Raw genomic sequence first — 57,671 nt, forward strand, 5'->3', positions numbered from 1 at the left:
GACGGGAAGAGCACCAGGATCACCACGCGCACCACGTCGGAGATCAGGAAGGGCACCACGCCGCGGAAGGCGTCGCGCAGGCTCACGTCGCGGGCCATGCTGCTGATCACGTAGACGTTCATGCCCACCGGCGGAGTGATCATGCCGATCTCCACCACCATCAAGGCGAGGATGCCAAACCAGATGGCCTTCTCGGTCTGATCCAGGCCGTAGAAATCCAGGCCCATGATCAGCGGGAAGAAGATCGGGATGGTCAGCAGGATCATCGACATGGTGTCCATCACGCAGCCGAGGATCAGGTACAGGATCAGGATCCCGGCAAGCACCACGAAGGGCCCGACGCCGCTGTTGGTAATGGCCTCGGCCAGCGCCACCGGCAACTGCGAGAGGGCGAGGAARGCGTTCATGATGTCGGCGCCGAGCAGGATCATGAAGATCATCGCGGTGGTCACCGCCGTACCGTAGAGCACCTCCTTGAACTGGCCCCAGCGCATGCCGCCGAGCACCACGGCAAAGAARCCGGTGCCCACRGTGCCGATCGCCGCCGCCTCGGTGGGGGTGAACCAGCCGCTGTAGATRCCACCGAGCACCAGCACGAAGATCAGGAACACCGGCCACACGCCGCGCTGCGCRGCCAGGCGCTGGCGCCAGGTCATCCGGGGTTGAGCGGGGCCGGCGTCGGGGTTCATCCGCACGTAGACGGCRATGGCGATCATGTAGCCGATGGCGGCGAGAACCCCCGGAATGAACGCGGCCATGAACAGCGCCGAGATGTTCTCCTGCGCGAGGATGGCGTAGATCACCAATACCACCGACGGCGGGATGAGGATGCCCAGRGTGCCGCCGGCGGCCAGGCAGCCGACGGCCAGCGAGCCGGAGTAGTTGTACTTCTTCAGCTCCGGMAGGGCGACTTGGCCCATGGTCGCCGCGGTGGCGATCGACGAGCCGCAGACCGCGCCGAACGCCGCGCAGGAGCCGACCGCCGACATGGCGAGGCCGCCGCGCCAGTGACCTATCATCGCCGCCGCCGCGCGGAACAGGCCGCTGGCAAGGCCGCCGCGCGAGGCGAACTGGCCCATCAGCAGAAACAGCGGAATCACCGACAGGTCGTARACCGTGAAGCGCGCGTAGGCAACCGTTTTCAGGTAGCTCAACAGCGGCGCCCAGCCGCTGATCGCGACGTAGCCACCGACACCCGTCAGCAGCATGGCGATGGCGATCGGGATGCGCACCACCAGGAGAACCAGAAGGATGGCGAGAAACAGCCCGCCGATTTCAACACTGCTCATGCGGGCTTGCCCTCACCACGAAAATCCTGCCAGGCGGTGTACAACGCCACCACCGCCAACAACGCAAAGCCCGGCGCAAAGGCGGTCATCGACCACCAGATCGGCAAGCCCATGATGATCGACTCCTCGCCGGTGCCGTAGGCATCGAGCGTGCCGATCACCGAGCGCCAAGCCAAGAGCGCGGCGGCCAGTGCCATCAGCACCCCGCCGAGCGCATCCAGACCCCGGCGCACGCCCTCGGGCGCATGCAGGGTGAAGACATCGACAATGACGTTGCCGCGGCGCAACTGGCACAGCGGCAGGAAGAAGACGATGGCGATGCCGCAGCCCATCTGCACCAGCTCGACATCGCCAAGCAGCGGCTCATCGAACAAGGCGCGCATGGCGATGCTGTAGGTGGCCATTAGCGTCATGGCAACCAGCAACAGGCCACCGACGAAGGCCAACAGGCGCGACAACAGGTCGAGCAGGCGGCCGAACGCACCTTCAGGCAAGGCAGGCGCCTGGAGTACGGGTTCACTCATGGGGATCTCCGCAGGGCTGCGCGCCGGAGAACCCGGCGCGGCCTCGATAGATTACTGGCTGTACTTCTTGACCAAGTCGCGGGCGTCCTGGAGCAGGGCGGCACCGTTGTCGTAGCCCTTGCCCTCGACTTCCTCGATCCAGTCCTTGTCCAGTCGCTCGGCAACCTTCATCCACTTTTGCTGCTCGTCAGCGGGCAGCACGTAGATTTCGTTGCCTTGCTTCTTGGCCAGGGCATGGCCGGTCTCGACCACCTGGGTGTCGAACAGGCGACCCGCCTGGCGGGACAAGGCCAGCCCGCTGTTGTCGTCGATGATCTTTTTCAGGTCGTCAGGAAGCTTGTCGTACACCGCTGGGTTCATCGCAATAATGATGGTGGTGTACATCAGCGCCGGCTGATCAGCGGCCATCTCGGTGTGGTAGTTCACCAGCTCGTGTAACTTGAGTGCGGGGACTACGTCCCACGGCACGATGGCGCCATCGACCACGCCCTTTGACAGGGCTTCAGGAATCTGTGGCACCGGCATGGCCACCGGGGTGCCGCCGAGCAACGCGATCAGCTTGGTCGAGGTGCGGTTGGCGGCGCGGATCTTCTTGCCGCGGAAGTCCGCCATCTTCTTGATCGGCTTGCTGGTGGTGTGGATCAGCGCGCCATCGGTCACGTGCGTGGCCAGCAGGTGCATGCCCTCGAATTCCTTCTGCCCGTGCTTCTGCACGAACTCCCACATCGCCTGGCTGCTGGCTTCGGCGGAGCGGCTCATGAACGGCTGTTCGAAGGCGGAAATCAGCGGGAAGCGGCCACTGTTGTAGCCAGGCAGCGCCCAGATGATGTCGGCGACGCCGTCACGCACCTGGTCGACCAGTTGCGGTGGGGTCCCGCCGAGCTGCATCGACGGATAGAACTGGAACTGGATTCGACCGTCCGACTCCTCGGTGATCTTCTTTGCCCACGGTTCCAGCAGGTTCGCCTGGGTGACGGAGTGGGCGGGCAGTTGGTGATGGATCTTCAGCGTCACTTCCGGGTCGGCCGCCTGGGCGGCTTGGCCGATGGTGGTGGCAACGACGAGCGCAAGCAATCTCTTGGACCAGTTGGACATTGCGATTTCCTTTTGTTGTTGTTTTTGAATCTTCCCGATGCGGGCCTCGCCCGTCGTTCAGACCCGGCCCTGCGGGACGGCGCGATGCGCAGCCCTGCAGTACCGCTAAGTGTTCGGTTCCGATGGTGTCACGCAGCCTTTATCGTCGAACAATTCATAACAGCGGAGCGGCCATGCTTTCTGTTTATGCACGTCGGCAGGCTGCTTTAGCCGTCATGCAGCCTGGCGTCGAGCTCGGTCCAGTCGAACGGTTCGAGGTCTGCGTAGCGCAACCCTAGCGCGGCGATCGCCTCGACCAGTCCGCGCTGGGTCTGCACGATGGCCTCGCTCATGTGAGGTTCGAGCCCGGCGGCACGCACGGTCTCGGCAACTTCCTCCATTTCCTCGGCGCGCCGGCGGCCGTGTTCGGCAACCCGGCTAATGAGATAGTGCGGCAGGTCGCCGTCCCAGCCCATCGAGGGAAAGCTCTTGTGCAGCGAGGCCAGGACTTCGGACTCCGCGCCGTAGTGGCGAGCGGTGCGCAGGCTTTCGGTGGTCAGGGCCTCGAGACCCTTGATCATCACACTGCGGCACATCTTGATCGCCGAGGCGACGCCGACCTGCTCAGACACCACGCGGGTAGCGAAACCGAGCGCGTTGAGTTCAGCCGAGAGTTCGACCGCCGCGGCGCCACCAAGCAGGATGGGTGTTTTCAACCGTTGCGGCGGCACGGGCGCCATGACCGCGGCGTCAATGTACCCGGCGCCGCCGGCCTCAATGCCTTCAGCGGCAGCCTGCTTGGTGGCCGGCGCGACCGAATTGATGTCCATGAAAAGCTGGCCTGGCTGCAGTGCCGCTGCAGCGGTTGTCGCCACGGCCAGCGCATTGCCGGCGGTGACTGCGCTGATCACCAGCGGCACGCCGCTCACTGCCTCGGCGGCGCTATCACACAATCTGACGCCGAGCCGTTCGGCCTTGGCGACCAGTTCGTCTCGGGCGGACGGATCGTCCAGAAGACGGTCGTAGACCTGAACTGCAAGGCCTAGCTTGGCTAGATCCTGCGCGAGAATGCCGCCGGCTTCGCCGAAACCGATCAGCCCGATGGCGTTGAGCTTCATGCGATGACCTCCTCAGTTCGTTTGGTCGCGGTCCGACGGTTCACTGCTTGACCGAACGTGGCCCGACCACACCCTGCCAGGGACGCAGACTACGCCGTCGAATAACAGTCGCGCCGTGCGCACCAAGCCGCAGCCAGCCAATTGACCATTCAGCAGACGCAGCTCGACAGTGAATTCCCCGGTGGGGTGTTCGACAGACAGCCGCCTGCGGCTGCCTGAGCCGGCCTGGGCAATCGCGGCGGCTACTGACCCTTCGACCAGGCAAGCGCTGGCCGCACTCACCGCGCCGAACACGCCGATCGACGCGTGGCAGCGGTGCGGGATGAAGGTGCGGGTACTGATGGCGCCGCCCTCACGCGGCGGCGCGACCAGGCACATCTTCGGTACAGTGCGCGTGCTGACGTCGCCCAGGTTCATCCGTGGGCCGGCCTGCAGGCGGATCGATTCCACGCGTGCCTTGAGCTCGGCGTTCGCGTTCAGCGCGTCGGGCGCCTCATAGCCGCTGATGCCGAGATCCTCAGCGCGCAGCAGTACTACCGGCATGCCGTTATCGATGCAGGTCACCTCGACGCCATCGAAGGTGTCGGACGGATTGCCAGTCGGCAGCAGGGCGCCGCAGCTGGAGCCGGCGACGTCCTCGAACTCGATCACCAGCGGTGCGGCGCCGCCCGGTACGCCGTCGATGAGGGTGTCGCCGTCATAGCGGACGGCACCATTCGGTGTCGGCACGTGCGCCACGGCGATCTGGCCGGTGTTTTCCATGAAAATGCGCACGGGCGTCTCGTCGCCGCGCACCGCCACCAAGCCGCGCTCGATGGCAAAGGGGCCGACACCGGCGAGGATATTGCCGCAGTTCTGGCCGTAGTCCACGCGCGGCTCGGCGACTACCACCTGGGCGAACAGGTAGTCGACGTCGGCATCGTCACGCCTGGACGGGCGGATGATGGCGACCTTGCTGGTCAGCGAGTCGGCACCGCCAATGCCGTCAATCTGCCGCGCATCGGGCGAGCCCATGACGGCGAGCAGCACGGCATCACGCTGGACCGGGTCGTCCGGCAGATCCGATGCGAGGAAATAGGCACCCTTGGAGGTGCCTCCCCGCATCTGCAAACAGGGGATGCGGGTCTGGCGCATATCAGCTTTCCAGCTCGTCGAGGTGGTCGACGTAGCGCAGGCCCTTTTCCGCCAAGCGCGGGCGCATGTTGTAGATGTCCAGGCCCAGTTCACCCTTGGACAGGCGAATGCGCTTGGCTTCCTCGGCGTCGGCGCGCTTGCGCGTGGCGTCAACCACCTGGGCGACTTCGCCACGGCGTACCACGACCACGCCATCATCGTCGGCAACGACCACATCGCCCGGGTTAATCAATTGCCCACCGCAGATCAGCGGCAGGTTCACCGAGCCGAGGGTTTCCTTCACGGTGCCTTGGGCATTGACCGCCGCGGACCACACCGGGAAGCCCATCTCACGCAGCGTGTGGGTGTCGCGCACGCCCGCATCGATCACCAGCGCGCGAACGGCACGGGCCTTGAGCGAGGTGGCGAGCAAGTCGCCGAAATAGCCGTCAGTGCAAGGCGAGCTCGGCGCAACGACCAGCAGATCGCCGGGGCGGCACTGTTCGACCGCGACGTGGAACATCCAGTTGTCGCCGGGCGCAACCAGCACGGTGATGGCCGAGCCGGCCAGCGAGACGCTCTGCTGGATCGGGCGGATGTTCGACGCGAGCAGACCCTTGCGGCCTTGAGCCTCGTGTACGGTGGCGACGCCGTAGCGCCCCAGCTCGTCGATCAGATTACGCTCGGCGCGCTCGATGTTGCGTACCACCACGCCGGTTTTGCCGATCAGCCCGCTCATGCCAGGTTCTCCGTGACGCGTGGGAAGACGCTCTGGAAGCCTTCCGCATAGATGATGTTCTTGCTGGCGGTGATGCCGATGTTGCGCTTGGCCTGCACGCCGCGCTGCAGGGCGACGCGGGTGTAGTACTCCCAGAGGTGCTCCTGGCCGGCCATGCACTGGATGGCGGCGTACTTCTTGTCCCAGACGTCGGTGATGTCGAGGAAGGTGTCCGGGCGCCACTCGCACTGCTCGGGCTGATGCGGCTCGAATGCATAGACCGGCGGCGCGGCGACGATCTTCTCGCCCGGCTTGTAGCCTTCGGCTTGGGCGATGATGCGGGCCTCCTGCGTCAGGTTCATGGCCAGCGGATGGTCGTAGTTGTAGGGGTCCTTCATCGAGTGGCTGAGGACGAATTCCGGCTGTACGCGGCGGAACACATCGGCCAGGCGGAACAGCACGTCGGTGTCGGCGCGCATCGGGTAGTCGCCGATGTCGAAGAACTCAACGCTGGCACCCAGAATGTCAGCAGCGGCTTGGGCTTCCTGGCGACGGGCCGTCTTGACCTTCTCTTCGGTCATCTCGCCCTTGCGCCACAGCTTGGCGGATTCGCCCCGCTCGCCGAAGGACAGGCAAACGATGTGCATGGCATAGCCTTGCTGGACGTGCTTGGCGATGGCGCCGCCGGCACGCCAGACGAAATCGGCCGAATGTGCGCTGACGACGAGGGCGGTTTTTTGTTGTTGCGACATGGTGAGTGGCTCCTCTTAGAGTGCGAAAAGCATGTCACCAGGCGCCGCGGCGTTGTAATGCAATAGACGGCTCGCCCCATACCTTTTATTTATTGCCCGGCCTGTGCGTATGGCGGCATAGTGGCGCCGTCCGCCGCCTTGAGGGATCTCGAGCCCTATGATTCATGAACTTCCGAACCTGATGCAGGTGCGCGCATTCGTCCGAGTAGCCGAACATGGCAGCGTGTCGAAGGCCTCTGGAGCGCTCTATCGCGCGCAATCGGTGGTGACCCGCGCCATCGCCGATCTTGAAGCACGGCTGGGCGTCACCTTGTTCGAGCGGCACGCCAACGGTATGCGCCTGACCGACCCAGGCAGTCGTGTGCTGCCACGCGCCCATCGGGTACTGACCGAGCTCGAAAGCGTGCCGCTGCACCTCGGCATCGAGACCGCACGGCTCACCGAGCCGCTGTACCTCTACCAGGCGCGACGCCTGCAGCTGTTCGTCAAGCTCTGCGAAACTCACCACATGCAAACGGTGGCGAGCCTGTTCGGGCTTAGCCAGCCGGCGGTCAGCGCGGCGCTCAAGGTGCTCGAGGATGGCTGTGGTGCGCGTCTGTTCGAACGAACGCCACGGGGTCTGCAGCCAACGCGCGCGAGCCTCGACATCCTCTTCCCGATCCGTCGCGCGCTGAACGAGCTGCGGCACATCGATGGCGACCTTGCGGCGCTACAGGGCGCCCTGCGCGGGCTGGTCAACATCGGTTCGCTACCGCTGGGGCGCACGCGCATCCTGCCCGAAGCGATCGTACGGCTCACCTCGGCCCACCCCGGTGTGCAGGTCGCGACCAACGAGAGTCCGTTCGACCTATTGGCGACTGAGCTGCGCGCGGGCGACCTGGACTTCATCTTTGGCGCGCTCCGCCCGGCCGCCTATGCAAGCGATCTGCATGGTGAGGCGCTGTTGACCGAGGAAATGGTGATTCTGGCGCGTGCTGGCCATCCGCTTCTAGGGGCCGTGGTGCAGCCGAGCGACCTGCTACATGCGCGTTGGGTGCTGCCGCGGGCCAACACGCCGGCGCGGCAACTGCTCGAGACATGCTTTGCGGGTGCCGGCATGGCTGCGCCCTGGCCGGTGGTGGAGAGCGGTGACCTGGCGATCATCCGCGGTCTGCTGCTGCGCTCGGACATGCTGGCGGCGGTGTCGGCGCACCAGCTCGACGAGGAAATCCGGGCGGGAGACCTGCGCATCCTCGCGTGGCCGCTGAAGCAGACGACCCGCGCGATAGGCCTGACCTACCGTACCGCCAGCCTGCATACGCCCGCAGCGCGGGCGTTGATGGACGCGATCCGTGAGGTCACCGAGTCCCTGCCTTCGCCTGCATGAGGTGAGAGCCTCGACGCGGGCATGGCAGGGTTCCGGTGCCGGAGAACGCTGGATCGCTCTGCCGCGCTCAGCTCTTGCGCGCCACGCCGTAGCGCACCTGCTGGTTGCGCGTCTTGAGAAAGGTCTCGACGTCTTCGCCGCGCATGCCGGCATAAATGTCGAGGTTGGAAATACCGAGCACCGCGCCAAGTTTCTCCAGGCCAAAGAAGATAGCGCCGTACTGCATTAGGCCGCGCCAGTCGCGCCGGCGCAGCAGGTCGCGTTCCTCTTCGCTGAGGGCCGCTTCCTCGAACAGCGCCTCGGGCTCGGCCAGAAAGCGCTCACGCCAGGCCGGCTCGATCATGCGGCGCAGGAATTTGTTGAGGCGGTAGCCCTTGGCGCTGCGCTCCAGCGTGAAGGGATAGCTGCCTTCGAGCTTCTCGGCACCAGCCAGCTGATGCGCCATGTGCTCGCGGTGGCGAGCGTTGACGTCCACTGGCAATGGCTTGTCCAGGTTCTCCAATAACAGCGTGGAGATGCCCGTCATGGACGGCAGGTAATAGGCTGAGTGCAGCTTCTTCACGTTGTTCGACAGCGCGCCGCGCATGATGAGATGGCCGACCACTTCTGCACCCTCGACGCCGCCAAGCGCCGCGTACTCGGCGATGGTCATCTCGGTCAAACGCTCGGGGTCGTTGACCAGCAGCTCGATGAACTCCTCGTCCCACTGGGTGTTGTTGAATCCGCAGCGCTCGCCGTGCACCTGATGCGACAGGCCGCCGGTGGCGACCAGTGCGACCTTGATGTCCTGCGGGAAGCTTTCGATGGCTTTGCGCAGGGCGCGGCCGAGTTTGTAGAAGCGCGCCGCCGAGGGGATCGGAAATTGCAGCACGCCGATTTGCAGCGGGACGATTTTCAGCGGCCAGCCGTCCTGGTAGGGCAGCAGTGCCGACATTGGGGAGAAGAAGCCGTGATCCAGCGGCTTGTCGCGAAAGAAGCTCATGTCGAACTCGTCGGCAACAAGGCTCGTGGCGATGTGACGCGACAGCTCGGCATGCCCGCCAATGGCCGGCAGGTCGCGCGGTTGACCGCCCTCGTCGGCGACCTCGTAGCGATCGTCAACGCCCAGCGCGAAGGCGCTGTAGTGGTCGAAGAAGAACGAGGTGACGTGGTCGTTGAAGATGTACAGCAGTACGTCCGGCTGTTGCTCGCCCAGCCAGGCCTTGACCGGTTCGAAGCTTTCGAAGATCGGCGCCCAGGCCGCTTCTTCTTGCTTGTCGTGGTCGACGGCGAAGCCGATGGTCGGGGTGTGGGAAACAGCGAGGCCACCAATGATGCGTGCCATGAGGTCAGTCCTTTATGTCAGTGCGCCGCGACGGCGCGGTTGGCTTGGCGAGCGGCATAGCCGTTGGCGAGGATCGCCAGGGCCGCGATGAACGCCGGCAGGCCCAGCAGGGCGAACAGGGTTGGCAGGCCCAAGCCGAGGCTTAGCACCACGCCGCCGATCAGTGATCCGAAAATCGCGCCGAAGCGGCCTATCCCGAGCATCCAGCTCACGCCTGTCGCGCGGAATTCGGTCGGATAATAAGCCGGTGCGAACGCGTTGAGGCCAGTCTGCGCGCCGCTCATGCAGAATCCGGCAGCGATCACGCCGAGCGTCAGCAGGCTGGATTCGAGGCTGAAGGCACCCAGCAGCAGAATCGCGGCACCGCCGAGCGCGTAAGACCCGGCAATGACCCGGTTGGGGTTGCGGCGGTCCATCAGCCAGCCGACCACCAGCGCACCAACCGTACCGCCGACCTGGAAGAGCCCGGTAATCGTCGCGGCGCGCTCGATGGAAACGCCACCGTCACGTAGCAGGGTCGGCAGCCAGCCCATCATGAGATAGATGACCAGCAGCCCCATGAAGTAAGTGAGCCAAAGGGCCAGGGTGCCGAAACGGTACTTGTCGCTGAACAGCATGCGCACCGGCGTCTTGGTTGGCTCGCTGGAGTCGGCCGTGATGAAACGGGTGTTGCCGTCGAAGCGACCACCGATCCTGTTCAGCACGACGGCGATCTTGTGCGCGGGTGCCTTGCGCGCGGCGAGGAAGCTCGCCGATTCTGGCAGGTACACCCACAGGAACGGCAACAGCAGCAGCGGCAGGATGCCGCCAGCGGCCAGTACCGATTCCCAACCATAGTGGGGAATTAGGTAGGCGGCGAGAAAGCCACCGCAGCCCGAGCCCAGATTGAAGCCGGTGAACATCAGGGTGATCAGCAGCGCGCGTTTACCCTGGGGCAGATACTCCGAGACCAGCGTCGTGGTATTGGGCAGAGCGGCGCCAAGTGCGATACCGATGACCAGGCGCAGGCCCGCCAGCTCGTACGGATTACGTGCGAAGGCGCAGGCGACGCTGAGGATGCTGAAAATGGTGACAGCAGTTAAGAGAACGGTCTTGCGGCCGAATCTGTCGGCGTAGGGGCCGGCCGCCAGGGCGCCGATGGCCAGGCCGACCATACCTGCGCTCATCACCGGGCCAAAGGCGGACCGGGACAAGCCCCATTCCTGCATTAGAGAAGGGGCGATAAAGCCCATGACAGCGACATCGAAGCCGTCGAATACCACTACCAGAAAGCACAGGCCGAGAATCAGCCATTGATAGCGGGAAATGGGACGATCATCGATCCACGTCTTCACATCGACTGTGGCGTTACCCATAGCATTCACCTTTTGTTTTTGTAAAAAGGGCGATGCCGACATGACCGGCATCGCCCACTTTTCGGGTGGCCTGACTCTAAGCGCACCCAACCGAATAAGCGTCTGGTAAATCGTTAACCAGATATCGGTTTTGTTTATCCAAAAGGCCGGAGGTGTGTTTCACAGCTCCCGAGGCGTGTACGGGCTGTAGAAGTCCGAGCCCCTCCAAGCAGGCGTTGGTGCATGGGTCAAAGGCGCGCCGCGCGTGTAGTGACCGTCCTTGCCGGACTGGCCGCGACCCACATAACGCGCTACGTACGGATAGGGGTAGACCGGGCGTCCCTCGCTTGCCGCGACCGGCTTGCTGTGGTGCTGCGTGCCTGCGGCAATGCGGGTAGAGGTGTCGTCGCCTGGCGCGCGTACGAGGATCGCCTCGGGTGCCTGCCCCGATTCGACCCAGCGCATGACGGGCGTCAAGAGGTCGAGCAGATGCGGGCCTTCTCCGTCGCTGCAGTGATACATGCCGGGGACGAGGAAGAGCCGTTCGAAACGCTCGGCCTGGCGACGGCCCATGTAGTTCTGCAGCGCTTCGTGGTAGGCGATGGTGTTGATTGGCGAGATGTGTTGATCGGACCAGCCGTGCCAGAGAATCAGCTTTCCGCCCTTGCCGGCAAAGGCCGAGAGGTCCGGGTTGGTCGAGTCGAACAGCGGGTGGCGGGCGCGCAGGCGGTCGAACGTCTGCGCGTTGAACTGGAGCTGATCGAGAGTGAATCCGGGTTGCGCCGCCCCCTCGAAGACCAGGTAGCGCAGCGCGTCCAGCGCAATGGTCTCGCTGAATATGGGTGCGTCGGCTGATTGTGGTACGAATACACCTGCCCAGGCCAGTTCCGAGCCCGGCTGAGGGCCGGCGATGGCCAGGCGCTCGCCGGTCTCGACATCGCGAGGGCCGTCGTAGAGCTTGCGTACGGTATCGACCTCGGCGGCGGTCAGGCATTGGCTGCCGTCCTGTCCATCGCTGCACTGGATGGTCGCGGGATCGAACTGGCATGCCCTGGGGTCCGTCAGCAGGCCGTCGAGCTGGCCGTCGAGTCCGTCGCATTGAGCGATCACTGCCTGGTGCAACAGCGGCAGTCGCGAGGCGACCAATACGGCACGGCCATCCGCGCCGGTATTCACCCGGGCCTGCCAGCCGTGCAGAAGGGAGTTCTGCACCTGGAAGTTCATCGCCGGCGCGCCGGCAACGATGCCGTCGAAGTCATCCGGATACCGCTGTGCCTCGACCAGTGCCTCGCGCCCACCATCCGAGCAGCCGGTGAAGTAGGAATAGGCTGGTTGCTGCCCGTAGAAGGCTTCGATCAATGCTTTCGAGGCTAAGGCCGTGAGGTGTACGCCGCGATGGGCGAAGTCGGCGCGCTTCTGCGGGTCGGCACCGAAGGCGCCGCCATTGCCCTGATGACCCATGTCCGTACTGGCGACGACGAAGCGCCCACGGTCGTAAGGCACGCAGCCATCGGCGGCCGCCGGCTCGAGCGAGATGCGCCCGCAAAGCCCGCCACAACCGATCTGCAGGTAGCGCTGGGTCCAGGTCTGGGTCGGCAGCTCTACGCGAAAGCCGATGCTCGGTGCGAGCACGCCCTCCACGGCGCAGACCGTCACGTCGTTGTCGTTGACCACCTGCTCGGCTGTGACCACGCGGCTGCCCGAGCCGCCGATGGGCGTGAGATCGAACGTCGATAGCGCCGCGCAGCTACCGGCAGGCCGGACCACCGGCAGTTGTGCCAGGTCCTGATGCGGCTGCTTGCCACCGGCCAGCGCCGAGCCGGCCAGGGCGTTCATCAGCGCACCGATTAACAGGGACAGTTTGAGCATCGTCTACACCTCTTATTCTTGTGTGGTTGACCAAGTGTGGGCGAGGCGAAGCGAGGCGCGCAGCGAAATTGCTTAAGCAGGTATCTATTTTTCTTATGATTGGTTCCGAGGGATGGATCAGGGTCAAGGACGCAGCGGTTGTCAGCTGCTGGCGCCGGCCGCGCGGCTGATCGCCGCGATGATCGGGGTGCCATGCAGCGGGTCGCGCAACAGGGTGCAGTGAATGCCATAGAGCGTTTGCACCAGTTCGGGGGTGACGACCTGCTCCGGCGCGCCCTCGGCGACAACACGACCGCCGTGCATGGCGACCAGATGATCGGCGTAACGGCAGGCACTGCTGAGATCATGCACCACCATAACGATGGTCTTGCCGGCGGCGGCGAGCTGGCGAATCAAGTCGAAGACTTCGATCTGGTGGCCGAGATCCAGCGCTGAGGTGGGTTCGTCCAGCAGCAGCAGCGGCGTGTCTTGCGCAATGGCCATGGCAATCCAGGCCCGCTGGCGCTGGCCCCCCGACATCGATTGCAGTGGCCGGTCGGCCAGCGCGACGAGGTCGGCGGCCTGCAGGGCAGCATCGACGATGGCCTGGTCGTGCTCGCTCCATTGCTGCAGCAGCCGCTGGTGCGGTTGTCTGCCGAAGCGGATCAGCTCGGTGACGGTGAGGCCATCCGGCGCGCTGGCTTCTTGCGGCAGCAGGGCAAGTTTTTGCGCGACAGCCCGCGTCGGCAGCTGACTGATGGCCTTGCCGTCGAGCAACACCGCTCCGGCGCTAGGCTTGTGCAGGCGCGACAGGCCGGCCAGCAGGGTGGACTTGCCACAGCCATTGGGGCCGACGATGGCGGTCACTTTGCCGCGGGGGAAATCGAGGTCCAGCCCCTCGATCACGCTTGAATCCCCATAGCCCATGCACAGCTCGCGCGCTTCGAGGCGGACATCGGCCGCGTGACGTTCGATGAGAATCTCGGGAAGTGTGCTCATGCTAGGGTCCGGGAGGGTTGGCGTAACAGAATCCATATCAGGTAAGGCCCGCCGACAATCGCCATGATGATGCCGACCGGTATCTCGACCGGGGCCAGCAGGGTGCGGCCCACCCAGTCGGCGAGGATCATCAGCAGCGCACCGCTCAAGGCTGAGCTGAGCACCGGCACGCCGTGCTGGCGGCAGAGGAAACGGGCCATCTCCGGCGCGACCAGCGCAATCAGCCCCACCGGACCGACAACCGCGACTGCCAGGGCGGTCAACCAGACGGTCAGTAACAAGGTCAGTACACGCATCAGCCCGAGACGCGTGCCCAGGCCGATCGCGACGTTGTCAGAAAAGCGCATCAGCGCCAATGGGCGTACCAGCATCTTAGCCACGGGCAGGCCGAGCGCCAGGCCGATGCCCAGCAGCAGCACCGATTGCGTCGGGCGTGCGTTGAGGCTGCCCACCGTCCACGGATAGGCGGCGTTGGCAGCATCAATGTTAGTGCGGGCCAGCATCAGATTGGTCAGCGCACCGAAGATCACTCCGATCGCGATGCCTACGACGATGAAACGGTAGCCCCGCGCGCCGGCCCCAGCGGCCAGGGCAAAGGTGAGTACCGCTGCGGTGGTCGCGCCGGACAGCGCCAGCAGCGACGGCGCAATGCTGGTCGGGATCGCCACGATGGAGGCGACGGCGAATGCGGTCGCGCCATTGTCGATGCCGATCACGCCCGGAGTAGCGAGGCGGTTGCGCGCCAGCGTTTGCAGCAGACAGCCCGCAGCACCTAGTGCTGCGCCGCTCAGCAAGCCAGCCATGATCCGTGGCATTCGCAGCTCACGGACCAACAGCAGATGCATCGGCTCGCCGTCGCCGAAGGCGGCGAGAAGGGCTTGCCACTGGCTCAGCCCCGGCGTGCCTACAGCGAGCAACCAGCTAGCCGCGAGTAGCAGAATCAGGCACAGCGCGATGCCGACCAGCAGGCTGCGGCGGTGCAACAGCAGCGACAGCGCGCCGATACGCAACAGCCAGTAACCGTGCGGCGTATGGACATGCGGAGTGTGGACCAGGGCATTCATAAGGTTGGCAACCGGTGGCTGCGTACCACGGCGATCAGAATGGGCGCGCCGACCAGGGCCGTGATTACCCCGACTGGCAACTCATAAGGGCGTACCGCCAGCCGGGACAGGATGTCGGCAAACAGGACAATGCAGGGGCCGAGCAGGATCGCCAGGCCGAAGGTGCGGCGTATATCGGTACCGACCAGGCGGCGCGCGATGTAGGGCACCACCAGCCCGACGAAACCGATCGGGCCGGCGGCGGCCGTCGCAGTGCCAACCAGCAGGGCTACGGCCAATAACGTGACCAGCCGCGTGACCTGCGGGTGATGGCCAAGACCGCTGGCGACTCGCTCACCCAGCGACAGCGCTGCCAGCGCAGGGATGAGGGGCAGCGTCAATACCAGTCCGGCTATCAGGCCCGGCAGGCTCCAGACAAGCGTATCGAGGGGGCGGCCCGCAAGAGCGCCAATCACCCAGAAGCGCATCTCGTCAGCGGTGCGCTGGTCTTGTAGCAGCAGCATGCTGCTCATGGCCGTCAGCAACCCGGAAAACGCGGCGCCAGCAAGCACGAGCCTCACCGGATCGTTGCCCACGCCGCGCATCTGGGTGACCAGAAGCACCAGAAGGCAACCGGCCAGCGCGCCGCCGACCGCTACCATCAGATTGAGCGATGCGGCACTCGCGCCCAGCGCTATGGCGAGCACCACCGCAAACGACGCCCCGGCACTTACGCCCATCAGTCCTGGCTCGGCCAGCGGATTGCGGGTGACCGATTGCAACAGCAGGCCGGCGGCACCGAGCGCAACACCCACTAGCACGCCGAGTTCGGTGCGTGGCCAGCGCAGGTCATAGACGACGAAGCGCGCCTGTTCGTCCGCCGCGCCGAAAAGCGCAAGCAGGCTGCGTGCGATGCCGACATCGCCCGCGCCTAACATCAGGCTCGTCAGGCATAGCAACAAGAGGCACGCGCCCACGCAGGTCAGCGCAGGCGCCAGGGAAAGGCGAGACGCGAGCATCAGTCGAGCAGAACCTTCTCCACATCATCCAGTACACGTTGCGCGGCGAGGTAGCCGGAGCTGCTGCTCCAGACCTGGCCATCGACCGTGACCACATGATTGTTCTTTACCGCATCCAGCCGCGTGAAGGCGGGCTGCTGGCGCGCTTCCTCGAGCGCCTTGCGACCATCGGTGTTGAGCGTGGCGAGGAAGATCCAGTCGGCATCGGCCTTGTCGAGATTCTCCAAGCTGAGGATGTCGGTGTGCGGCTTCTTCGTTTGCGTAGCCAGTTCGTTCGGCTTGAAGCCGATCGAGTCCAGCAACTGGCCGACGAACAACTGGCTGGACATGATGAAGGGCCCCTGGGGATTCCAGCGGACCACGCTGACCTGTGGGCTGCCGGACAGGCGTTCGCGCATCGAAGCAAGGCGCTTGTCGATTTCATCAAGGCGGCGCTTGCCCTCGTCCTGCTTACCAAGCGCCTCGGTATACACAGCGTAGACCTGCCGCCAGTCCTCGAAGGAGCCGCCCTTGGGCACCACGGTTGGGGCGATCAGGCTGAGCCGGTCGTACTGCGCCTTCGGCAGCTCACCCGACGCCAGGATAAGGTCGGGCTGCTGCGCCAGTACTGCCTCGAGGTTGGGCTCGCGAACCGTGCCGACCAGGGCGATCTTGCCCGCCTGCTCCTTGAGATAATCCGGTACATCGGTGCCGCCACGGCTGGCCAGGGTGCCAACCGGTTGGACGCCAACTGACAGCGCCGCATCCAGCGCGTTGTCGCTTAGCGCGACTACGCGTTGCGGAACACCATCGAGCTTGATCGGGCCGTAGAGGCTGTCAACGATTCGATCGGCGGCGTGTAGTTGGCTACAGGCCAGCAGGGTGGTGATGAGCAGACAGGTCAATGAGCGTAGCGGATGTCGGGACATTGGGGGCTCCTGATACAAAGCGTGCGCCTGGTTGGCGCGGCGAAAAAGAGAGTCGCGACCTTACTCTCTCGCTTAATGGCAATCACTCTCGTTTACGTCGTCTTTACATTCTCGCATGAATGTTTGGCTGAGGTCTTCTGCCTGAGCGTTAACTTTCACGAAGCGAGGGGGACGCATCACGCCGTCGAACAGGCCGGACGCGTTGTGCTTCGCTCCACCTGACACCAGCGCTATATCGCTGCCAAAACCTACCTTGCACAAGGGGCGTGCAAGTGCGGTCGCTCCGCTCGCTTCAATCAAACGAATGCCTGCAGACGAATCGAATGGCTCGTGCGTCTGGAAATGTATATTTTGTAAATAATATTTACTCACAAATACGAATAAATACCATTCGTGGCGCTTCCGTGCAGGGCATACCGAACGTTGCCGCTCCGTCCGCAGCGTCTGGACGCCGCCATGCCGGCCCCAAACAAGGAGACCCAAATGCGACCGGACTTCAGAATCAGCGCCCTTACCTTTGCCATCATCATTGCCGTTTCGCCGTTTTCATCGGCGCAGGAGGCGACTGCGGACCCCGTGGTCGAACTTCAGGATATCTGGGTAATGGGCACGGCCGAGCAAGAGCTCAAGCAGGCCCCCGGGGTCTCGATAATCACCGAGGAGGACTTGAAGAAGCGTCCGCCGGTGAATGACATCTCCGATCTGGTACGCAAGATGCCCGGTGTCAACCTGACCGGCAACGGTACCACTGGCTCGCGTGGAAACAACCGCCAGATCGACCTACGTGGCATGGGCCCGGAAAACACCCTGATTCTCATCGACGGCAAGCCGGTCACGTCCCGCAACTCGGTCCGTTACACCCGTGCCGGTGAGCGGGACACGCGCGGTGACAGCAACTGGGTACCGGCCGAACAGATCGAGCGCATCGAAGTGCTGCGCGGCCCGGCGGCAGCCCGCTACGGCTCCGGCTCCATGGGCGGGGTGGTGAACATCATCACCAAGCGCCCGACCGACAAGCTCACCGGATCGATCACCGCTTACACCAACATTCCCGAAGACGACGCGGAAGGCGTGACCAAGCGCACCAACTTCAGCCTCGCCGGTCCGTTGACCGATGCACTTACCTTCCGCGTGTATGGCAACCTCAACAAGACCGACGCGGACGACGCCGACATCAACCTGGCCCACACCGACACGGCGTCCGGCGCGTCCCTGGCGGCCGGTCGGGAAGGGGTTCGTAACAAGGACATCAACGGCTTGCTGAGCTGGGCCCTCGACGACCAACAAACGCTGGACTTCGAGGCCGGCTATAGCCGACAGGGCAACATCTACGCCGGTGACGTCGGCACGGGCGGTACCGAATCCCTGGACCCAACTAGCAACATCAGCCCCTGGCTGGGTCGCGAGACCAACACCATGTACCGCCAGAACTACTCGGTCAGCCATCACGGCAACTGGGGGTTCGGCACTTCTCGCCTGACCGCGCAATACGAGCGTACCGACAACCGCCGTCTGCTCGAAGGCCAGACCGGGAGTGTCGATGGTGACATCAGTGCCGGTTCCGACAAGCAGACCAGCATCTATCAGAGCTATCTGGTCCAGGGGCAGTTGGATATTCCGCTACAAGCCCTGCGCTACCAGACGCTTACGGTCGGCGCGGAATGGAATCGCCAGGAGCTCGACGACCCGTCGACCTTCGCCCGAGATATCGGTACGGGAAGCTGGTATGAGCTGTCTAACTCCGCCGCTGATGCTCGCTCCAGCGAGATGGACGCGACCATGATGGCGTTGTTCGTCGAGGACAACATCGAGCTGACGCCGGGCTGGATCCTCACGCCAGGCTTGCGTCTCGACCACCATGACCAATTCGGCTTCAATTGGAGCCCGAGCCTGAACAGTGCCTACCAGCTGACCGACAGCATCTCCATCAAGGGTGGTGTCGCGCGTGCGTTCAAGGCACCGAACCTTTATCAGTCCAACCCCAACTACCTGTATCGCAGCAACGGCAATGGTTGTGCCGAGGGCACGACCTCCAGCGGCGGCTGCTACATCCTGGGTAACGAAAACCTCGACCCCGAGATCAGTATCAACAAGGAAATCGGCATCAACTTCGCGAGCGGCGGCTGGCACGCGGGGGTGACGTACTTCCGCAACGACTACGACAGCAAGATCGTCTCGTCGAACGTGCTGCTCGGAACCGTCACCAACCCATCCAACCCGACGCAGTACGCGGGCATTCTGCAGTGGGATAACGCCAAGGATGCGGTGGTCAAGGGCTGGGAGGGCAGCATTGGGGTTCCGCTGCTGGGGGTAGAAGGTGACCTGTTGAGCTGGAACACCAACTTCACCTACATGCAGGACAACACGGACAGTGACGGAAACCCCTTGTCGGTCGTGCCCGAGTACACCATCAACAGCATGCTCGACTGGCAGGCGACCCAACAGCTCGCGCTCAGCCTGACCGCCACCTTCTATGGCAAGCAGGAACCGCGGGTTTACAACCCGACCACCGACACTGAAGTGACTGCCGAAAACCAGCTTCAGACGCTCGATCCCTACCACATCTGGAGTCTGGGCGGGACTTACGAGGTGAGCAAAAACCTGACGCTGGGCGCCGGTATCAACAACCTGTTCGACAAGCGTATCTATCGCGAAGGCGCAGGGACCACCGCCGGCGCGAGCACCTACAACGAGCCAGGTCGATCCTTCTACGCCTCGATCACGACTTCGTTCTGATCCGCTCCTTTGGTTGACTTATTGGTTGACCCTTACTCCGCCGGGCTCTGGTCCGGCGGATTTTTTTTTTGGCCACCGCGCTGCTTGCTGACGGTCCTGTCAGGTTGCGGTCACCCTACTGACCGGCGTAGCGGGTTATAAGAGCGGCTGGACATTCTTCGGCCATTCCCGGTGTATGACTGATGCATAACCGAAGCAAGGCGATATGGATTTTGGGCGCGCTGGTGCTAACAGGGGCCGCGGGACGTTGGCTTTTGGCCGAGCCCGAGACCGCCACGCCCGCAAAGCCGCGGGCAGTGCCGGTTCGAGTGGTAACGGTTGAACGCAAGGACGTAGAGGACTTCGCGATCGGCATCGGTCGTGTCGCCTCCATGCAAAGCGTGGTGATCCGCACGCAGATCGACGGGGTGCTGACTAGGCTCCATGTGGACGAAGGGCAGTGGGTGAAGGCAGGCGATCTGCTGGCCACCATCGATGACCGGTCCGCTCGTGCCAGCCTGCAACAGGCCAAGGCGCAGCTCGACCAGAGCCAGGCTCAGCTGACCGGCGCGGAAATCGATCTCAAGCGCTACCGTGAACTGGTCGCCGAAAAGGGCGTGTCTCGCCAGACGTTCGATCAGCAAGAGGCCCTGGTGAATCAGCTCAGGGCCACGCTCGCTGGGAACAAGGCCGCCATTGTCGCCGCCGAAGTCCAGCTGTCGCATACCCGCATACTTTCGCCAGTGACCGGCAGGGTGGGCATTCGCAGCGTGGACGAGGGTAACTTTCTGCGTGCCAGCGATGCCGATGGCCTGTTCTCGGTCACGCAGATCGCCCCTATCTCGGTTGAATTTTCGCTGCCGCAGGTCATGTTGCCCACCTTGCAGCGCTTGCTGGAGGTCCCAGAGGCGGCGCCGGTTTCTGCCTACCTCACTGGCGAGGGGAGCGATGATGTACTCCTCGCTGAGGGGCGTCTGCGCCTGATAGACAATCAGGTTTCCGCCAGCACCGGCACGCTGCGAGTCAAAGCCGAATTTGCCAACGATGATCACGCGCTCTGGCCAGGCCAGCTGGTGAACGTCAGGGTGCGGACCGGGCAGTTCCCGGCGGCGCTGACCGTCCCGCCTCGTGCCGTATCGCGTGGGCTGGAAGGTCACTTCGTGTACCGCCTCGACGGCAACGTTGCCGAACTGCAGCCGGTTACCGTCAAGCATCAGAGCGAACGGCTGTTTATCGTCGAGGGCGTCAGCGCTGGCGACAGACTGGTCAGCGATGGGCAGTCGAGACTGAAACCGGGTGTGGAAGTCGAGGTGCTTGAAGGCCAACACGCCGATCCGGCGATGGTTACGCAGGCGCAACCATGAACGGTCGCGGCTCGGTTTCCACCTGGTGCGTCAATCATCCGGTTGCATCGTTGCTGCTGACGTTCGCGTTGTTGCTGCTGGGGGTGATCGCTTATCCACGGCTGGCAGTCGCGCCGCTTCCCGAAGCGGAATTTCCCACGATCGAGGTCACCGCACAGCTACCCGGTGCCAGCCCGGAGACCATGGCGTCGGCGGTCGCCACGCCGCTGGAGGTGCAGTTCAGCTCGATTTCCGGCCTCAGCCAGATGACCTCCAGCAGCGCGCTGGGCTCGACCACCCTGGTGCTGCAGTTCAGCCTCGATAAGAGCATCGACACTGCGGCGCAGGAAGTGCAGGCCGCCATCAGCAGTGCCGCCGGCAAATTGCCGCAGGACATGCCCAGTCTCCCGACCTGGCGCAAGGTCAACCCAGCGGACAGTCCGGTGTTGGTGCTGACGGTTCGTTCCACGCTGATGCCCGCTACCGAGCTCAGCGACTTGGTCGAAACCGTGCTTGCTCGACAGATCAGCCAGATCGAAGGCGTGGGGCTGATCAACATCACCGGTCAGCGACGTCCGGCCATTCGTGTGCAGGCGTCGGCGGACAAGCTCGCGGCGGTGGGCCTGACGCTCGCCGATGTGCGCCAGGCGATCCAGAACACCAACCTCAACCTCGCCAAGGGTGCGCTTTATGGCGAGTCAAGCATCTCGACGATCTCAACCAATGACCAGCTGTTCCAGGCCGAAGAATACGGACGGCTCATTGTCTCGTACGTGGATGGGGCGCCGGTCCACCTCGCCGACGTCGCGCGGGTGGTGGCCGGCTCGGAAAACGATTACGCCCAGGCCTGGGCTGGACTGGAACCGAGTCTGAACCTGGTTATCAGGCGCCAGCCTGGCGCCAATATCGTCGATACGGTCGACCGTATTCAGGCCGCATTGCCGCAGCTTCGGTCGCTATTGCCGGCGTCGGTGGACGTGGCAGTGCTCAACGACCGTACCGGTACCATCCGCGCCTCCCTGCACGAGGTTGAAATCACCTTGATGATCGCCGTTGTGCTGGTCGTTGGGGTGATGGCGCTATTCCTGCGACAGTGGTCCGCCACCCTGATCGTCTCGAGCGTTCTCGGCGTGTCGCTGGTGGCATCGTTTTCACTCATGTACCTGTTTGGCTTCAGTCTCAACAACCTGACGCTGGTCGCGATCGTGATCGCGGTAGGTTTTGTCGTGGATGATGCGATCGTCGTGGTGGAAAACATCCACCGTCATCTCGAGGCGGGGGAAAGCAGCCGCGACGCCGCGATAAAAGGTGCCAGCGAGATCGGGTTCACCGTCATTTCGATCAGTGTTTCGCTGGTTGCCGCGTTCATCCCGCTCCTGTTCATGGGGGGCGTGGTAGGGCGCTTGTTCAAGGAATTCGCGTTGACGGCCACCTCGACGATTCTGGTCTCGGTCGTGGTGTCGCTGACCCTCGCGCCTACGCTGGCGGCCTTGTTCATGCGTCCTCCGCGGCATGACGTGGTTGAGCAGCCGGGCATAAGCGAACGCCTGCTCGGCCATTACGCCAAAGGGCTGCGTGGGGCGCTGGCCCATCAGCGCGCCATGCTCGCGCTGTTCAGCCTGACGCTCGCACTGGCCGTCGCCGGCTATGTGTACATCCCCAAGGGGTTCTTTCCGGTGCAGGACACCGGCTTCGTGCTCGGAACCACCGAAGCCGCTGCAGACGTTTCCTATCAGGACATGGTGGAAAAGCACCTGGAACTTGCCCGCATCCTGTCGGACGACCCTGCCGTCAGGGCGTTTTCCCATGCGGTTGGGGCGACTGGCAGCAACCAGACCGTCGCCAACGGGCGCTTCTGGATTTCCCTGAAAGACCGTGACCAACGTGACGTGTCAGCCAGCGCTTTTATTGATCGTGTTCGTGCCAAACTCGGAGCCGTGCCAGGCATCGTCCTCTATCTGCGCGCCGGGCAGGACATCAACCTCAGCGCGGGTGCCAGTCGCAGCCAATATCAGTACGTCCTCAAAGGCAACGACGGCCCCATGCTGAACGCCTGGACCGAGCGGTTGACCGAGCACCTGCGCCAGAATCAGGCGTTCAGGGACATTTCCAACGATCTGCAACTGGGCGGCAGTACCACGCCGATCACGATCGATCGCGCAGCCGCTGGTCGCTTCGGGTTGACCACCCGTGATATCGATAACGCACTTTACGATGCCTTCGGGCAACGCCAGATCAGCGAATACCAGACCGAAACGAATCAGTACAACATCATTCTGGAGCTCGGCGAGCAGCAGCGAGGAACGTCTCGAAGCCTCGATTACTTCTATCTGCGTTCGCCGCTCACTGGCGAAATGGTGCCGCTATCGGCAGTGGCCCGCGTGGGCGCGCCCATCAGTGGTCCCTTGTCTATCGCGCATGACGGCATGTCGCCGGCAGCCAATCTGTCGTTCAACCTTGCCCCTGGGGTTGCGCTAGGAGATGCGGTTACGGCGCTCGAGCGGGCCAGAGCCGAAATTGGCATGCCTGCCGAAATCTCTGGAAGCTACCAGGGTGCCGCGCAGGCTTTTCAAAGTTCGCTTGCCAGCCAGCCCTGGCTGATTCTTGCGGCCCTGGTCGCGGTCTACATCATCCTTGGCGTCTTGTATGAAAGCCTGGTTCATCCCTTGACCATTATCTCCACGCTGCCATCGGCCGGGCTGGGGGCTCTGGTGATGCTCTGGCTGTTCGGCCAGGACTTCTCCATCATGGCGCTGATCGGGCTGGTGCTACTGATCGGCATCGTCAAGAAGAACGGCATCCTGATGATCGATTTCGCGCTGGAGGCTCAGCGCAGCCGAGGCCTGTCGCCGCAGGATGCCATCTACGAGGCGTGCATCACGCGCTTTCGCCCGATCATGATGACGACCATCGCAGCCATGCTTGGCGCAGTGCCACTGATCATCGGATCCGGGCCTGGCGCCGAGCTGCGCCAGCCTCTGGGGATTGCCGTGGTGGGTGGGTTGCTGGTTAGCCAGGCGCTGACCCTGTTCACCACACCGGTCATATACTTGCTGCTGGAGCGTGTCTTGCATCGCCGCGCTCCGGCCTACGAACCTGCAACCGAGCACTGAGGCGGCCATGCGCGTTCTGGTAATCGAAGACGAGGTGAAGACGGCCGACTACCTGCATCGGGGGCTGACCGAACAGGGTTACGCGGTCGACCGCTCGGGAGATGGCATCGAAGGGCTGCACCTGGCACTCGAGCACGAGTTCGCCGTGATCATTCTCGATGTGATGCTGCCGGGGTTGGACGGGTTCGCCGTACTGCGCAGCCTGCGAGCCCGCAAGCAGACGCCGGTGATCATGCTGAGCGCTCGCGAGCGCGTGGAAGATCGGGTCCGTGGGCTGCGAGAAGGGGCTGACGACTACCTGGGAAAGCCCTTCTCTTTCCTTGAGTTGGTGGCACGGCTGCAGGCGTTGACGCGCAGGGGCGGCGGGCATGAGCCGGTGCAGATCACCGTCGCTGACCTCTGGGTTGATCTGATCAGCCGCAAGGCGACCCGCGCCGACACACGGCTCGATCTCACCGCGAAGGAGTTTTCGCTGCTCAGCGTGCTGGCGCGACAGCATGGCCAGATCCTCTCCAAGACCGCCATTGCCGAGATGGTCTGGGACATCAATTTCGACAGCGATGCGAACGTGGTGGAGGTCGCCATCAAGCGGCTGCGCGCCAAACTCGACGGCCCGTTCGAACACAAGCTGCTGCACACGATCCGGGGCATGGGCTATGTGCTGGAAGACCGCCGTGCCTACTGATTCAATCGCGCTGCGGCTGAGCGGGTTGTTCACGCTGGTGGCGGCAGTGATCTTCCTGCTGATCGGCTGGACGCTCTATCACCAGGTGGACAAAGGACTGGGTCTGCTTCCCGAGGCCGAACTCGAAGCGCGCTATAGCGTACTCGAGGCGCCGCTGAATCGGTTCGGAACGCCCGAGCATTGGGTGAAGATGCGCGACAAGCTCACGCTACTGAGCGAAGAGGACAGCCGCATCCGATTCTGGGTGGTCAGTGAGGACCCGAGCTTCGAGTTCGGCGAACCGAGTAACCAGCTCCGGCGTTTTGCCAGGGGCGCTCAAGGCATTCACGACCTGACGCTCGAAGGCGAACGCTACCCGACCAAGGTGTTGCTGCACGAATTGCCCGCGAAAGACGAGCGGCCGGCGGTCAGGTTTCTCATCGGCATCGATACCGAAGCCTTCTGGCAAACGCAGCGGCATCTGCTGGTCGTGCTCGTCGGGTTGGCCATCGCCGGTATCCTGCTGGCAGCAACGCTGGGCTATTGGGTCGCGCGCATCGGCCTCAAGCCTTTGATCAGGTTGTCCGAGGAAGCGTTGAAGCTGACGCCGCCACGGCTTTCCGGCCGGCTGCAGCTTTCCGCACTGCCGCCAGAGCTGAAGCAGTTCGCCACGGCGTTCAACGCCACACTCGAGCGGGTTGAAAAGGCCTACGAACGGCTCGAATCCTTCAACGCCGATGTGGCTCACGAACTGCGTTCACCTCTGACCAACCTCATTGGGCAGACCCAGGTGGCCCTGACCAGAGGTCGCTCGGCCGAGGACTATTTCGAGGTTCTGCAATCGAACCTCGAGGAGCTTGAGCGGCTACGCTCGATCATCATCGACATGCTGTTTCTGGCGTGTGCCGACCAGGGCAGCAAGGCAACGGCCCTGGTGACCGTCTCGCTGGCCGACGAGGTCGCGACCACCCTTGATTATCTGGATTTCATCCTTGATGAGGCTGCGGTCAAGGTCGAGGTCACCGGCGACGCTCTGGTGCAGATCGACAAATCCCACATGCGCCGCGCCCTGATCAACCTGATCAACAATGCGGTTCAGCACACCCCGGCGGGGCAGACCGTACAGATCGTCATCACGCAGCAGAACGAGTGGGTCGACATCGGTATTGGCAACCCTGGGGAGCCGATCGCTGAAGAGCATCTGCCCCGTCTGTTCGAACGGTTTTTCAGGATTGACCCATCGCGAAGCAATAGCGGCGCGAACCATGGGCTGGGCTTGGCGATCGTCAAGGCCATTGCGCTCATGCATGGCGGTGACGTCTACGTCCGCAGTGTCGATGGCTTCAATACCTTTGGTTTGAAGCTGCCGGTGCGGGTGACTGACGAGCCTTTCCCTGTTCACCCAAGCGCCCAGCCGACTGGTGTTGATATCCGCACGTCGCTGGCCCCGCAGCATCGCTAGTCGCGTTTCGTGGAAGACCTCTGCGCTACGCCGCCAGGAATGTTGTACGGAATCTATTTGACCCAAGAGAGGAGAGCAGAGATGGCACGTCTGACCGCAAAAGATTTCTCACCGCAGTTGCTTGAACTGTACGACTACTACGCCCACGGCAAGATCAGCCGGCGCGACTTCCTCGAGCGAGCAGGCGCGTTCACGGCCGTTTGTGGGCTGTCAGCGACCGGCATCCTGTCGGCGTTGAGTCCCAATTACGCATTGGCCCATCAGGTGGATTTCACCGATCCGGACATCGTCCCCGAATACATCACCTATCCTTCGCCGAATGGGCACGGCAGCGTACGCGGCTACCTGGTTCGCCCGGCCAAGGCCGAGGGCAAGTTGCCTGCAGTGGTCGTGGCGCATGAAAACCGTGGGCTGAATCCCTACATCGAGGACGTTGCCCGCCGGGTCGCGAAAGCGGGCTTCATTGCGCTCGCGCCGGACGGCCTGAGTTCAGTGGGTGGCTACCCGGGCAACGACGACAAGGGCCGCGAGCTGCAGCAGACCGTCGATCCCGAAAAACTCATGAACGATTTTTTCGCCGCTATTGAATGGTTGATGAGCCACGAGATGACGACCGGAAAGGTGGGTATTACCGGCTTCTGCTACGGCGGCGGCGTAGCCAATGCGGCCGCGGTGGCCTTCCCCGAACTGGCGGCTGCGGTCCCGTTCTATGGCCGCCACGCCGACGCGAAGGATGTCGCGAAAATCCAGGCGCCATTGCTGCTTCACTTCGGTGAGCTCGATACCCGGATCAACGAAGGCTGGCCTGAATACGAACGCGCGCTGAAGGCTGCAGGAAAAACATACGAGGCGTACATCTACCCGGACGCCAACCACGGGTTTCACAACGATTCGACACCTCGCTATGACGAAGAGGCCGCAAAGCTGGCATGGGACCGCACGATCGCCTGGTTCAACCGGTATCTGACGTGACCGTTGCGCTGGATGGGCGCTTCTAGGATCGATCACCAGGCCAAGGGAGGCGCTCGAGGTCGGACAGCTACATAACGACCAGATACTAAAAAGCCGGCTTGTGGCCGGCTTTTCTTCAGTGCCTCGGCTTACTTCTGATAAGCCTCGGCAGCTTTGATGATGGCGGCGCGGGCGGCGTCAGCGCCTTCCCAGCCTTCGACCTTGACCCACTTGCCCTTCTCGAGATCCTTGTAGTTCTCGAAGAAGTGCTTGATCTGCTCGATCAGCAGCGGCGGCAGGTCGGTGTATTCCTTCACGTCCTTGTACAGCTGGGTCAGCTTGTCGTGTGGGACGGCGATCAGCTTGGCGTCACCGCCGGCTTCGTCGGTCATGTTCAGCACGCCGACCGGGCGGCAGCGGATGACCGAACCCGGCGCAACCGGATAGGGCGTCACGACCAGTACGTCGAGCGGGTCGCCGTCATCGGCCAGGGTGTGCGGAATGAAACCGTAGTTGGCCGGGTAGAACATCGGGGTAGCCATGAAGCGGTCGACGAACAGGCAATCGGTGTCGTGATCGATTTCGTACTTGATCGGCGCGTGGTTGGCCGGGATTTCGATGGCGACGTAGATGTCGTTTGGCAGGTCTTTGCCGGCCGGGACTTTGCTGTAGCTCATGAACATTGCTCCGTGGTCGGCCGAGGCGGCCTGGGGCGAAAAAAGTGGGCGCGATTATAGGCGCACTGTCGGGCGCTTTGCCATGCCGGGGACGTGGCCATTGCCGGCTGCCGCAACGCGCGCATTCGACGGTCCTGGGTTAGTGAGGTTCCGCATACTGCGGGTCGCTTTCCTGCAAGTGGCGTAGGCGCGCCAGCGGGTCCTGACGGTAGAAGGCCGCCAGCTGTTCATAGACCTGGGGGAGAGCCGGCTGCAACACATCCGGTGCGCTGAAAAAGTATTCGCTGGTCACCGCGAAGAACTCGGCAGGATTTTCGGCGGCGTAGGGGTCGATCGGCGTCTCGGCGTCTGGGTCGGCATCCAACTGTGCGTTGAGCGTGTCGTACGCAGCCTGCATGACGCTGGCCCAGCGGTCGATACGCATGTCGCGATGCAGCGGCGGCAGGCCGTTGGCGTCACCGTTGAGCATGTCGAGCTTGTGCGCCAGCTCGTGGATGACCAGGTTGTAGCCCTCCCAGCCGCCGCTCTCCCGGATACCGGGCAGGGCCATGATGACCGGCCCTTGCAGCCAGGCCTCGCCGCTGTGTTCGGCGTCCCACTCATGCTCGATGCCGGCGGCGTCGCGATGCTTTTGCGGGCTGAGAAAGTCGTCGGGGTAGATAACGATTTCGTGAAAGCCCTGATACCAATCCAGCGCGGGCAGATGAAGTAACGGCAGCTGCGCCTGGGCGGCGAGGCGCAGGCGATCGGCTAAATCCAGCTCTACGCCGGGCAATGCAGTAAGGCGCTTGGCATGCAGGAACAGAAGGCTGCGCTCGCGCAGGCGTTCGGTCTCGTCCGTGCTCAGCCCGTCGAGCATCGGCAGGCTGTCCAGCACGCTTTGCCAGAGCTCAGGTTCGATGGCGAGACGGGCGAGGATGCGCTTGCGGCGCCAGTCGCGGAACGACCACATGGAGGAGCTTCCAGCCGGGAGGGCGTCAACCTTAAAGGGGCGTGATCATGGCCGGCAAGCTCGGGCATCGGTTTAACCAAGCAAGAAGTTACCGGTTTTTAGCGAACCACCATCGAGGCTGAGCATTTCCGCTTCGTCCTTGAGGCTCACGCCAGAGAGCTTCCGGCGGCAGGCCTCACGCATCAAGTGGATCAGGCGGTGCGCGGCGAGGTTGTAGCTCAGGCCTTCCAGGCGGATGTTGGAGATGCAGTTGCGGTCGGCATCGGTGCGGCCGACTTTCGGGTCGTAGGTGAAGTACAGGCCGAGGCTGTCCGGAGAACTCAGACCGGGGCGTTCACCAACGAGCATGACCACCATTTTCGCCTTGAGACGCTCACCCACCTCGTCGCCGAGCGCGACGCGGCCCTGCTGCACCAGGCTGATCGGCGCCAGGCTCCAGCCATCCTTTTCGATCTGCTCTTCGATACGTTGGAGCAGCGGCAGGGCGTGGCGCTGCACCGCCAACGCGGAAAGGCCATCGGCGATCACGATAGCCAGGTCATAGCCCGCCTGATGTTGCTGCGCGTGGTCACTCAGCCGTTGGGCCGATTCTTCATCCAACTGGCGGCCCAGGTCGGGGCGTTGAAGATAAGTGTGGCGATCCGGGGCGGCGCTGTGCAGCTGCAGGCAGCGATAACCGCGCTGCTCTAGTTGCGAAGCCAGGTCATGGGTATCGAGCGAGAGGTGCACGGCGTCGCGGGCCTGGGCATGGGCGAATTGGAAATCCAGCTGGGCCTCGGTGGGCAGGCTGGCGCCGGCGCGACCCAGGGCAATGCGCGCGGGGGTGAGCTGGCGCAGGTGATTCCAGGGGTTGGTGATGGTGGTGGGCTTGTCAGGCATGGGCGCCTCCGAGGTAGGCGAACTCAGTTCGCGCTCACAGCTTTTTGATCGCCAGCAAGCTGGCTCCTACGAGACACAGGCCGTGCAGCACCTGTAGGTGCAGGGGGACGCCAGGGCTCAAAGGCGTCATGCCATGCGCTCCAATGCCCGGCGAAAGGCGGGCGGGAGTTGCTCGCCCAGCTGCAATCGTCCGCCGTCCTGGTGCAGGATTTCCATCTTCGCCAGCCACGCCTCGAATTCCGGCGCGGGGCGCAGGCCCATGCTCTGACGCAGATAGAGGGCATCGTGAAAGGAGGTGGTCTGGTAGTTGAGCATCACGTCGTCCGAGCCTGGAATGCCCATGATGAAGTTGATGCCGGCAGTGCCCAGCAGCGTCAGCAGCATGTCCATGTCGTCCTGATCGGCTTCGGCGTGGTTGGTGTAGCAGATGTCGCAACCCATGGGCACGCCAAGCAGCTTGCCGCAGAAGTGATCTTCCAACCCTGCGCGCATGATCTGCTTGCCGTTGTAGAGGTACTCCGGGCCGATGAAGCCGACCACGGTGTTCACCAGTAGGGGTTTGAATTTACGGGCCACGGCATAGGCGCGCGCTTCGCAGGTTTGCTGATCGACGCCGTGATGGGCGTTGGCCGAAAGCGCGCTTCCCTGGCCGGTCTCGAAATACATGAGGTTGTCGCCGAGTGTGCCGCGCTTCTGCGACAGGCCGGCCTCGTAACCTTCCTGCAGCGTTGCCAGGCTGATGCCGAAGCTGGCGTTGGCCGCCTCGGTGCCGGCGATGGACTGGAACACCAGGTCCAGCGGCGCGCCGCGGTTGATCGCCTCGATGGAGGTGGTGACATGGGTGAGGATGCAACCCTGGGTCGGGATCTCGTAGCGGCTGATCACGGCGTCGAGCATCTTCAGCAGCTCGCAGATGCCGGCGGTGCTGTCGGTGGCCGGGTTGATGCCGATCACCGCGTCGCCGTTGCCGTAGAGCAGGCCGTCGAGAATGCTCGCGGCGATGCCGGCGCCGTCGTCGGTGGGATGGTTCGGCTGCAGCCGGGTGGACATGCGTCCGGCCAGGCCGATGCTGTTGCGAAAGCGGGTGACGACGCGGACCTTCTGCGCGACCAGGATCAGGTCCTGCACGCGCATGATCTTCGACACCGCGGCGACCATTTCCGGCGTCAGCCCCGGTGCGAGGGCTTTCAGCGACGACTCGTCCGCCTCCTCGCCGAGCAGCCAGTTGCGGAAATCGCCCACGGTCAGGTGGCTGATCGGCGCGAAGGCGGCGGCGTCATGGCTGTCGATGATCAGCCGGGTGACTTCATCGCTTTCGTAGGGGATCAGTGCTTCTTCGAGAAAACGCCTGAGCGGCACATCGGCCAGGCACATCTGCGCCGCCACTCGCTCGGCGTCGCTGCCCGCCGCGACCCCGGCGAGCAGGTCGCCGGAGCGCGCCGGGCTGGCCTTGGCCATCACCTCGCGCAGATCGTCGAAGCGCCAGGTGGTGCCGCCCACGCTGTGCGAGTACGTCATGGCTGCTCTCCCTACTTGAGTGTCGCCTCGGCCTGCTCGATCGCCGCGAACTCTTCTTCCGGCGTACCGGCCACCAGGTGGTGCCGACTGTAGATCGCGAAATAGGCGATGAAGATCCCGTAGATGATCGCGGCGCCGATCACCACCCGCGGGTCGACCAGGAAGCCTGCGATGACCGCGATGCAGGCCAGTACCAGCGCCACGCCCGAGGTGACGATGCCACCGGGTGTCCTGTACGGGCGATGCAGATCCGGCCGGCGCAGGCGCAGCACGATGTGCGAGGCCATCATCAACACGTAGGAAATGGTCGCGCCGAACACCGCGACGAGGATCAGCAGGTCGCCCTGGCCGGTCAGCGACAGCAGGAAGCCGATCACACCGGGGATTACCAGGGCCAGCACCGGCGCCTTGTTCTTGTTGGTCAGCGAGAGGTTGCGCGGCAGGTAGCCGGCCCGCGACAGGGCAAAGATCTGCCGCGAGTAGGCGAAGATGATCGAGAAGAAGCTGGCAATCAGCCCGGCCAGGCCGACCAGGTTGACGAAGCCGCTCATCCAGGTGGACGAACCGTAGGCCGTGGTCAGCGCTTCCACCAGCGGGTTGCCGGATGCCACCAGGGTGCTGGAGCCGGCGCCGCCTGGGCCGACCAGGAGGATCAGCCCGGCGAAGGCGACCAGAATCAGCATGGCGCCGATCAGCCCGCGGGGCATGTCGCGCTGCGGGTTCTTGGTTTCCTCGGCGGCCAGCGGCACGCCTTCTACAGCAAGGAAGAACCAGATCGCGTAGGGGATCGCCGCCCAGATGCCGACATAGCCGTAGGGCAGGAAGTTGCTGGCGCCGGCAGCGGTGGTCGGCGCGATATCGAGCAACTTGTCGACCGAGAAGTGCGGCACCATGGCGACGATGAACACCGCCAGGGCCAGGGCGGCGACGGCGGTGATGATGAACATCAGCTTCAGCGCCTCGCCGACGCCGAAGATATGGATGCCGATGAAGACGATGTAGAAGGCCAGATAGATCATCCAGCCGCCGATGCCGAACAGCGACTCGCAATAGGCGCCGATGAACACGGCGATCGCCGCTGGCGCGATGGCGTATTCGATGAGGATCGCCGTGCCGGTGAGAAAGCCGCCCAATGGGCCGAAGGCGGTGCGGGCAAAACCGTAGCCGCCGCCCGCGGTCGGGACCATCGAGGACAGCTCGGCCAGCGAGAAACACATGCACAGGTACATGGTCGCCATCAGCAGTGTGGCGATGAACAGCCCACCCCAACCGCCCTGGGCGAGGCCGAAGTTCCAGCCGGCATAGTCGCCGGAGATCACATAGGCGACGCCGAGGCCGACCAGCAGCACCCAGCCGGCGGCGCCTTTCTTCAGTTCGCGTTCCTGGAAATAGGTACTGCCAACTGCTTCGAAATCGATGGCGTGGGTTGGGGGTGTCGCACTGCTGTGTTCGAGAGCCATGGGAATCATCCTCTGATGGGTTCGGGTACGGCAGGGTCTTTAAAGCAAGCGCTGTGCCTTCGACTTCATTGCGGGGCGTGGGGGGCATTCAGGGGTGCAAAGACGGCCCCGGGGCGCACCAGCCCGACGCCAGTTGGCGCGGGCGGGCACCCTTTCGGCGCGCGTGGTTTACCTCGCTAGAAGAAGCCCAGCGGATTGATGTCGTAGCTCACCAGCAGGTTCTTGGTCTGCTGATAGCTGTCGAGGATCATCTTGTGCGTCTCGCGACCGACGCCCGACTTCTTGTATCCACCGAACGCCGCGTGCGCCGGGTAGAGGTGGTAGCAATTGGTCCAGACACGACCGGCCTTGATCGCCCGGCCCATGCGGTAGGCGCGGTTGATGTCGCGGGTCCAGACGCCGGCGCCGAGGCCGTACTCGGTGTCGTTGGCGATGGCGAGCGCCTCGGCCTCGTCCTTGAAGGTGGTGACGCCGATCACCGGGCCGAAGATCTCCTCCTGGAACACGCGCATCCTGTTGGTGCCCTTGAGCAGGGTTGGCTGGATGTAATAGCCGGTGGCAAGCGAGCCTTCGAGTTTCTCCGCTGCGCCGCCGGTGAGCACCTCCGCGCCTTCGCCCTTGGCGATTTCCAGGTAGGACATGATCTTGTCGAACTGCTGCTGGCTGGCCTGGGCGCCGACCATGGTGTCGGTATCCAGCGGATCGCCGCGCTTGATCTGAGCGACCTTCTTCATCACCGCTTCCATGAAGGGCGCGTAGATCGACTCCTGCACCAGCGCTCGTGACGGGCAGGTGCACACTTCGCCCTGGTTGAAGAAGCCCAGTACCAGCCCTTCGGCAGCCTTCTCGATGAAGGCCGGCTCGGCCTGCATGATGTCTTCGAAGTAGATGTTCGGGCTCTTGCCGCCCAGCTCGACGGTGCTCGGGATAATGCTTTCGGCGGCGCGCTTCATGATGTGCGAGCCCACCGGGGTGGAGCCGGTGAAGGCGATCTTGGCGATGCGCTTGCTGGAAGCCAGCGCTTCGCCGGCCTCGCGTCCGTAGCCGTGCACCACGTTGAGCACGCCCGGCGGCAGCAGGTCGCCAATGCATTCGAGCAGCACGTTGATGCCCAGCGGGGTCTGCTCGGCGGGCTTCAATACCACGCAGTTGCCGGCAGCCAGTGCCGGGGCGAGCTTCCAGGCGGCCATCAGGATCGGGAAATTCCACGGGATGATCTGCCCGACCACGCCCAGCGGCTCGTGGAAGTGGTAAGCCGCGGTGTGCTCGTCGATTTCCGCGCTGGTGCCTTCCTGGGCGCGGATGCAACCGGCGAAGTAGCGGAAGTGGTCGGCGGCGAGCGGAATGTCGGCGTTCAGCGTCTCGCGCACGGCCTTGCCGTTGTCCCAGGTCTCGGTGATGGCGAGCATCTCCAGGTTCTGCTCGATGCGGTCGGCGATCTGCAACAGGATCAGCGAACGCGCCTGCACGCTGGTTTTGCCCCAGGCATCGGCGGCGGCATGGGCGGCGTCCAGGGCCTTCTCGATGTCGGCGGCGTCGGAGCGCGGAAACTCGGCGATGGGCTGACCGTTGACCGGGGAAAGGTTGGTGAAGTACTGACCGCCGGCCGGCTCGACGAACTGGCCGTTGATGTAGTTGCCGTAGCGGGATTTGAAGGAAACGACAGCGCCTTCGCTGCCGGGATGGGCGTAACGCATGATGAGTCTCCGGTCTTGTAATTGTGATGACTGCTGTCTTTCAGCGTAGAACAGGCTCCGTTCGTCGGCAGGCGAGGCGACGTGCGGTGCGACCGCCCCGCAGCGGACCCTGTGCTAATCTGCGCCGCAGTTTTCCAGCGTCGAATGTGCGGCCATGCCGTCTGGCGCGGCGTCTTTCAGAGGTCATCAATGCATATCCATATTCTCGGCATCTGCGGCACCTTCATGGGTTCGCTCGCGGTGTTGGCCAAGGAACTCGGCCATCGCGTCACCGGCTCAGATGCCAACGTCTATCCGCCGATGAGCACCCAGCTCGAGGCTCAGGGTATCGAGCTGATGCAGGGCTACGAGCCGGCGCATCTGGAGCCGGCACCCGATCTGGTGGTCGTGGGCAATGCCATGTCGCGTGGCAACCCGGCAGTGGAATACGTGCTGAACAAGGGGCTGCCCTATGTCTCCGGCCCGCAATGGCTGGCCGATCACGTGCTGCAGGGTCGCTGGGTACTGGCGGCGGCCGGCACCCATGGCAAGACCACCACCAGCAGCATGCTGGCCTGGGTGCTGGAACATGCCGGCATGAGCCCGGGATTCCTCATCGGTGGCGTGCCGCAGAACTTCGGCATTTCCGCGCGCCTGGGCGGTACGCCGTTCTTCGTGGTGGAGGCCGACGAGTACGACAGCGCCTTCTTCGACAAGCGCAGCAAATTCGTCCACTACCGCCCGCGCACCGCGATCCTGAATAATCTGGAGTTCGATCACGCGGATATCTTCCCGGATCTAGCCGCCATCGAGCGGCAGTTCCATCACTTGGTGCGCACCGTGCCAGGCGAGGGGCTGATCATCCATCCCGAGTCGGAAACGGCGCTCAAGCGCGTCATCGGCATGGGCTGCTGGACGCCGGTGCAGACCACCGGCGAGGGTGGCCAGTGGCAGGCGAAGCTGCTCAGCGCCGACGGCTCGCGCTTCGAAGTGATCTTCGACGGCGAGGTGCAGGGCGTGGTGGAGTGGGAGCTGACCGGCCGGCACAACGTCAACAATGCACTGGCGACGCTGGCGGCGGCACGGCATGTCGGCGTGCTGCCGAAGCAGGGCGCCGAGGCGCTGAGCGAGTTCCGTAGCGTCAAGCGGCGCATGGAGAAGGTCGCCGAGGTCAATGGCGTAACCATCTATGACGACTTCGCCCATCACCCGACCGCCATCGCCACCACCCTCGACGGCCTGCGCAAGCGCGTCGGCGATACGCCGATCATCGCGGTGGTCGAGCCGCGTTCGAACTCGATGAAGCTCGGCGCGCACCGCGAGGGCCTGGCCGAGTCGGTGGCGCTGGCCGATCAGGCGATCTGGTACGCACCGGCCAACCTTGGCTGGGATCTCGCCGCGACCGTCGCCGGCTCGCCGGTGCCGACCACGGTCTGCGATTCGCTGGAGGCGATCATTGCCAAAGTGAAAGCCGATGCCGTGCCGGGCACGCAGGTGGTGGTGATGAGCAATGGCGGTTTCGGTGGGTTGCACGGCCAATTGGCCGCCGCACTGGCGTAGGGTGGAAAACGCCGAAGGCTTTTCCATGCGTAAGGTTACGGCCGAAGCGCCAACACCATGTAACGGTGGAAAACGCTTCGCGGTTTTCCACCCTACGAGATTGGGATAGGGCGAATTTGCTTCCAACGCGTCGCGAGCGAAGCTTGGGCAAGGCGAAACCTTGCGAGAAGGCGGAGCTTGCTGGTGCAAGTGAGCATTTCGAGTAAGGTTTCAACGCGGCATAAGCAAGCGCAGCAGCTTTGGGAGCAAATTCATGAGCGGACCGGAACGCATCACCCTGGCCATGACCGGCGCTTCTGGCGCCCAATATGGCCTGCGCCTGCTCGACTGCCTGATACAGGAAGACCGCGAGGTGCACTTTCTGATCTCCAAGGCAGCACAGCTGGTGATGTCCACCGAGACCGACGTGGTGCTGCCGGCCAAGCCGCAGGCCATGCAGGCGTTCCTGTCCGAATACACCGGCGCGGCGGCGGGGCAGATCCGCGTGTTCGCCAAGGAAGACTGGATGGCGCCGCCCGCGTCCGGCTCCGGCGCGCCGACAGCGATGGTGGTGGTGCCATGTTCGACCGGCACCCTGTCGGCCATCGCCACCGGGGCCTGCAACAACCTGATCGAGCGTGCCGCGGACGTCGCCTTGAAAGAGCGCCGTCAACTGATCCTGGTGCCACGTGAAGCGCCGTATTCGAGCATCCATCTGGAGAACATGCTCAAGCTGTCCAACCTCGGCGTGATCATCCTGCCGGCGTCGCCCGGCTTCTATCATCAGCCGCAGACCATCGATGACCTGGTCGACTTCGTCGTCGCGCGTATCCTCAACCTGCTCAACATCCCGCAGGACATGCTGCCGCGTTGGGGTGAGCACCATATCGTCACGGATGATTGAGGGTGGCGAGAGCAAGCCCTATGACTGCAAGGGTGGACGCTTTATGAAACGACCCGTCATACGGCTTTGCTCAGCGCTGCTCTTTGTTCTGCTGCTGTCCGGGTGCGCCACGGTGCGTACCCTCGACGCCGCCAAACCCGGCGCGCCCATCATCTACTCCGGTACTCGGCTGGACTGGTACAGCCTCAACGGCGGTTGTTGCCCACGGGACCGATTCGGTGCCGAGGCGCCCCGGTATGCGGCGCTCGATCTTCCGGCCAGCGCCTTGCTCGATACGCTCTTGCTGCCGCTCTCGCTCGCCACGGTGCTCGGGCTGGGCCTGAATGTTCAGGGCGGTTTGTAGCGTCAGTCCGCGGGGCTCGTTCAGCTCGGCTCGCGAGCCGCATGTTGCGCCAATGCCCACTCGACGTGCTCGCGTACTAGTTCAGACGGATCGTCGCGGCGGGCCCGCAGTGCTTCAAGCACGGGGATGCTGGAAGGCGCGTTACCTAGGCCGACGGCCAGGTTGCGCAGCCAGTTCAGATACCCGGTACGCCGCAGTGGCGAGCCTTCGGTGCGGCTGAGGAACTCGTCCTCGCTCCAGCGAAACAGCGTAGCCAGCTCGGCGTTGTCCAGGCTGTGGCGGGGCTGGAAATCGCTCTGCTCGGTGGGGCGCGCGAACCGGTTCCAGGGGCAGACGATCTGGCAGTCATCGCAGCCGAAGACGCGGTTTCCGATCTTCGAGCGGAGCTCCTCTGGGATTGGGCCCTTCAGCTCGATGGTCAGGTAGGAAATGCAGCGTCGCGCATCCAGAACGCGCTCTCCGATAAAGGCTTCGGTCGGGCAGATGTCCAGGCAGGCATGGCAGCTGCCGCAATGGTCGCGTGCGGTGGGCTCGTCGACCGGCAGTTCGAAGTCGACGAAGAGCTCGCCGAGAAAGAACCAGCTACCTGCCTTGCGGTTCAGCACGAGTGTGTTCTTGCCGATCCAGCCGAGCCCGGCCTGCTGCGCCACTGCCTTTTCCAGTACCGGTGCGCTGTCGACGAAGGCGCGATAGCCAAACGGGCCGATGACCTGTTGGATACGCTCGGCCAACTGCTGCAGGCGTTTTCGAATCAGCTTGTGGTAATCCCGCCCCAACGCATAGCGCGACACATAGGCCTGCTCTGGCCTTGCCAACTGCTCGGCCATCCGCGTATCGCCAGGCAGGTAATCCATGCGCAGCGAGATGACGCGCAGGGTGCCCGGGACCAGCTCGTCGGGGTGGGAACGTTTGCTGCCGTGCGCAGCCATATAGTCCATCTCACCGTGGTAGCCCGCTGCCAACCAGCGGTCGAGATGGGCTTCATGCTCACCGAGCTCGACGCCGGTTATGCCGACCTGTTGGAAGCCGAGTTCGCGACCCCAGGCCTTGATGGTATCGGCGAGAACGGTAGGGTCGAGGGAGGTGCTGGTCATGAGGCAAGACTTGGCGAGAGGCGATGATGCGGTGGGCTGGCGCGATCGTGTCACGCCAGGGGCGGGCTGCCGGGTGGATGCGTATAATTCTGCCAGATATTCCCCCGGGTGATTCATGTCCCAGACCGCCGCTGCTTTGCCTAATGCTCTTTACCGTGCCGCTCAGGTACGTGACCTCGACGCTCGCCTGATCGCTGCCGGCACCTCCGGTTACGAACTAATGCAACGCGCCGCGCATGCTGCCTGGCGCGTCTTGCGCCGGCGTTGGCCAGAGGAACGGCCAATCAGCGTGCTGGCCGGCCGTGGCAACAATGCCGGTGACGGTTACCTCATCGCACTCCTTGCGCAACGTGCCGGCCGTCGTGTCACCGTATTCGCCGTCGGTGATCCGCAGCAGCTTCAAGGCGATGCCGCCACCGCCTGGCAGGACGCACTCAAGGCTGGCGTGCTCGTCCAGCCTTGGCGGCCAGATGCACTGGTAGAGGGCATCATTGTCGACGCTCTGCTGGGAACAGGCTTATCCGGTGACGTGCGCGAACCCTATGCCGGCGCCATTTCCAGCATTAACGCCAGCGGTTTGCCGGTCCTGGCCGTGGACATGCCGTCCGGGCTGTGTGCCGACACCGGTAGGGCGCTAGGCCACGCCGTGCGCGCCGACCTGACGGTGACCTTCATCGGTCTCAAGCTCGGGCTGTTTACCGGGCAGGCGCCTGATCTTGTGGGTGAGCTGGTGTTCGACGACCTGCAAGCCGATGTCGCGTTGGTACAAACGTGCGAGCCGGCCGCGCGCCGACTCTGCCCAGATAGCCTTCCGAGGCTCGCGGCACGGCCCGCAACGGCGCACAAAGGTCGCTATGGGCAGGTTCTGGTAATTGGCGGTGATCTCGGAACGGGCGGGGCGGCGCTGCTCAGTGCAGAGGCCGCGCTGCGTTGCGGCGCTGGGATGGTCAGCCTGGCGACCCGGCCTGAACATGTTACGGCCGCCCTGGTACGTCGTCCTGAGATCATGTGCAGCGGAGTCGAGTCGACCTATGCGCTGACGGCGCTCACGCAGCGTGCCGACGTACTGGTCGTTGGGCCGGGACTTGGCCAGGCGCCTTGGGGACGCAGCCTGCTGTCGCTGGCGCCAGACTGCGGGAAGCCACAGGTCTGGGATGCCGATGCGCTGAACCTGCTGGCTAACGGTGTGGTCGACGCGCCTGCGGATTGCCTGTTGACCCCGCACCCCGGCGAGGCCGCGCGCTTGCTCGGCAGCAGTGTCGCCGAGGTCGAGGCCGATCGGCCCGGCGCGGCGCGTGCATTGGCCGAGCGCTACCGTTGTGCGGTCGTCCTCAAGGGTGCCGGCACGCTGGTTGCTGCCCGTGACGGCCGCCTCGCGCTCTGTGATCGAGGCCACCCGGCCATGGCAAGCGCCGGGCTTGGGGATGTCCTGGCGGGTGTCGCGGCGGCGCTGATGGCACAGGGGCTCGCGCCTTTCGAGGCGGGTTGTCTGGCCGTCTGGCTGCACGCATCGGCAGGTGAGCGTCAGGGACGTACAGGACGCGGGCTGGCAGCGGCTGACCTGATAGACACCATCCGCCAGTTGCTCGAGGAGCATTCGCCATGCAGAACTTGACCCTCTACGCCGCCGACGAAGCGGCGATGCTGGCGCTGGGCGCTCGTATCGCGAGCGCGACGGCAGGGCGCGGCGTTATCTACCTGCACGGTGATCTGGGTGCAGGCAAGACGACGCTGTCGCGCGGGTTGATCCAGGGTTTAGGCCACCAGGGCAACGTCAAGAGCCCGACCTTTACCTTGGTCGAACCGTACGAGTTGGCTGGCGTACGCGTGTTCCACTTCGATCTTTATCGTCTGGCCGATCCGGAAGAGCTGGAGTTTCTCGGGATCCGCGATTATTTCGAGGGTGACGCGCTATGTCTGGTGGAATGGCCGGAGCGTGGAGCAGGCATTTTGCCAAAGGCCGACCTGGACATTACCATTACGCCGCAAGGGACCGGGCGTGCGCTGAGCCTGACGCCGCGGGGCGCGCGGGGCGACGGCTGGTGTTCCATCCTGACCGACGGCAATCAATGAACATCATGAGGTTGGGTATGCGCATACGCGCGCTGGCAAGTGGTTTGGCATTCATGCTCGCGGCCGTGCAGGTCTTCGCCGCGTCCGACGTACAGAGCGTGCGTCTATGGCGGGCGCCGGACAACACCCGCCTGGTCTTTGATCTGTCGGGCCCGGTCGAGCACAAGGTGTTCACGCTGACCGCGCCGGATCGCATCGTGATCGATGTCGATGGCGGCGAGTTACCCAAGCCGTTCGATCAGTTGCCTCTGCAGAACACACCCATTTCGGGCTTGCGCGCAGCCAAGTACGACGCCGACACGCTGCGTGTGGTGATTGACCTGTCGACCCAGGTGTCGCCCAAGAGCTTCACGCTTCCACCGAATCAGCAGTATGGCCACCGCCTCGTCGTGGATCTGTTCGATGATCCCGCCGATGCGGCCAGCAGCACCGCCAGCGTGCCGGCGACGACGACTCCGGGCAAGCCGGCCGCGCCCGTGTCTCCAGCGCTGCCGTCGGTCACGCTGCCGGCAGTGCCAGGCGGCAAGCGCGACATTGTGATCGCCATCGATGCCGGGCATGGCGGAGAGGATCCGGGCGCCATCGGGCCGGGCAAGGTGTATGAGAAAACGGTTGTACTCTCCATCGCCAAGGAGCTGCAGCGGCAGATAAATGCCGACAAGGGCTTCCGTGCCGAGCTCGTCCGCACCGGCGATTACTTCATTCCGCTGCGCAAACGTACCGAGATTGCACGTAAGAAAGGCGCTGACTTGTTCGTCTCCATCCACGCCGATGCCGCACCGCGCTCGGCTGCTTATGGGGCATCGGTGTTCGCCCTGTCGGACCGCGGCGCTACGTCCGAAACGGCGCGTTGGCTAGCCGATAGCGAAAACCGCTCCGACCTCATCGGCGGAGCCGGCAACGTCACCCTCGGCGACAAGGACCAAATGCTCGCCGGCGTGTTACTGGACCTGTCGATGACGGCTTCGCTCTCGTCCAGCCTGAATGTGGGGCAGAAGGTCCTGAGCAATATGGGGCGCATCACGCCGCTGCACAAACGGCGAGTCGAACAGGCGGGCTTCATGGTGCTCAAGTCGCCGGACATTCCGTCGATCCTGGTCGAGACGGGGTTCATCTCTAACCCTTCCGAGGCGCGCAAGCTGCAGACCGCCTCGCATCAACAGTCGCTGGCGCGTTCGATTCACAGCGGTGTGCGGCAATTCTTCCATGAGAACCCACCGCCAGGCACCTATGTCGCCTGGCTGCGTGATTCCGGCAAGATTGCTGCCGGGCCGCGCGAGCACGTCGTGCGATCCGGTGAGAGCCTGGCACTGCTGGCCGAGCGTTATCAGGTCACCTTGCCACAGCTGCGTGACGCCAATAGCCTCAAGAGCGACGTGATCAAGGTCGGGCAGACGCTGAATATTCCCGCAACGACCTTGGCTGCGCAGCCATGATCGGAGCGGCACGCATCCAGCTGCTCAGTCCGCGGCTGGCCAACCAGATCGCGGCGGGCGAGGTGGTCGAACGCCCTGCATCGGTGATCAAGGAGCTGCTCGAGAACAGTCTGGATTCGGGCGCGACGCGCATTGAAGTCGAGGTCGAGCAAGGCGGCGTCAAGCTGTTGCGGGTGCGCGATGATGGCTGCGGCATCCCGGCGGACGATTTGCCGTTGGCGCTTGCCCGCCACGCGACCAGCAAGATCCGTGACCTGGAAGACCTGGAGCGTGTCGTCAGCCTGGGCTTTCGGGGTGAGGCGCTCGCCTCCATCAGCTCGGTATCAAGGCTGACGCTCACCTCGCGCACGGCCGATGCGAGCGAGGCCTGGCAGGTGGAAACCGAAGGCCGGGACATGCAGGCGCGCGTCCAGCCGGCAGCCCATCCGGTGGGCACCTCGGTGGAAGTGCGTGACCTGTTCTTCAACACACCGGCGCGGCGCAAGTTCCTGCGAACCGAGAAGACCGAATTCGATCATCTCCAGGAAGTGATCAAGCGGCTGGCCCTGGCCCGATTCGACGTCGCCTTCCACTTGCGTCACAACGGCAAGCCCGTGCTGGCGCTGCACCAGGCGCCGGATGCGCCCTCGCGTGCCCGACGCGTGGCGTCGGTCTGTGGGCCTGCGTTTCTTGAGCAGGCGATGCCGGTGGAGATCGAGCGCAACGGCCTGCATCTTTGGGGGTGGGTCGGTCTGCCAACCTATTCGCGCAGTCAGGCGGACCTGCAGTATTTCTATGTCAACGGCCGCATGGTGCGCGACAAGCTGGTTGCGCACGCCGTGCGACAGGCTTACCGGGACGTTCTGTTCAACGGCCGGCACCCGACCTTCGTGCTGTTCCTCGATGTCGACCCCGGCGTGGTGGATGTCAATGTCCATCCGACCAAGCACGAGGTCCGGTTCCGCGATAACCGTATGGTTCATGACTTCCTCTACGGCACGCTGCATCGCGCATTGGCTGATGTTCGCCCTGAGGATCAGATGGCGCCTGTGACGGCGGCTCCGACACCCGTGGCCAGCGGGCTGGCGGCGGGTGAGTTCGCTGGCCAGAACGAAATGAGCCTCGCCGCTAGCGTGCTGGAGTCTCCCAAGGCACCCGAGCCAGCCTGGCGTGGACCAGGGGCGGGTTACCAAGCGCCACGTCCGCTTCCAACCGGCACTGTCGCCGAAGCGCAAGGCGCCTACCGCGAATTCTTTTCGCCGCTGCCAGCTTCCGCGGTTCCTTCGGCCTTGCCGGAAGCCCAGGATGATGTGCCACCGCTGGGCTACGCGCTCGCCCAGCTCAAAGGGGTCTACATTCTGTCTGAAAACGCCCATGGCCTGGTCTTGGTCGATATGCATGCGGCGCATGAGCGGATCATGTACGAGCGTCTGAAAACGGCGATGGCCAGTGAGGGTCTGCGTGGCCAGCCGTTGCTGGTGCCTGAGTCCATTGCGGTCAGTCAGCGCGAGGCCGATTGCGCGGAAGAGCACGCGAACTGGTTCCAGCGGCTAGGCTTCGAACTTCAGCGGCTCGGTCCCGAGAGCCTTGCGATCCGCCAGGTGCCGTCCTTGCTGAAGCAGGCCGAGGCCACCCGGCTCGTCCAGGACGTGCTGGCCGACTTGCTCGAGTATGGCACCAGCGACCGTATTCAGGCGCATCTCAACGAGCTGCTCGGCACCATGGCCTGCCACGGTGCAGTTCGGGCGAATCGACGCCTTACCGTGCCAGAGATGAACGGATTGCTGCGAGACATGGAGCAGACCGAGCGCAGCGGCCAGTGCAACCATGGGCGCCCGACCTGGACGCAGATGGGCATGACTGACCTGGACAAGCTCTTCCTGCGCGGCCGCTAGCCTGCGCTCTATTCGCCCGCCATGGGCAGTTGCCTTCTTGCGAGTCGATGATGCCCCCATTACCGCCAGCGATTTTTCTCATGGGTCCGACCGCGGCGGGAAAGACCGACTTGGCCATCGAGCTTGCGCAGGCCTTGCCCTGCGAGCTGATTAGCGTCGACTCGGCGCTTGTTTACCGCGGCATGGATATCGGTACGGCCAAGCCTTCGACCGCGCTACTCGAAGCGTTCCCGCACCGCCTCATCGATATCCGCGACCCGGCTCAAAGCTATTCGGCGGCTGACTTTGTCAGCGATGCGCGTGCATCGATGGCCCAGATCTCTGCCGCGGGTCGGATTCCACTGCTGGTCGGGGGGACCATGCTTTACTTTCGCGCCTTGCTCGATGGTCTGGCGGACATGCCGCCAGCCGATGCGCAGGTGCGTGCGGAGCTGGAAGCGCAGGCGCAGAAAGTCGGCCTGGCTGCGCTGCACCGCGAGCTCGCTGAGGTCGATCCCGAGTCGGCATCAAGGATTCATCCGAACGATCCGCAGCGGCTGGTGCGAGCTCTTGAGGTCTACCGTGTCAGCGGGCTGAGCATGACCGAGCATCGCCTCCGACAGCGCGAGCAAAAAGCCGGGGCAGGCGAGCCAGAGCGCTCCGTCTTGCCTTATACTGTCGCGCAGTTGTCAATCGCGCCGGCGCAACGGCAGGTCTTGCATCATCGAATCGAGCAGCGCTTCGTGCAGATGGTTGAACAGGGCTTTGTCGAAGAGGTCGAATCACTTCGTAGGCGCCGCGATCTGAATCCCGAATTGCCTTCGATGCGTGCCGTCGGGTATCGGCAGGTCTGGAGTTATCTGGACGGCGCTTGCTCGAGGGACGAAATGCTGCAAAAGGGCGTGGCTGCTACGCGCCAGTTGGCCAAGCGCCAGCTGACCTGGTTGCGGGGGTGGGATGGGATTCACCGGTTGGAAACGTCGGCACGCGACAATCTGCCGCGCGCATTGAAATACTTGGATTCGCTCTCCATATTGAGCTGACACTGCAATTTGACCGGCTATCCTCAGATTGGATCGCTGTGTTTGATTCTAAAAACTAATGAAAAAGATCCTCTAAGGAGTGCGGCACATGTCAAAAGGGCATTCGCTACAAGACCCTTACCTGAACACTTTGCGTAAGGAACGCGTCCCAGTTTCCATCTATCTGGTCAACGGTATTAAGTTGCAGGGTCAGATTGAATCGTTCGACCAATTCGTAATTCTCCTGAAGAACACCGTCAGTCAAATGGTTTACAAGCACGCCATTTCTACGGTGGTGCCAGGGCGTCCGGTCCGCCTTCCTGCGACTGGCGAGGCTGATCAGGCCGAATCGGGTAACGAATAAAGGGGTCGATCTTTGTTCTTCGAGCGTCCCGGTGGCGGGGAGCGGGCCATCCTTGTCCACTTGGATGGCCAGGATCCGGCGGCACGTGAAGACCCCCAGGAATTCCAGGAGCTGGCACGTTCGGCTGGGGCTGAGACCGTTGGTTTCGTCAACGTCGCCCGTCACCAGCCCTCCGCCAAATTCCTGATCGGCAGCGGCAAGGTCGAAGAGTTGCATGACTTGGTGCGGGATAGCGAAGTCGAGTTGGTGATTTTCAACCACACGCTAAGCCCCAGCCAGGAGCGCAACCTTGAGCGTGCGCTCGAGTGTCGTGTGCTCGACCGAACGGGTTTGATTCTGGATATTTTCGCCCAGCGCGCCCGCACGCACGAAGGCAAGCTGCAGGTTGAACTGGCCCAGCTCGAGCATATGAGCACCCGGCTGGTTCGCGGCTGGACTCACCTTGAGCGCCAAAAGGGCGGTATCGGACTCAGGGGGCCGGGTGAAACCCAGCTGGAAACCGACCGCCGCCTACTGCGCGTGCGCATTCGCCAGATCAAGCAGCGACTTGAGAAGGTGCGTGGGCAGCGTGAGCAGGCGCGACGGGGTCGCCGGCGTGCCGATGTTCCTCTCGTCTCGCTGGTGGGATACACCAATGCCGGCAAGTCGACGCTCTTCAACGCGTTGACGTCCTCCGAGGTCTACGCAGCTAATCAGTTGTTCGCCACGCTCGATCCAACGCTGCGTCGGCTCGAGCTGAACGACCTTGGGCCTGTCGTCCTGGCTGACACGGTCGGCTTCATTCGACACCTGCCGCATAAACTCGTCGAATCCTTTCGCGCCACGCTCGAAGAATCAAGTAATGCCGACCTGCTGCTGCACGTCATCGATGCCCATGAGCCAGAGCGTGACCAGCAGATCGAGCAGGTATTGGCTGTGCTGACCGAGATCGGCGCTAACGAGCTGCCGTTGCTTGAGGTCTACAACAAGGTCGATCTGCTCGAAGGCATCGAACCGCAGATCCAGCGCAATGCGGACGGCGTACCACAGCGTGTCTGGGTATCCGCGCAGCAGGGCCTTGGGCTCGAGCTGTTGCAGCAGGCAATTGCCGAACTGCTTGGGGACGATCTGTTCGTTGGCACGTTGAGGCTGCCGCAGCGGCTGGGGCGCCTGAGGGCCAAGCTCTTCGAGCTCGGTGCAGTGCAATCGGAATCGCATGATGAAGAAGGCGGAAGCCTTCTGGATGTCAGGCTTCAGCGAGTCGAGCTCAATCGGCTCGTTAGCCAGGCAGGCATCGAGATGCAGCAGTTCATTGAGCAACATACTTTGCAATAAAGGCTAGCGAGGGTTTTAAGCCTATCGTTACGGGCTTTCGGTAGCATTGGCGGACGCGCCGTTGCGCGTCTTTTGCTTTATCTGAATGGAGAGCGCTATGGCTTGGAATGAGCCGGGTGGCAACTCGAACAACCAGGATCCCTGGGGTGGCGGTGGTGGCGGTCGTCGTGGTGGCGGCGATCAGAAAGGGCCGCCGGATCTGGATGAGGCCTTCCGCAAGTTGCAAGACAGCCTGAACGGAATGTTCGGTAACAAGAAGCGTGGTGGCGGATCTTCGTCAGGCGGTGGCAGCGGTCGCCGTGGCGGCTTCGGGCTCCTTTGGGTTGGCCTTGTGTTATTGCTCGCCGTCTGGCTGTTCAATGCGATCTACATCGTCGATGAGCAGGAACAGGCCGTCGTGCTGCGCTTTGGCAAATACCATGAAACGGTCGGTCCGGGTTTGAACATCTATTTCCCGCCTTTCGATCGCAAGTTCCAGGCGAACGTTACCCGTGAGCGTTCATATAGCAAGCAGGGCCAGATGCTCACCGAGGATGAGAACATCATCGAGGTGCCGCTCACCGTTCAGTACAAGATCAGCAATCTTCAGGCCTTCGTACTCAATGTCGAGGACCCGGAGGCGTCGCTGCAGCATGCAACCGACAGTGCGGTGCGTCACGTGGTCGGTTCCACGGCAATGGATCAGGTGCTGACCGAAGGCCGCGAGGCGATGGCAGGTGAGGTCAAGGAGCGCCTTCAGCGCTTCCTCGACAACTATGGCACCGGGATCATCGTGACGCAGGTCAACCTGCAGAGCGCGGCGGCGCCGCGTGAGGTCCAGGAAGCGTTCGACGATGTGATTCGCGCGCGTGAAGACGAGCAGCGCGAGAAGAACCAGGCCGAATCTTATGCCAATGGCGTCATTCCTGAGGCGCGCGGCCAGGCGCAGCGCATGTTGGAAGAGGCCAGTGGTTATCGCGACTCGGTCATCTCGCGGGCCCAGGGTGAGGCGGATCGCTTCAGCAAGCTGGTTGCCGAGTACCGCAAGGCGCCGGAGGTTACACGCGAACGTCTCTATCTGGAGACCATGCAGGAAGTGATGAGTAACACCAGCAAGGTGCTCGTGACAGGTGATAAGGGGCAAAACAATCTGCTCTATCTCCCGCTGGACAAGATGATCAACAGCCGCAGCGACAATGCTGATCGTTCGTCCAGCCCCTCCTCCTCGGGCGCTTCGACCCAGTCGACCCGGATTCCGCCGGAGCTCGACCCGCGTGAAGTGCGTACAAGGGAGGTTCGCTGATGAGCAACAAGTCGTTGACTGCCCTGATCGTCGGCGTCGTGCTGGCAATCGTGGCCTGGAATAGTTTCTATATCGTGTCGCAGACCGAGCGGGCCGTGTTGCTGCGTTTCGGTCGTATCGTCGAGCCCGACGTGAAGCCCGGTATTCACGTGAAGATTCCTTACGTGAACAGCGTGCGCAAGTTCGATGGTCGCCTCATGACGCTGGATACAACCACGTCGCGCTTCCTGACGCTCGAGAAGAAGGCGCTGATGGTCGACTCCTACGCCAAGTGGCGTGTGGACGATGCCGAGCGTTTCTACACGGCGACGTCGGGCATGAAGCAGATCGCCGATGAGCGCCTGGCTCGTCGTCTTGAGGCTGCACTTCGCGACCAGTTCGGTAAGCGCACCTTGCACGAGTCCGTCTCCGGCCAGCGTGACGAGCTGATGGCGTTGGTCACCAACAGCTTGAACCGCGCCGCACAGCAGGAGCTCGGCATCGAGGTGGTGGATGTCCGCGTCAAGGGGATCGACCTGCCGCGCGAGGTCAATCGCAGCGTATTCGAGCGCATGAGCTCGGAACGTGAGCGTGAAGCGCGCGAGCATCGCGCCAAGGGTAAGGAGCTGGCTGAGGGTATTCGCGCCGACGCTGATCGTCAGCGTCGCGTGCTGCTTGCCGAGGCCTTCCGTGAAGCGGAGGAACTGCGAGGCGACGGTGATGCGCAGTCCGCGGCTATCTATGCGGCAGCCTATGGCCTGGATCGGGAGTTCTATTCGTTCTACCGCAGCTTGCAGGCTTATCGCGATAGCTTCGCCAGCAAAGATGATGTGCTGGTACTCGATCCGAACAGCGATTTCTTCCGCTATTTGGAGTCGTCCACGGCGCAATGAAGCGGTGGCGGGTCATCCGGCGGGGCGGTCCGTCCTGCGGGTGACCCGACGGCAAAAGGTTGTTATGATCGCCGAGCCGGGTCACTCCCGGCTTTTTTACGCCTGTGCTTCCGGTCGAAGCCAGGCCGATCCGCACATGGCCCCGCCAAGTTGTGCCTGTACGGCGCGCGGCGCAGAGGCCACGGTTCAAAACGAAATTGCACGCGATAGAAGGCCGGCAGTTGCTGTAGCCCGGTTCTCGTCTGCTTGAATGGGTTTGCCGTATCGAGGAGTGATGGCGAAATGGCAACGTTAGACCGCTGGCTCTTGCCAGATGGCATCGAGGAGGTGCTGCCTGCCGAGGCGGCGCGTATCGAAACCGCACGGCGCCGCGTACTGGACTTGTTTCAGCGTTGGGGTTACGAGCTGGTCATCACTCCGCATATCGAGTTTCTGGAGTCCCTGCTGACCGGTGCCGGTCAGGACCTCGACCTCAAAACCTTCAAAGTGATCGACCCGCTGTCCGGTCGCCAGATGGGATTGCGGGCTGACATCACGCCTCAGGTCGCTCGACTGGATGCGCATACCTTGCGCCGTGAAGGGCCGAGTCGTCTGTGCTACGCCGGCAGTGTGTTGCACGCCAAGCCACAGGCTTTGGCGACCTCACGCAGCCCCATTCAGCTTGGCGCTGAACTCTACGGCGACAGCAGCACCTCGAGTGATCTTGAGGTGATTAGTCTGATGCTCGAGATGCTCGAGCTGGCCGACGTGCCGCATGTACATATGGATCTCGGGCATGTTGGTATCTATCGAGGGCTTGCTCGCGCAGCGGGGCTTTCCGGTAACGCCGAGCAGCAACTGTTCGATGCGATGCAACGTAAGGCGATGGATGAGATCGAAGTGCTTACGGCTGCCGTCGAGCCTGATCTTGCTCGCATGGTGCGGGCTTTGGCGCGCCTGTGTGGCGGGCGAGAGACGCTCGAGGTCGCGCGTTCCGTGCTTGCCGGTGCGCCTGTCGCGGTGCTCGAGTCGCTCGAAGGGCTGATTCGTATCGCTGATCAGGTCGCCGCGCGCTATCCGCAGCTGCCCCTGTATTTCGATCTTGGCGAGCTTCGCGGCTACCACTATCACACCGGCGTCGTGTTCGCTGTGTTTGTGCCCGGCGTAGGGCAATCGATCGCTCAGGGCGGCCGCTATGACGACATCGGTGCCGATTTCGGTCGTGCGCGTCCGGCGACTGGCTTTTCCACCGACCTGAAGACGCTGGTCAGTCTGGGCAATGCCGAGCTGTCTGTCAGTGCTGGCGGTGTCTGGGCACCGAGCGAAGGTGCGGCTGGCTTATGGCAGGCGATCCGCCAGCTTCGCCAGCAGGGCGAGCGCGTGGTGCAGGCGTTGGATGGGCAGGGTGGTGTTTCGGCGGCGGGCGCCGGATGCGACCGTCAGTTGATATTGCACGATGATGCGTGGGTGGTGGCGCCGCTGTACCGCTGAGCGGTGCGGTTGGATGCGCTAGGCTGATTCTGTTTCTTTGCCGGCTTGGGCCGGCATGCTTCGCCGAGAGGACAAGGGTTTATGGGTAAGAATGTCGTGGTCCTGGGCACCCAGTGGGGTGATGAGGGCAAGGGCAAGATCGTCGATCTGCTCACTGATCAGGCGGCGGCCGTTGTCCGCTTCCAGGGTGGCCATAATGCCGGACACACGCTCGTCATCGATGGCGAAAAGACGGTCCTTCACCTCATTCCGTCCGGCATTCTGCGAGCGAACGTGCAGTGCCTGATTGGCAACGGCGTGGTGGTCGCGCCCGACGCGCTAATGCGCGAAATTACCAAGCTGGAAGATAAGGGCGTCCCGGTGCGCGAGCGCCTGCGCATCAGTCCCGCTTGTACGCTGATCCTGCCGTACCACGTTGCGCTGGACCAAGCGCGCGAGGCGTCTCGCTCCGAAGGCAAAATCGGTACGACGGGTCGCGGTATCGGGCCGGCGTATGAGGACAAGGTAGCCCGTCGCGGTCTGCGAATCGGCGACTTGTTCAACCCTGAGCGTTTCGCCGTGAAGCTGCGCGAATTGCTCGAGTATCACAACTTCATCCTGCAGAATTTCTACAAGGTCGAGCCGGTCGATTTTCAAAAGACACTCGATGAGGCGCTAGGCTATGCCGAGATTCTCAAGCCGATGATGACCGACGTATCCGCCTGCCTACACAATCTTCGCAAGCAGGGCGCGCGGATCATGTTCGAAGGTGCCCAGGGCTCGCTGCTCGATATCGATCATGGCACCTATCCGTACGTGACCAGCTCCAGCACCACGGCCGGCGGAACCGCAACTGGCTCGGGCTTCGGTCCGCTTTATCTGGACTATATCCTGGGTATCACCAAGGCCTACACCACCCGTGTGGGTTCTGGTCCTTTCCCAACCGAACTGTTCGACGAAACCGGGGCTCGCCTGGCTGAGCGCGGGCATGAGTTTGGTTCAACCACTGGCCGCGCGCGCCGCTGTGGCTGGTTCGATGCCGTGGTCTTGCGCCGCGCGATCGAGATCAACAGCGTCTCGGGTCTCTGCCTGACCAAGCTGGACGTGCTCGATGGCTTGGAAACCATCCGCATCTGCGTCGCCTACAAGGATCGCAATGGCGAGGTGCTGGTAGACGCGCCGACTGACGCCGATAGTTATCAAGGTCTACAGCCGGTGTACGAAGACATGCCGGGCTGGAGCGAGTCTACCGTCGGCGCCAAGTCGCTCGATGCGCTGCCGGCCAATGCGCGAGCGTACATCAAGCGCCTTGAGAAGCTGGTCGAGGCGCCGATCGATATCATTTCCACTGGGCCTGATCGCAACGAGACCATTGTGCTGCGTCATCCTTACGCCTGATGCAGGCCGCTCTGCCAGGTGCTGTTGCGCTGGGCAGAGCGGCAAATGAGCGTACGAAATGAGAAAGCAAGAAGCTGATAAGGCGTTCAGTTCGCCGAAACGAAAAAACCGAGCCAATGGCTCGGTTTTTTTCTGAAGAGTGGTGCCCAGGAGAAGACTCGAACTTCCACGGTGTTGCCACCGCTAGGACCTGAACCTAGTGCGTCTACCAATTCCGCCACCTGGGCACATTGCGATGATTGCTCATCGACTTAATTTGTCGTTTGCTGGTCGAAGCCGACTTGCTTCGTTTCTGGCTGCATCGGAAACCGTTGCATCAAGAGAGGAGTGGTGCCCAGGAGAAGACTCGAACTTCCACGGTGTTGCCACCGCTAGGACCTGAACCTAGTGCGTCTACCAATTCCGCCACCTGGGCACAAACGATGATACTTCACCGCTTACGTGTTACAACGTCAACCAGACACTGTGGGCGCGAACTATACGGGCGAGGTTATAGGTTGTAAACCCCCGCTTGGGAAAAATAATTCGCCTTAAACCTGCCGCGCGCAGGCGTTTCGCGCTTCAATAGATACAGGGCGTTCTGCCTCAATAAATGAATGAAAGGTGACATCTCTTAATGGCCGATTGGCAATCCCTCGACCCCGAGGCCGCACGTGAAGCGGAAAAATATGAAAACCCCATCCCCAGCCGCGAGCTGATTCTCCAGCATCTGAGCGAACGCGGCTCACCAGCGACCAGGGAGCAATTGGTCGAAGAATTCGGAATGGTGTCCGAAGATGATATCGAGGCACTGCGTCGCCGCCTGCGCGCGATGGAGCGCGATGGTCAACTGATCTACACCCGGCGCGGCACGTATGCCCCGGTGGACAAGCTTGACTTGGTATGCGGTCGCGTGAGCGGCCACCGTGACGGTTTCGGCTTCCTGATCCCAGATGACGGCAGCGACGACCTGTTTCTGAGCCCCGCGCAGATGCGCCTGGTTTTCGATGGAGACCGCTGCCTCGCGCGGGTCGCCGGCCTGGATCGCCGCGGGCGGCGTGAAGGGGCTATCGTCGAAGTCATCAGCCGCGCCCACGAAACCATCGTCGGCCGGTATCAGGAGGAAAGCGGCATTGGGTTCGTCCTGGCTGACAACCCGAAGATCCAGCAGGAAGTGCTTGTGACAGACGGGCGTTCGCTAGGTGCCAAGCCTGGGCAGTTCGTCGAGATTCGCATCACCCACTGGCCTACGCAGCGCTTTCAGCCGCAGGGTGACGTCGTTGAGGTGATCGGCAATTACATGGCGCCAGGCATGGAAATCGACGTCGCGCTGCGCAGCTTCGATATTCCCTATGTATGGCCTGATGCCGTTCAGCGCGAAGCGGCGAAGCTCAAGCCGGAGGTCGAAGAAAAGGACAAGCAGAAGCGTGTCGACCTCCGCCACCTTCCGTTCGTCACGATCGATGGGGAGGATGCCCGCGACTTCGATGATGCGGTGTATTGCGAAAAGCTTAGCGGGTGGAAGCTGTTCTCCGGGGGCTATCGTCTCTATGTGGCGATCGCTGATGTCTCGCATTACGTGAAAGTCGGCTCGGCGCTGGACAAGGAGGCCGAGCTGCGCGGCACCTCGGTGTATTTCCCAGAGCGCGTTGTGCCGATGCTGCCCGAAGCGCTTTCCAACGGGCTCTGCTCGCTGAATCCGCATGTCGATCGCCTAGCCATGGTTTGTGAGATCACACTGAGCAAGTCCGGCAAGATGACCGACTATCAGTTCTACGAGGCGGTCATTCATTCCCATGCCCGGCTGACCTACAACAAGGTCAGCAGCATGCTCGAGCAGCCTTCGTCAACCGAGGGCAAGCGACTGATTGGCGAATATGGGCAAGTGCTACCGCATCTAAAGCAGCTCTACGCACTTTTCAAGGTATTGCTCAAGGCGCGTCATGCGCGTGGCGCGATCGATTTCGAGACCCAGGAGACCCGGATCATCTTCGGTGCGGGGCGCAAGATCGCCGAAATCCGGCCGACCGAGCGTAACGATGCGCACAAGCTCATCGAGGAGTGCATGCTGTGTGCCAACGTCGCCACCGCTCACTTCCTGCAGGACCACGACATCCCTGGCCTGTACCGGGTGCATGAAGGGCCACCGCTTGAGCGTCAGGAGAAGCTGCGTGCCTTCCTTGGCGAGCTGGGTCTGGCCTTGCACAGAGGTAAGGAAGGGCCGACGCCGAAGGATTATCAGGCCTTGCTGGAGCGTATCCAGGATCGGCCGGACTTCAACGTTATCCAGACGGTCATGCTGCGCTCGCTGAGCCAGGCGGTCTACAGCCCGGACAATAACGGTCACTTCGGGCTGAACTACGAGGCCTACGCGCATTTCACCTCGCCGATTCGTCGCTACCCGGACTTGCTAATCCATCGCGCGATCCGCAGCGTGATTCGCTCCCGGCGCGATACGTCGCACGTTCGCCGTGCGGGCGCGACCAGCATGCCGAAGGCGCGTATCTATCCATACGACGAAGCGACGCTCGAGCAGCTCGGCGAGCAGTGCTCCATGACTGAGCGCCGTGCGGACGAGGCGACTCGCGACGTGGTGAACTGGCTCAAGTGCGAGTTCATGAAGGACCGGGTCGGCGAGACGTTCCCGGGCGTGATCACCGCGGTGACGGGATTCGGCCTGTTCGTCGAACTGACTGATATCTATGTCGAGGGGCTGGTGCATGTCACGGCCATGCCGGGCGACTATTACCATTTCGATCCGCTTCATCATCGCCTGTCGGGCGAGCGTAGCGGCCGCAGTTTCCGATTGGGCGACAGCGTCGAGGTGCGTGTCATGCGCGTCGACCTGGATGAGCGCAAGATCGATTTCGAGCTGATCGGCGGCGGTAGCCGGGTCGGCGCTGGCGAGCGCAAGGCGACCGGCGAGCGCGAAGGCAAGGCCGAGCGTTCGCGTAGCCGGAAGACGACGGGGAAAGACAAGGAAAGCGTCAGTGCCGACGTGATGAAGAGCCGCGAGATGAAGAAGGCGCTGCTGTCCGAGGCTAAAGAGAAAAAGACCGGGGCGGGCAAGGCCAAGCGCAGTACTGGCAAAGCAAAGACCGAGGGTTCTCGCACCAAGTCGGACGGTGGCGCGCCGCGTAAGCGTAAGGCGAAGTCATGAGCGACCTGGAAAAGATCTATGGCCTGCACGCTGTAGAGGCCATGCTTCGTCATCACCCCCGGCGCGTAAAGCAGGTGTGGCTAGCCGAGGGGCGGGGCGACCCCCGCATTCAGGCGCTGCTGCAGCTCGCCGGCCAGGAAAAGGTTCGTGTCGGGCAATGCGAACGCCGCGAGATGGATGCCTGGGTTGAGGGCGTCCACCAGGGTGTCATTGCCGAAGTCAGCCCCAGCCAGGTCTGGGGTGATGCGATGCTCGACGAGCTGCTCGACCGCACCGAGCAGGCTCCGCTGCTACTCGTGCTGGACGGGGTGACCGACCCGCATAACCTCGGCGCTTGCCTGCGCACGGCTGATGCGGCCGGTGCGCTGGCCGTCATCATCCCCAAGGACAAGTCCGCAACGCTCAACGCAACGGTACGCAAGGTGGCTTGTGGTGCGGCTGAGGTCATACCGCTCGTCGCGGTAACCAACCTCGCCCGGACCTTGGAAAAGCTGCAGCAGCGCGGCCTGTGGATCGTCGGCACAGCCGGTGAAGCTGAGCAGGAGCTCTATGACCAGGACCTGAGCGGGCCGATCGTGCTGGTCATGGGGGCCGAGGGCAAGGGGATGCGGCGCTTGACCCGAGAGCACTGCGATTTCCTGGTGCGGTTGCCGATGGCCGGCAGCGTCAGCAGTCTCAACGTCTCGGTCGCGACGGGTGTCTGCCTGTTCGAAGCACGGCGTCAGCGCCGGCGCGGCCAGCCCGTCGCCTGAAACAATGGGTGGCGCTCATATGGGCGCCCCCTTCCGAACCAGATCGCGCCTCGTGCGGTCCATTGTCGATCCCGTGCCGCCTTGGTGCTCAATGTCGCTCTGCTGCACGTGCCCGGCTTTAGCCTGGCGCTGAGCCGAGTCCGGCCGCGTCAGGCTAGCACCATGGAGGTTGTATGCCGCAACGCCCGCCTTTCGAGGCATTGTTCAGGGTTTCACCAAACGCTTACCTGCTGCTGGATCGGGATCTGGTGATCCTCGATGCCAACGATGCCTATCTGAAACTGACTGCCCGCGCGCTCGAAGAAATAGTCGGCAAGCGCATCCATGATGCTTTTACCGCAGATCCCGATGCGCCTGAAACAACGCATGTGGATGAGCTGCTCGAATCTTTCGCGCAAGTCCTGCGGACACGTGCGGTCGACAGCCTGCCGGTGATCCGTTATTCGATATTGGTCGGCGAAGGCGACTCGGCCGTCTACCAGGATCGGTACTGGAGTGCGACGCATACACCCCTGCTCGACGAGAGCGGGGAGGTTGCCATGATTCTGCAGCACACCGTCGATATCACCGAACTGCAGTCGTTAAAGGCGTCGCTGCGCTCGGCTGAGGCGGGCGCGCAGCCGCCGCAGCAGATCGAGGCTGGCATCATGTCCCGCGCGAGGCTGATGCAGGATGAGGGCAAACAATTGCGTCAGTTGTTCGCTCAGGCGCCGGGGTTCGCCTGCTTCTTGCGCGGCCCAGAACATGTATTCGAACTGGCCAATGCCGCCTACGAGTCGCTGACCGGGCACCGGCCGCTGATCGGGCGGACTGTACGCGAGGCGCTTCCCGAGCTGGAAGGGCAGGTGTTTATCGATTTGCTGGACGATGTCTACCACAACGGTCAGCCGTACATTGGGCGAGGTATGCGAGCCATGCTGCGGCGGCAGCCCGAAGCCGAGCCCGAGGAAGTCTACGTCGACTTCGTGTTCCAACCGATCATTGAGCGTGACGGTAAGGCCTCTGGAATATTTGTGCTGGGCAGCGATGTGACGGAGCAGTACCGCAGCCAGCAGGAATTGCAGGCCCATCGTGATCATCTGGAGGAATTGGTTCGCGAGCGTACCCAGGAGCTGTCGCACAGCGAGTCCGAGCGTCGTGTTGCAGAAGCGGCGCTGATGCAGGCGCAAAAGCTCGAAGCTGTGGGCAAGCTTACCGGGGGCATCGCCCACGATTTCAATAACATGCTGCAGATCATCGGCGGCAATCTGCAGTTGCTGCGGCGTAGTTTGGGCGGTGACGAAACGGCACTCAGGCGACTCGATTCGGCGGTTGGCGGTGTTGAGAAGGGTGCTCGACTGGCCTCGCAACTGCTGGCGTTCGCCAGCCGTCAGCCGTTGTTGCCGCAAGCAGTGGACCTCGGCGCGCTGCTCGAGCAGATGAGCGAGCTGCTCAACGGGGCGCTGGGGCGCGCCGTTCAATTAACGATTGATGGTCAGGTTGGGCTGTGGCCTGTTTCGGCGGACACCGGCAATCTGCAGGCAGCGATTCTCAATCTGGCGGTCAATGCACGCGATGCGATGACGAGTGGGGGCGAGCTCAGGCTGCTCCTGCGTAATCGAAGCTTCGACGCATCGGCGCTAGCCGCCCATCCAGACGCAGCGCCGGGCGACTATGTGGAACTGAGCGTGGTCGACCGCGGTGAGGGAATGCGACCCGAAGTGCTGTCACGCGCCTTCGAGCCCTTCTTCACGACTCGCCAGGCCAGCAATGCCTCGGGCCTTGGCCTGAGCATGGTGTATGGATTCGTCAGGCAGAGCGGCGGTTTCGTTGAGCTTGAGAGCGAGGCGGGTGCGGGCACGGTGGTGCGCATTTGCTTACCCCGAGATGCTTCCCATATGGATGAGGGTGCAACCTTGGAGGCGAGGGGGAATGCAGCGTCTGTGGTCGCTAGCGACCCCGCCTCGACGCGCTCCGGCGCCCTGGCGATTCTTTTCGTCGAGGACGATCCAACCTTGCGCATGCTCACCGGCGAAGTAATGGAAGAGCTCGGGCACCGGGTGACACCGTGCGACTCCGCCGAAGAGGCGTTGGAGCAGTTGGAGCGGAGCAGCTTCGATGTATTGCTGACCGACGTGGGCCTGGCCGGCATGAGCGGTACCGAGCTGGCCCGCCAGGCAAAGGCGCGGCATCCGTCGCTCAGCATCGTCATCGCCTCGGGCTATCCGGTAGATGCACGCGAGGAAGGCCTGGAGGGGTTGAAATCCATGCTCAAGCCTTACGACATCCAGCAGGTGCGTGCGCTGCTCGATGGCATTCGTGACGAGCGTGGGGGCTGACCGGACGCTCGTCGAGCTGGTTAAAACTTCACCAGATCGCCTTGCGCGGGCGGGCGCGCTTCTCTAGAATTGCGCCCCTTGCCCGAGCGGCAGGCGTTTGCGCGCCTCACTGCCGGCAAGACAATATCCAGATTCACTCCTTGCCTGATCCGCGCACAGCGGCAGGCTGCAACCCGTAAGGAGCAACAATGCGTCATTACGAAATCATCTTCCTGGTCCACCCGGATCAGAGCGAGCAGGTCGGCGGCATGGTGGAGCGTTACACCAAGCTGATCGAAGAAGACGGCGGCAAGATCCATCGCTTGGAAGACTGGGGTCGTCGTCAGCTGGCCTATGCCATCGACAACGTTCACAAGGCTCACTACGTGATGCTGAACGTCGAGTGCAGCGGCAAGGCCCTGGCCGAGCTGGAAGACAACTTCCGCTACAACGATGCCGTCATCCGCAACCTGGTCATCCGTCGCGACGAAGCCGTGACCGAGCAGTCTGAAATGCTCAAGGCCGAGGAAAACCGTAGCGAGCGCCGTGAGCGTCGTGATCGCCCTGAAACTGACAATGTCAACGAAAACGACAATGACAGCGACAGCCGCGACAACAACGCGGACGAGTAATCCACGGACCTATTGAGGAGCCTATTTCATGGCACGTTTTTTCCGTCGTCGTAAGTTCTGCCGTTTCAC

The 57,671-nt window shown here is 63.1% G+C and carries 46 protein-coding genes, 2 tRNA genes and 1 pseudogene (1 of these 49 running past the window's edge); 26 read left to right on the forward strand and 23 right to left on the reverse strand.

The genetic code is table 11. The features are described from left to right. The 7 genes from KXR72_RS18265 to galB all read right to left on the reverse strand — a co-directional run. Positions 1-1,289 (reverse strand): TRAP transporter large permease (locus KXR72_RS18265; protein WP_437422524.1); only part of this gene is annotated, 1,289 nt, incomplete at its 3' end. After that, the gene (locus KXR72_RS18270; protein ID WP_437422525.1) at positions 1,286-1,813 is read right to left on the reverse strand and encodes a TRAP transporter small permease; all 528 of its coding nucleotides are present in this window, start codon (positions 1,811-1,813) and stop codon (positions 1,286-1,288) included. The genes KXR72_RS18265 and KXR72_RS18270, both read right to left, overlap by 4 nt. 51 nt (positions 1,814-1,864) lie before the next feature. Continuing rightward, positions 1,865-2,908, reverse strand: a complete 1,044-nt coding sequence (locus KXR72_RS18275) for a TRAP transporter substrate-binding protein (protein WP_437422526.1) — start codon at positions 2,906-2,908, stop codon at positions 1,865-1,867. A gap of 206 nt (positions 2,909-3,114) precedes the next feature. After that, entirely contained in the window at positions 3,115-4,005 is an 891-nt protein-coding gene (locus KXR72_RS18280) for a DUF1932 domain-containing protein (RefSeq protein ID WP_437422527.1), read from the reverse strand. A gap of 12 nt (positions 4,006-4,017) precedes the next feature. Further along, positions 4,018-5,139, reverse strand: a complete 1,122-nt coding sequence (locus KXR72_RS18285; protein ID WP_437422528.1) for a 4-oxalomesaconate tautomerase — start codon at positions 5,137-5,139, stop codon at positions 4,018-4,020. A gap of 1 nt (position 5,140) precedes the next feature. Beyond that, the gene (locus KXR72_RS18290; protein ID WP_437422529.1) at positions 5,141-5,857 is read right to left on the reverse strand and encodes a 4-carboxy-4-hydroxy-2-oxoadipate aldolase/oxaloacetate decarboxylase; all 717 of its coding nucleotides are present in this window, start codon (positions 5,855-5,857) and stop codon (positions 5,141-5,143) included. Next, positions 5,854-6,588, reverse strand: coding sequence for a 4-oxalmesaconate hydratase (gene galB / locus KXR72_RS18295; RefSeq protein WP_437422530.1), 735 nt, complete (start codon positions 6,586-6,588; stop codon positions 5,854-5,856). The genes KXR72_RS18290 and galB overlap by 4 nt, the downstream gene beginning before the upstream one ends. A gap of 157 nt (positions 6,589-6,745) precedes the next feature. On the opposite strand from galB, the gene KXR72_RS18300 reads away from it, so the two are divergent. Further along, on the forward strand, positions 6,746-7,954 hold the full coding sequence (locus KXR72_RS18300; RefSeq protein WP_437422531.1) for a LysR family transcriptional regulator: 1,209 nt from the start codon (positions 6,746-6,748) through the stop codon (positions 7,952-7,954). Positions 7,955-8,021: 67 nt separating this feature from the next. On the opposite strand, the gene KXR72_RS18305 is transcribed toward KXR72_RS18300, so the two are convergent. The 7 genes from KXR72_RS18305 to KXR72_RS18335 all read right to left on the reverse strand — a co-directional run bounded on the left by KXR72_RS18305 (position 8,022) and on the right by KXR72_RS18335 (position 16,429). Further along, positions 8,022-9,278, reverse strand: coding sequence for a gallate dioxygenase (locus KXR72_RS18305; RefSeq protein ID WP_437422532.1), 1,257 nt, complete (start codon positions 9,276-9,278; stop codon positions 8,022-8,024). 17 nt (positions 9,279-9,295) lie between these two features. Beyond that, positions 9,296-10,633: an MFS transporter gene (locus KXR72_RS18310; protein WP_437422533.1), complete on the reverse strand. Its 1,338-nt coding sequence runs from the start codon at positions 10,631-10,633 to the stop codon at positions 9,296-9,298. Positions 10,634-10,792: 159 nt separating this feature from the next. Further along, the gene (locus tag KXR72_RS18315) at positions 10,793-12,481 is read right to left on the reverse strand and encodes a tannase/feruloyl esterase family alpha/beta hydrolase (RefSeq protein ID WP_437422534.1); all 1,689 of its coding nucleotides are present in this window, start codon (positions 12,479-12,481) and stop codon (positions 10,793-10,795) included. A 141-nt stretch (positions 12,482-12,622) separates the two neighbouring features. Next, positions 12,623-13,459, reverse strand: coding sequence for an ABC transporter ATP-binding protein (locus KXR72_RS18320; RefSeq protein ID WP_437422535.1), 837 nt, complete (start codon positions 13,457-13,459; stop codon positions 12,623-12,625). Then, positions 13,456-14,523 carry a FecCD family ABC transporter permease gene (locus KXR72_RS18325; RefSeq protein ID WP_437422536.1) on the reverse strand — a complete coding sequence of 356 codons (1,068 nt, stop codon included), beginning with the start codon at positions 14,521-14,523 and terminating at the stop codon, positions 13,456-13,458. Before KXR72_RS18325 ends, KXR72_RS18320 begins: the two co-directional genes overlap by 4 nt. Next, positions 14,520-15,521 (reverse strand): FecCD family ABC transporter permease, encoded by a 1,002-nt coding sequence (locus KXR72_RS18330; protein ID WP_437422537.1) that lies wholly within the window; start codon positions 15,519-15,521, stop codon positions 14,520-14,522. The genes KXR72_RS18325 and KXR72_RS18330 overlap by 4 nt, the downstream gene beginning before the upstream one ends. After that, entirely contained in the window at positions 15,521-16,429 is a 909-nt protein-coding gene (locus KXR72_RS18335; protein ID WP_437422538.1) for an ABC transporter substrate-binding protein, read from the reverse strand. Before KXR72_RS18335 ends, KXR72_RS18330 begins: the two co-directional genes overlap by 1 nt. Positions 16,430-16,912: 483 nt before the next feature. Here KXR72_RS18335 and KXR72_RS18340 point away from each other — a divergent pair, with 483 nt between their 5' ends. From KXR72_RS18340 to yghX, 6 genes and pseudogenes are all read left to right on the forward strand, one after another. Beyond that, positions 16,913-19,165: a FepA family TonB-dependent siderophore receptor gene (locus KXR72_RS18340; protein ID WP_437422539.1), complete on the forward strand. Its 2,253-nt coding sequence runs from the start codon at positions 16,913-16,915 to the stop codon at positions 19,163-19,165. 182 nt (positions 19,166-19,347) lie between these two features. Further along, on the forward strand, positions 19,348-20,508 hold the full coding sequence (locus KXR72_RS18345) for an efflux RND transporter periplasmic adaptor subunit (protein WP_437422540.1): 1,161 nt from the start codon (positions 19,348-19,350) through the stop codon (positions 20,506-20,508). Further along, positions 20,505-23,600, forward strand: a complete 3,096-nt coding sequence (locus tag KXR72_RS18350) for a multidrug efflux RND transporter permease subunit (RefSeq protein ID WP_437422541.1) — start codon at positions 20,505-20,507, stop codon at positions 23,598-23,600. Before KXR72_RS18345 ends, KXR72_RS18350 begins: the two co-directional genes overlap by 4 nt. A gap of 7 nt (positions 23,601-23,607) precedes the next feature. Then, positions 23,608-24,285, forward strand: a complete 678-nt coding sequence (locus tag KXR72_RS18355; protein WP_437422542.1) for a heavy metal response regulator transcription factor — start codon at positions 23,608-23,610, stop codon at positions 24,283-24,285. Next, positions 24,275-25,636: pseudogene (locus tag KXR72_RS18360) on the forward strand (heavy metal sensor histidine kinase); the annotation flags it as partial. The gene KXR72_RS18355 and the pseudogene KXR72_RS18360, both read left to right, overlap by 11 nt. A gap of 171 nt (positions 25,637-25,807) precedes the next feature. After that, positions 25,808-26,698 (forward strand): YghX family hydrolase, encoded by an 891-nt coding sequence (yghX, locus tag KXR72_RS18365; RefSeq protein ID WP_437422543.1) that lies wholly within the window; start codon positions 25,808-25,810, stop codon positions 26,696-26,698. Between the two features lie 128 nt (positions 26,699-26,826). On the opposite strand, the gene ppa is transcribed toward yghX, so the two are convergent. The 6 genes from ppa to exaC form a co-directional block, all read right to left on the reverse strand. Next, a complete protein-coding gene (ppa, locus tag KXR72_RS18370) occupies positions 26,827-27,354 on the reverse strand; it encodes an inorganic diphosphatase (protein ID WP_003290517.1) in 528 nt (175 codons plus the stop codon). A gap of 139 nt (positions 27,355-27,493) precedes the next feature. Next, positions 27,494-28,306, reverse strand: coding sequence for a zinc-dependent peptidase (locus KXR72_RS18375; RefSeq protein ID WP_437422544.1), 813 nt, complete (start codon positions 28,304-28,306; stop codon positions 27,494-27,496). Between the two features lie 72 nt (positions 28,307-28,378). Then, positions 28,379-29,185 carry an ethanolamine ammonia-lyase subunit EutC gene (gene eutC / locus KXR72_RS18380; protein ID WP_437422545.1) on the reverse strand — a complete coding sequence of 269 codons (807 nt, stop codon included), beginning with the start codon at positions 29,183-29,185 and terminating at the stop codon, positions 28,379-28,381. Between the two features lie 126 nt (positions 29,186-29,311). Continuing rightward, the gene (locus tag KXR72_RS18385) at positions 29,312-30,703 is read right to left on the reverse strand and encodes an ethanolamine ammonia-lyase subunit EutB (protein ID WP_437422546.1); all 1,392 of its coding nucleotides are present in this window, start codon (positions 30,701-30,703) and stop codon (positions 29,312-29,314) included. Positions 30,704-30,714: 11 nt separating this feature from the next. Next, positions 30,715-32,163 (reverse strand): ethanolamine permease, encoded by a 1,449-nt coding sequence (eat, locus tag KXR72_RS18390; RefSeq protein WP_437422547.1) that lies wholly within the window; start codon positions 32,161-32,163, stop codon positions 30,715-30,717. Between the two features lie 176 nt (positions 32,164-32,339). Continuing rightward, entirely contained in the window at positions 32,340-33,860 is a 1,521-nt protein-coding gene (exaC, locus tag KXR72_RS18395) for an acetaldehyde dehydrogenase ExaC (RefSeq protein WP_437422548.1), read from the reverse strand. 189 nt (positions 33,861-34,049) lie between these two features. Here exaC and mpl point away from each other — a divergent pair, with 189 nt between their 5' ends. From mpl to KXR72_RS18410, 3 genes are all read left to right on the forward strand, one after another. Then, positions 34,050-35,399 carry a UDP-N-acetylmuramate:L-alanyl-gamma-D-glutamyl-meso-diaminopimelate ligase gene (gene mpl, locus KXR72_RS18400; RefSeq protein WP_437422549.1) on the forward strand — a complete coding sequence of 450 codons (1,350 nt, stop codon included), beginning with the start codon at positions 34,050-34,052 and terminating at the stop codon, positions 35,397-35,399. Positions 35,400-35,652: 253 nt separating this feature from the next. Next, complete coding sequence (ubiX, locus tag KXR72_RS18405; RefSeq protein ID WP_437422550.1) at positions 35,653-36,282, forward strand: flavin prenyltransferase UbiX; 630 nt, start codon at positions 35,653-35,655, stop codon at positions 36,280-36,282. A gap of 43 nt (positions 36,283-36,325) precedes the next feature. After that, the gene (locus KXR72_RS18410) at positions 36,326-36,625 is read left to right on the forward strand and encodes a YceK/YidQ family lipoprotein (RefSeq protein WP_437422551.1); all 300 of its coding nucleotides are present in this window, start codon (positions 36,326-36,328) and stop codon (positions 36,623-36,625) included. A gap of 20 nt (positions 36,626-36,645) precedes the next feature. On the opposite strand, the gene queG is transcribed toward KXR72_RS18410, so the two are convergent. Continuing rightward, entirely contained in the window at positions 36,646-37,719 is a 1,074-nt protein-coding gene (gene queG / locus KXR72_RS18415; RefSeq protein WP_437422552.1) for a tRNA epoxyqueuosine(34) reductase QueG, read from the reverse strand. A 115-nt stretch (positions 37,720-37,834) separates the two neighbouring features. Between queG and KXR72_RS18420 the strand changes: the two genes are divergently transcribed. From KXR72_RS18420 to KXR72_RS18470, 11 genes are all read left to right on the forward strand, one after another. Further along, positions 37,835-39,334, forward strand: a complete 1,500-nt coding sequence (locus KXR72_RS18420) for an NAD(P)H-hydrate dehydratase (RefSeq protein WP_437422553.1) — start codon at positions 37,835-37,837, stop codon at positions 39,332-39,334. Then, the gene (gene tsaE, locus KXR72_RS18425) at positions 39,322-39,792 is read left to right on the forward strand and encodes a tRNA (adenosine(37)-N6)-threonylcarbamoyltransferase complex ATPase subunit type 1 TsaE (RefSeq protein ID WP_437422554.1); all 471 of its coding nucleotides are present in this window, start codon (positions 39,322-39,324) and stop codon (positions 39,790-39,792) included. The genes KXR72_RS18420 and tsaE overlap by 13 nt, the downstream gene beginning before the upstream one ends. 17 nt (positions 39,793-39,809) lie before the next feature. After that, complete coding sequence (locus KXR72_RS18430; RefSeq protein ID WP_437422555.1) at positions 39,810-41,228, forward strand: N-acetylmuramoyl-L-alanine amidase; 1,419 nt, start codon at positions 39,810-39,812, stop codon at positions 41,226-41,228. Beyond that, complete coding sequence (mutL, locus tag KXR72_RS18435) at positions 41,225-43,102, forward strand: DNA mismatch repair endonuclease MutL (RefSeq protein ID WP_437422556.1); 1,878 nt, start codon at positions 41,225-41,227, stop codon at positions 43,100-43,102. The genes KXR72_RS18430 and mutL overlap by 4 nt, the downstream gene beginning before the upstream one ends. A gap of 50 nt (positions 43,103-43,152) precedes the next feature. Continuing rightward, positions 43,153-44,124: a tRNA (adenosine(37)-N6)-dimethylallyltransferase MiaA gene (miaA, locus tag KXR72_RS18440; protein ID WP_437422557.1), complete on the forward strand. Its 972-nt coding sequence runs from the start codon at positions 43,153-43,155 to the stop codon at positions 44,122-44,124. 88 nt (positions 44,125-44,212) lie between these two features. After that, positions 44,213-44,467, forward strand: coding sequence for an RNA chaperone Hfq (hfq, locus tag KXR72_RS18445; RefSeq protein ID WP_437422558.1), 255 nt, complete (start codon positions 44,213-44,215; stop codon positions 44,465-44,467). 12 nt (positions 44,468-44,479) lie between these two features. Next, positions 44,480-45,781 (forward strand): ribosome rescue GTPase HflX, encoded by a 1,302-nt coding sequence (hflX, locus tag KXR72_RS18450; RefSeq protein ID WP_437422559.1) that lies wholly within the window; start codon positions 44,480-44,482, stop codon positions 45,779-45,781. A gap of 97 nt (positions 45,782-45,878) precedes the next feature. Continuing rightward, positions 45,879-47,063: an FtsH protease activity modulator HflK gene (gene hflK / locus KXR72_RS18455; protein WP_437422560.1), complete on the forward strand. Its 1,185-nt coding sequence runs from the start codon at positions 45,879-45,881 to the stop codon at positions 47,061-47,063. Continuing rightward, a complete protein-coding gene (hflC, locus tag KXR72_RS18460; protein WP_437422561.1) occupies positions 47,063-47,935 on the forward strand; it encodes a protease modulator HflC in 873 nt (290 codons plus the stop codon). The genes hflK and hflC overlap by 1 nt, the downstream gene beginning before the upstream one ends. Positions 47,936-48,217: 282 nt before the next feature. Beyond that, complete coding sequence (locus KXR72_RS18465; protein WP_437422562.1) at positions 48,218-49,405, forward strand: ATP phosphoribosyltransferase regulatory subunit; 1,188 nt, start codon at positions 48,218-48,220, stop codon at positions 49,403-49,405. Between the two features lie 81 nt (positions 49,406-49,486). Then, positions 49,487-50,782, forward strand: a complete 1,296-nt coding sequence (locus KXR72_RS18470) for an adenylosuccinate synthase (protein ID WP_437422563.1) — start codon at positions 49,487-49,489, stop codon at positions 50,780-50,782. Between the two features lie 140 nt (positions 50,783-50,922). Here the strand turns inward: KXR72_RS18470 and KXR72_RS18475 are convergent. Beyond that, positions 50,923-51,009 (reverse strand) — tRNA-Leu (locus tag KXR72_RS18475). Between the two features lie 101 nt (positions 51,010-51,110). Continuing rightward, positions 51,111-51,197: transfer RNA gene (locus tag KXR72_RS18480), tRNA-Leu, on the reverse strand. A gap of 201 nt (positions 51,198-51,398) precedes the next feature. Between KXR72_RS18480 and rnr the strand changes: the two genes are divergently transcribed. The 5 genes from rnr to rpsR form a co-directional block, all read left to right on the forward strand. Continuing rightward, entirely contained in the window at positions 51,399-53,921 is a 2,523-nt protein-coding gene (gene rnr / locus KXR72_RS18485; RefSeq protein WP_437422564.1) for a ribonuclease R, read from the forward strand. Continuing rightward, positions 53,918-54,673: a 23S rRNA (guanosine(2251)-2'-O)-methyltransferase RlmB gene (gene rlmB, locus KXR72_RS18490; protein ID WP_437422565.1), complete on the forward strand. Its 756-nt coding sequence runs from the start codon at positions 53,918-53,920 to the stop codon at positions 54,671-54,673. The genes rnr and rlmB overlap by 4 nt, the downstream gene beginning before the upstream one ends. Positions 54,674-54,846: 173 nt before the next feature. Continuing rightward, positions 54,847-56,991, forward strand: coding sequence for a PAS domain-containing protein (locus KXR72_RS18495; protein WP_437422566.1), 2,145 nt, complete (start codon positions 54,847-54,849; stop codon positions 56,989-56,991). A gap of 188 nt (positions 56,992-57,179) precedes the next feature. Further along, complete coding sequence (rpsF, locus tag KXR72_RS18500; protein ID WP_243607453.1) at positions 57,180-57,602, forward strand: 30S ribosomal protein S6; 423 nt, start codon at positions 57,180-57,182, stop codon at positions 57,600-57,602. 28 nt (positions 57,603-57,630) lie between these two features. Beyond that, a protein-coding gene (rpsR, locus tag KXR72_RS18505) for a 30S ribosomal protein S18 (RefSeq protein ID WP_019340128.1) crosses the window boundary here: on the forward strand, positions 57,631-57,671 show its start. It continues 190 nt past the right edge of the window; only the first 41 of its 231 coding nucleotides appear in the window; its start codon is at positions 57,631-57,633; its stop codon lies beyond the right edge, outside the window.

Source organism: Stutzerimonas chloritidismutans (assembly GCF_051486945.1).
In the GTDB taxonomy this organism is placed as follows: domain Bacteria; phylum Pseudomonadota; class Gammaproteobacteria; order Pseudomonadales; family Pseudomonadaceae; genus Stutzerimonas; species Stutzerimonas chloritidismutans_B.

Coding starts and splice junctions, on each gene's coding strand:
- KXR72_RS18270 (WP_437422525.1), bottom strand. CDS start 1,813: ATGAGTGAACCCGTACTCCAGGCGCCTGCCTTGCCTGAAGGTGCGTTC.
- KXR72_RS18410 (WP_437422551.1), top strand. CDS start 36,326: ATGAAACGACCCGTCATACGGCTTTGCTCAGCGCTGCTCTTTGTTCTG.
- mutL (WP_437422556.1), top strand. CDS start 41,225: ATGATCGGAGCGGCACGCATCCAGCTGCTCAGTCCGCGGCTGGCCAAC.
- KXR72_RS18320 (WP_437422535.1), bottom strand. CDS start 13,459: ATGAGCACACTTCCCGAGATTCTCATCGAACGTCACGCGGCCGATGTC.
- KXR72_RS18290 (WP_437422529.1), bottom strand. CDS start 5,857: ATGAGCGGGCTGATCGGCAAAACCGGCGTGGTGGTACGCAACATCGAG.
- KXR72_RS18345 (WP_437422540.1), top strand. CDS start 19,348: ATGCATAACCGAAGCAAGGCGATATGGATTTTGGGCGCGCTGGTGCTA.
- ppa (WP_003290517.1), bottom strand. CDS start 27,354: ATGAGCTACAGCAAAGTCCCGGCCGGCAAAGACCTGCCAAACGACATC.
- rlmB (WP_437422565.1), top strand. CDS start 53,918: ATGAGCGACCTGGAAAAGATCTATGGCCTGCACGCTGTAGAGGCCATG.
- KXR72_RS18465 (WP_437422562.1), top strand. CDS start 48,218: ATGGCAACGTTAGACCGCTGGCTCTTGCCAGATGGCATCGAGGAGGTG.
- KXR72_RS18315 (WP_437422534.1), bottom strand. CDS start 12,481: ATGCTCAAACTGTCCCTGTTAATCGGTGCGCTGATGAACGCCCTGGCC.
- rpsF (WP_243607453.1), top strand. CDS start 57,180: ATGCGTCATTACGAAATCATCTTCCTGGTCCACCCGGATCAGAGCGAG.
- hflC (WP_437422561.1), top strand. CDS start 47,063: ATGAGCAACAAGTCGTTGACTGCCCTGATCGTCGGCGTCGTGCTGGCA.
- queG (WP_437422552.1), bottom strand. CDS start 37,719: ATGACCAGCACCTCCCTCGACCCTACCGTTCTCGCCGATACCATCAAG.
- KXR72_RS18385 (WP_437422546.1), bottom strand. CDS start 30,703: ATGACGTACTCGCACAGCGTGGGCGGCACCACCTGGCGCTTCGACGAT.
- KXR72_RS18310 (WP_437422533.1), bottom strand. CDS start 10,633: ATGGGTAACGCCACAGTCGATGTGAAGACGTGGATCGATGATCGTCCC.
- tsaE (WP_437422554.1), top strand. CDS start 39,322: ATGCAGAACTTGACCCTCTACGCCGCCGACGAAGCGGCGATGCTGGCG.
- eutC (WP_437422545.1), bottom strand. CDS start 29,185: ATGCCTGACAAGCCCACCACCATCACCAACCCCTGGAATCACCTGCGC.
- KXR72_RS18495 (WP_437422566.1), top strand. CDS start 54,847: ATGCCGCAACGCCCGCCTTTCGAGGCATTGTTCAGGGTTTCACCAAAC.
- KXR72_RS18280 (WP_437422527.1), bottom strand. CDS start 4,005: ATGAAGCTCAACGCCATCGGGCTGATCGGTTTCGGCGAAGCCGGCGGC.
- KXR72_RS18350 (WP_437422541.1), top strand. CDS start 20,505: ATGAACGGTCGCGGCTCGGTTTCCACCTGGTGCGTCAATCATCCGGTT.
- KXR72_RS18430 (WP_437422555.1), top strand. CDS start 39,810: ATGCGCATACGCGCGCTGGCAAGTGGTTTGGCATTCATGCTCGCGGCC.
- miaA (WP_437422557.1), top strand. CDS start 43,153: ATGCCCCCATTACCGCCAGCGATTTTTCTCATGGGTCCGACCGCGGCG.
- KXR72_RS18285 (WP_437422528.1), bottom strand. CDS start 5,139: ATGCGCCAGACCCGCATCCCCTGTTTGCAGATGCGGGGAGGCACCTCC.
- yghX (WP_437422543.1), top strand. CDS start 25,808: ATGGCACGTCTGACCGCAAAAGATTTCTCACCGCAGTTGCTTGAACTG.
- KXR72_RS18470 (WP_437422563.1), top strand. CDS start 49,487: ATGGGTAAGAATGTCGTGGTCCTGGGCACCCAGTGGGGTGATGAGGGC.
- KXR72_RS18335 (WP_437422538.1), bottom strand. CDS start 16,429: ATGTCCCGACATCCGCTACGCTCATTGACCTGTCTGCTCATCACCACC.
- KXR72_RS18330 (WP_437422537.1), bottom strand. CDS start 15,521: ATGCTCGCGTCTCGCCTTTCCCTGGCGCCTGCGCTGACCTGCGTGGGC.
- KXR72_RS18325 (WP_437422536.1), bottom strand. CDS start 14,523: ATGAATGCCCTGGTCCACACTCCGCATGTCCATACGCCGCACGGTTAC.
- KXR72_RS18375 (WP_437422544.1), bottom strand. CDS start 28,306: ATGTGGTCGTTCCGCGACTGGCGCCGCAAGCGCATCCTCGCCCGTCTC.
- hflK (WP_437422560.1), top strand. CDS start 45,879: ATGGCTTGGAATGAGCCGGGTGGCAACTCGAACAACCAGGATCCCTGG.
- ubiX (WP_437422550.1), top strand. CDS start 35,653: ATGAGCGGACCGGAACGCATCACCCTGGCCATGACCGGCGCTTCTGGC.
- eat (WP_437422547.1), bottom strand. CDS start 32,163: ATGGCTCTCGAACACAGCAGTGCGACACCCCCAACCCACGCCATCGAT.
- KXR72_RS18275 (WP_437422526.1), bottom strand. CDS start 2,908: ATGTCCAACTGGTCCAAGAGATTGCTTGCGCTCGTCGTTGCCACCACC.
- KXR72_RS18305 (WP_437422532.1), bottom strand. CDS start 9,278: ATGGCACGCATCATTGGTGGCCTCGCTGTTTCCCACACCCCGACCATC.
- KXR72_RS18355 (WP_437422542.1), top strand. CDS start 23,608: ATGCGCGTTCTGGTAATCGAAGACGAGGTGAAGACGGCCGACTACCTG.
- rnr (WP_437422564.1), top strand. CDS start 51,399: ATGGCCGATTGGCAATCCCTCGACCCCGAGGCCGCACGTGAAGCGGAA.
- KXR72_RS18420 (WP_437422553.1), top strand. CDS start 37,835: ATGTCCCAGACCGCCGCTGCTTTGCCTAATGCTCTTTACCGTGCCGCT.
- exaC (WP_437422548.1), bottom strand. CDS start 33,860: ATGCGTTACGCCCATCCCGGCAGCGAAGGCGCTGTCGTTTCCTTCAAA.
- KXR72_RS18340 (WP_437422539.1), top strand. CDS start 16,913: ATGCGACCGGACTTCAGAATCAGCGCCCTTACCTTTGCCATCATCATT.
- hfq (WP_437422558.1), top strand. CDS start 44,213: ATGTCAAAAGGGCATTCGCTACAAGACCCTTACCTGAACACTTTGCGT.
- KXR72_RS18300 (WP_437422531.1), top strand. CDS start 6,746: ATGATTCATGAACTTCCGAACCTGATGCAGGTGCGCGCATTCGTCCGA.
- galB (WP_437422530.1), bottom strand. CDS start 6,588: ATGTCGCAACAACAAAAAACCGCCCTCGTCGTCAGCGCACATTCGGCC.
- mpl (WP_437422549.1), top strand. CDS start 34,050: ATGCATATCCATATTCTCGGCATCTGCGGCACCTTCATGGGTTCGCTC.